Origin of the sequence: Rubritalea profundi, assembly GCF_002954445.1 — a bacterium.
In the GTDB taxonomy this organism is placed as follows: domain Bacteria; phylum Verrucomicrobiota; class Verrucomicrobiia; order Verrucomicrobiales; family Akkermansiaceae; genus Rubritalea; species Rubritalea profundi.
In genome coordinates this window covers 1,823,610-1,881,280 of record NZ_MQWA01000001.1, presented here as the reverse complement: position 1 = coordinate 1,881,280, position 57,671 = coordinate 1,823,610, and the positions used below count along the sequence as shown (strand labels likewise).

The window sequence follows — 57,671 nt, the reverse complement described above, 5'->3', positions numbered from 1 at the left end:
AAGGAGTCCGGAACGACTCCTCATACATAAATCTCTTATCAAACCAACCATGCTCTCCCATGTAAAACCCTTGATCAGAGCAATACATTACAATCGTGTTCTCGCCTAATCCTGACTCATCTAGATAGCCTAACACTTTCCCGACGCTCTCATCCACAGCCCAGATGCAACGAAGGTAATCCTTCATGTACGTTTGGTACTTCCACTTCACTAGGTCCTTGCCTTCTAACTTGGCCGCATTGAATTTCTTGGTGCGCTCGGCAAACTGTCCGTCTAGCCCAACCTTGAGGTCGTATTTCATCCGCATCGTTTTATCGATCGTCATGTCCTGATCACGAGCCGCCGAACCACGCCCCTTGTAGTCGTCAAATAAAGTCGAAGGTTCGGGAATAGTGATGCCTTCATACTTGCCCATGTGCCGCTGGGCCGGGGTCCAATTGCGATGCGGCGCCTTGTGGTGCATCATCAGCATAAATGGCTTTTCCTTATCGCGCTGCCCTTTGAGCCAGTTCAATGTCTTGTCGGTGATCACATCACTCACATAACCCGTATTTTTTTCCTTCCCCTTAGCTGATATGAAATCTGGGTTATTGTAGGCGCCTTGACCGGGAAGAACATCCCAGTAATCAAAACCCTGCATCGCGCCACTGAGATGGATTTTACCAATCATCGCTGTCTGGTAGCCATTCTTCTGGAGAACTTTAGCAAAGCTCGATTGATCATGATTGTATGGCCCTCTGTTATCGATCTTCCCATTCAGGTGGCTATGCTTGCCAGTCAACAAGACCGCACGCGATGGTGCACAGATTGAGTTAGAAACATAACAACGGTCAAATCGCATCCCCTCCTTGGCAATCCTATCAATGTTCGGAGTCATATTGAGCTTCTGCAAGCGACCACCATACGCGCCTATTGTTTGAAAGGAATGATCGTCAGAAAAAATCCAAATGATGTTAGGTTTTTTAGCGGCGTTGACTGACTGCATCATCGATGCCAATGCCAGCACACCACCGAGCAGAACTGCGGATAGAGTATTCATGTGCTACTAATACCCATACTAGATAGAATATTACACAAAGTTTCAGCTATAAGTCTACTCGAACCCGACCTGCCGCATTCCTTCGTAGAGAACGATTGCTACAGCCGTCGCTAGGTTGAGACTGCGTGTACTTCCCTCCAGCATAGGAATCTTAATGGCAGTGTCGGGATGGGCCGCTATCAGGGCTTCATCTAGGCCGCGAGTCTCTCTGCCAAATAACAAATAATCACCATCTTTAAAATCGGCATCCCAGTGATTAGTACTGGCCTTTGTCGTGAGCAAAAACATCCGCGAGGTATCCACCACAGAGGCGTAAAACGCGTCCCAGCTCTCCCAGAGGACCAGATCGACATCCTTCCAGTAGTCCAGCCCTGCACGCTTCACCGTTTTTTCATCGATATCGAACCCCAGCGGTTTCACCAAATGGAGCCGTGCCCCAGTCGCCAGAGCCAAGCGTCCAGCGGCACCCGTGTTGTGCGGAATTTCGGGATGAACCATCACTATGTTGAACATAGCCCATCGATACGCATTCACCCGCGGGAGTGCAAGCAGTGCTTTCATCAGAAAAGAGCTGTGACATCCAGCCGACTTCACGTACTATTGAGCTGTGAAGCTGTACTTTTCCATTTCCGTTCTCTGCCTGAGCCTAGTCGCTACTAGCTGCAATAAGAAACCAGCAGAAGAACCATCACCAACGGGAAGTAGAATTACACCCGCTCAGACACCAATAGAGACAAGTAGCGAGCAGATTCCATACACAGAGCCACTGCCGCCACAGACAGCTGAGGGAATAGCTAAAGACATGGGCATGACGCTCGATTTCAGTAATCCTGAGGACTACATGGCAAGGATTGTCGAGATCATGCAAAAAGCAACAAATGAAGCTGACCCCGAGGCCATTATTCGCCTCATTGGCAAGCAGTCCCTGACAAAAGAGCAAGAGGCCATGCTGCGAAAACTCGTGACCGAGCAAAGGATCAAAATCGACCCGGAAAGCCCATTTGAAAAGATTGGCGAGCTCAAAGCGAACAAGCTCGCACGCTGGGCAATCAACCTCCAAGACAGCGCGCCTATTCTTCTCGATGTCAAACGCGATGACAGAGGCAAATGGAAGGTCGATGAAGTCACCCTCAATGGGTAAAAAGCTCACTGCTGGGGACCCACCATCACTGCCTAACGTAAATAATGACGCGCTCAACTACACCTACACATTTCTTAGCCGATTGATCAAGCAGGATTTTAAAAATGCCAAAGCAATGGTTGACCACTCTAACATTAGCGACGCAAAGCTCGCTGCCATGTGTATTATTTTCGAGGAAGCAGCCTACAAAATCGACAAGGAGAAGCCGCTCCGCTCTCTCTTCATGCGCGACACTGCCGCAGGGTTTTACGCCAATGTCGTTTCTAGTGACGGAGAAAAATCCGCCCAATTCTCCATCATCACCCAACGTCAAAAAAAGAGCGATTCATGGAGAGTCTATGAAATCAACCTCGACCAACTACTAGGCGACTACGCCAAACGCGTCTCAGGTGGTGACATCTACTACAGCCCATTACTTAAGAACCCGCATGGTGGTGACACGCTTGTCATCTACTTTGAGTTCGACTCAGAGGGACTCACACCACGCACCCAAAAGCAACTCAGTATCGTCACCCGCCTTCTCAAGCTTGATCCTAACAAGGCAATTACCATCTCGGGCCACACTGACGCCAAGGGCAGCAAAGAATACAACGCGAACCTTTCAGCCCAACGCGCCCAAGCCGTCAAAGACTTCTTCGCTACTCACGGCGTGAGTCCTGAGCAGGTCATCACCGAATCCCATGGATCTCAGCACCCAAGGGTCTCTAACACTCTCACAGATGGATCCGACAACCCAGACGGCCGACGGGCCAACCGCCGCACAGAAATCTACTTAGATTTCTAAGTTGGCCCTCAAAAATAAGCATTCAGCAATTTCCCATGCCCATTGTCCTTTCCCGTCTCGTCCCAGCGCTCTTCTTCGGGCTCTTTTTCTACGTTGGTTATCTCATGATGTTTACCCACCACGTCCCTGAGGCTCCAGTCCAGAGCCTCGACACCTGGCAAAAAGCTGATGCGCCTTACGGCATTCCCCTCAATTTAAATGAACCGTCGGTCACACAAAAGTTCGACCCTAGAATGCAGCTCCATTCGCCCTTCGAAGCAGCTCTCATCCCCAGAGCTCCACGCTTCGAGGCCGCCATGGGATCTGAGCACGCAGCCCTCACCTACAACGCCCAGGGCTTTATGGAAGTCAACTCTATGCGTGGCGGCAACCACACTGGCGACGACATCAATGGCATCGGCGGCCAAGACTCCGACTTCGGCGATGCAGTCTACGCAGTCGCTAATGGCCTAGTCGTTTACGCAGGCACTCCATCAGACGGATGGGGGAAAACCATCATCCTTGCCCACCGTCTCCCCGACGGCCGCAAACTCCACAGCATGTACGCTCACCTCAACTCCATCGAAGTCGCCCTCCAGTCCCACATTGGCCGTGGTGCTCAAATCGGCAGCGTGGGCACTGCTGGCGGACGCTACCTCGCTCACCTCCACTTAGAAATGCGCGAGACCGATGGCTTCTCCCCGCAGGCTGGCTACTCCAGCCACCCATTTGACAGGCTCGACCCCGAAGCCACTATCACAGCTAACAGAAATGCAAATGACGACTCCCTCAATCCCAGCACCCTGAGCATCCTCCAACAAAGCAAGCGCAGCAAAGCCCCCCTCCCAGAAATGGATGCAAAGTCAGCCCTCAAGTTCCAAGAATTCCTCCAACGGAGTAGCAAGTGATGCACTCCCCAAAGCCAATACAATGAAGCGTCTCTAACACGAATCACACCAATCGCACGAATGGTAGCAAGCAAGTAAAAATAGGAACGATATGTAGCCCCGCACCAGATTCGGTGGCATTCCTAATTATTCAGTGGAGCGTAGCTAACCTAAGGCAGGGACCGTTTCCCCGAAACGTCCGGCTAGGTTGACAGACAATCCACAAGTACCTCCTCAAAAAATCTTCCTCAAAATAAGCCGTAAAACCCATGTCGATCATCTTGATATTACCCATAGCCCTACTCATCCTTGGCGCCCTAGTGGTCGGATGCGTCCTCGCCTTTAGAACTAAATCGGACAAGCCGAATATCGAAATCGATTCCTCAGATCCCTCTAACGACTGATGGCCGTTGGGCTAGTGAGGCACCCAATTTTTACTTGTAATCCTAAATCACCTAACAAAAAGTCTCCAGCCACAGATTTAGAGTCATCATATTTTCGGCGTTGCTGCCACTTAGAAGCGGCATTCAGCCTTGAGGACCTGCGTATTCCTCCATCAAACCATTTAGAAGCTCTCAGCCACAACCGAGCTGGCCAATATTCGATTCGGATCAACAAACAATGGCGAGTTTGTTTCAACTGGAACGAAGGAGCTCAGAACGTAGAAATCACAGACTACCACTAACCATGAAAACTATTCCAAACTCCTTTGCCAAAACCCTCCGTGATGTTCTAGAGGGCAACCCTCTCAACCAGAAAGAACTCGCTCAAGCACTCGGCATTTCCGCCCCACACCTCTCAGAAATGAAATACGGAAAGCGCTCATGCTCGGCAGAATATGACCTTCGACTCTCACGCTATTTTGGCACCAGTGAAGGGTTTTGGCTTCGTCTGCAAACGGCCTACCAACTCCGAGTTGCTAAGGCAAAAAAAGGCGCTTCTATAGAAAAGGAAGTCCGCCCACTCGCTTCAGTTTAATTCGCGAATTCGGATCAACGCAAAAAAGCCCCGGAAGCACTTAACTTTCGGAGCTCTAGAATTATTTATTAGCGCTCTTAGAAATTCAATTTCTCCAGCGATTTTGGTAGGAATATTCCGTCTTTACGGATGAGTTTCCCGTCGAGGTAGATTTCGCCGCCGCCCCATTCTTTACGCTGGATAGAGACCATGTCCCAGTGCACCTGTGAACGGTTGCCATTGTCTGCCTCTTCGTAGGCTTGACCAGGAGTGAAGTGGAATGAGCCCGCGATTTTTTCATCAAACAGGATGTCGCGCATTGGCTCTTTGATCAATGGGTTGATTCCGAGCGCGAACTCGCCCACGTAGCGCGCTCCTTCATCGGCATCGAGAATTTTATTGAGCTCCTTGGTTTTAGAGCCAGCATTGGCCTTCACAATCTTTCCGTCTTTGAATTCGAGACGGATATTATCGAACGCTATGCCCTGATAGATCGTCGGAGCATTGTGGGTGATTACACCATTCACGCTATTTTTCACAGGGGCAGTGAACACCTCGCCGTCGGGGATGTTGTAGTTACCGCAGCACTCTACTGCTGGTATATCTTTGATTGAAAATGTGAGATCCGTTCCTGGATTGACGATGTGGACCTGGTCGGTCTTCTCCATCAGGCGCTTGAGCACTCGGGCTGGCGAAAGCATCGCCTTGTAATCTAACAAACAAACATCGAAGTAGAACTGCTCAAATGCCTCAGTACTCATTCCCGCCTGCTGAGCCATTTCCGGAGTTGGCCAACGCAGAACACACCACTTGGTCTCCTTCACACGATAGTCCATCACCGGGCGCATGTGCTTCGACGAGAGCGCCATCTTCTTAGCCGGAACGTCGCTGAGTTCGGTGATGTTGTGGGAACCCCGCAGTGCGATGTAGGCATCCATGTCCTGCATCTCGTTCAACTGCTGAGCCGCGATCGCTGCATATTGCGCATCACTAGCTCCCATCAACATCTCGCGGTTCAATTTAGTATGGTTCACTCTGAGGAATGGGATGGCCCCTTTCTTACGGGCCTCACGGATGAGAGCGATTCCAATTTCATCTGGCACCTCAGCCACATCGATGAGAACTTTTTCACCTTTTTTAAGGTTGGTAGAAAATCGCACTAATTGCTGCGCCAACTGGTCAATACGTGGGTCTTGCATGCCGCCACAGTCGTCAGAGATCCCGACTTGTCAAGCGGCTCCAGAGCTAAACCCGGTGGATTTATAAAGAATTATCAGAAGTTACACGGCATGAGTACGGTTGGCTGAAGGCCATATTCATACCAGCCTAGGGTGAGTGACGTAGGAGCGTAACCCTAGGATATGGAAGAGGGATATTTTTCTGGCTGAAAGCCAGACTCATGCTGGGACAAAGCTCGTGGATACTTGAAGTTGGCCTTCAGCCAACATACGCTTCTTTACGTTTAACCTAGGGAATGCGCGGTGCTTCTTCCCTAGGCTGGTATAAAATTCGCCGATAGCGATACAAGCCATTCAGTTATCGAGCTATTCTTACCCGATCTATTTCTGTTGCACTCAGCTACTTAAAAGCCCATACAACAAGCATGATCACGGAGTTGGAAGCTGCAGCACAGGAACTTATCAGAGATCTAGCACCTCTGCGATTTTCTGACCCAGTCAGTCACACTTACAACCCGCTCGAGTACGCTTGGACTCCTCACCAACAATACCTCAGCCGCTTTGGTTCTGGTAAAAAGCGGGTGCTCTTTCTCGGCATGAACCCCGGCCCATGGGGGATGGCTCAGGTCGGCGTTCCCTTTGGAGAAATCCCCGCTGTCCGCGATTGGATGGGGATCGAGACTGCTGTGGAAAAACCCGCTAACGAACACCCGAAACGCCCAATCGAGGGGTTTTCCTGCCAACGCTCCGAAGTCAGCGGACGCCGTCTCTGGGGGCTTTTTGCCGAGCGCTACTCGCTGGCCGATGACTTTTTCGCCGACCACTTCGTCGCCAACTTTTGCCCGCTCGTCTGGATGGGAGAAACCGGTCGCAACATCACACCCGACAAGCTACCTAAGTCTGAGTCCGCTCCAGTCGATGAGGCTTGCCGCCTCCACCTCTCGAAAACAATAGCATTGTTAGAGCCCGAATTCCTTATCGCGTCGGTGCCTTCGCCGAGAAGCAACTGAAGGAAACTGTCAAAGCGTATTTTCCTAACAAGGACTTCAAGGTTGGCAAAATTCTCCATCCTTCCCCCGCCTCACCCGCTGCTAACAAAGGCTGGCCAGAGGTACCACTCCAGCAACTCATTGACCTAGGCGTCTGGAGCGAGTAACTCTTCCATCTTCCATCTTCCATCTTCCATCTTCCATCACCATGGACCTCTCAGACTACAGAAAAGACTACCTCAAAGGCGGACTCCACCGCGCTGACCTCGCAGCCACACCTGAGGAGCAATTCACACTTTGGTTCCAACAAGCCATCGACGCCGGCTACCCCGAGCCGAATGCGATGTCACTCGCCACAGTCTCCGCCACTGGAGCACCCTCATTGCGCACAGTCTTACTCAAGTATTTCAACCCAGAGGGCATGGTATTCTTCACCAACTACACCAGCCGTAAGGCAAAGGAAATCGACGCCAACCCCAACGTTTCTCTACTGTTCCCATGGGTCACCCTAGAGCGACAAGTCATCGTCATTGGTAAGGCCGAGAAAATCTCAGCAGTCGAATCGCTCAAGTACTTCACCAGCCGCCCGCACGAAAGCCAACTTGGTGCCTGGGTGTCCGCCCAAAGTGAGGTCATACCTAACCGAACTTTGTTAAAAATGAAGCTGGCTGAAATCGGCCGGAAATTCAAAGAAGGCAAAGTACCTCTCCCAGACTTCTGGGGTGGTTATCGTGTTGTTCCGCATCACATCGAGTTCTGGCAAGGTGGCTCAGCCCGCCTCCACGACCGCCTGCTCTACACCCGCGAATCATCCGACGCCGACTGGCAAGTCAATCGCCTCTCGCCCTGAATCAGCCTAGCTCAATGGCACTATAGTGAGCACTCTGCAGGCGCCCTTAGGCTATTTAGGTGAATAGCTCATGCTTCACTTCACCATGGACATCTGTTAGTCTAAATGAGCGTCCTTGGAACTTGTAGGTGAGACGCTCATGATCAATTCCTAACAGACTTAACACTGTGGCGTGGAAATCGTGCACATGCATTTTCTCTTCGGAGTCTATATTATAGGAAAACTCGTCAGTCTTACCAAAAATGGTTCCGCCTTTGACCCCTCCACCAGCCATCCACATTGGGAAGCAGCGCGGGTGATGGTCACGCCCGTAATCGGTTTTGGTGAGCTTGCCCTGAGAGTACGCGGTACGGCCAAATTCTCCTCCCCAGAGCACAAGAGTATCATCTAACAATCCTCTTTGTTGAAGATCCATAATCAGAGCTGCGGAGGCTTGATCCACCTCTTGGCACTGTTTTTTCACTCCTTTGGCACAGCCGCCATGCTGATCCCATCCTTGATGATACAATTGGATGAATTTGACTCCTCGCTCGGCTAATCGTCTAGCCATGATGCAGTTGTTAGCAAAGGTGCCTGCTGTTTTTGAGCCCTCTCCATACAGATCAAAGGTTGATTTACTTTCGATGCTAATGTCCACCGCCTCAGGAATAGCACCTTGCATGCGGTACGCCATTTCATACTGGACCAAGCGTGAAGCTATTTGCGGGTCATAGATTTTTTGCTGCCGTAGTTTCTCTAACTGGTGGATGGAGTCTTATACTCCTCGGCGTGAGAAATCAGCTATTCCTCCTAGATTATTCAAAAATAAGACTGGATCGCTCTCTGGTCGGAACATGACGCCTTGGTATTCAGACGGAAGAAATCCGTTGCCCCAAAGACCAGCAAACAATGGCTGGCCAACTTTTCCCTTGGTACGCATAACCACGAAGGGTGGGAGATTTGGATTGCCTGTGCCTAAACCATAATCTAGCCAAGCTCCAATCGAAGGACGTCCTGCAATTTGCGAGCCAGTTTGCATGAAAGTGTTAGCTGGACCATGATTGATCGCTTCACTATATATCGTTTTGATCAAGGCGATCTCGTCCACTATCTTAGCGGTGTGTGGCAGCAACTCACTCACCTCCATGCCACATTCTCCATACTGCTTAAAGTCGTAGGGACTAGCTGCGATAGGCAGTGATGACTGACTACCTGACATGCCGGTAAGCTTCTGCTCTCCTATCACTGAGTCAGGCATTTCCTCACCGTGGCGTTTACGCATTTCGGGCTTATTCTCAAAGGTTTCGAACTGTGATGGACCGCCTGCCATGTACAGGTAGATCACACGCTTTGCTCTCGGCTGGATATGTGCTCCCCCCAATATACCTTGCCCATTATTTAGGCTATTCCCAGCTGCATTCAGGTTGAGCGATTGCCCCAGGCCCAGTGCTGTAGCAGATTTTAAAAAGTGTCTTCTATCCATTGTAGTTCTCCTTATCTAAGCATGTAGAAGGAATCGAGATTCATCATGGCATTCACAACAATCGTCCAAGCCGCCAATTCCGGTTTATCTGCTATCTTTGTTACTGTTTTACCTATCTTTATCAGCTCATCCGCAATTTTTGGGGATTGTTTAAAGTAGGCTCTTTGTTCAGTCAGTAAATGGGTAAGGACTGCTACTTCCTCCTTGCTTGGCTCTCGGCCAGTCATACGCAAGAACAACGACCTCATTTTACCATCGTCTTCTAACTCTAAGGTCATGATGTTCTTGGCTATATGCCGACTGGACTCCACAAACTGCGGACTATTCATCAAAACTAGTGGCTGCAATGGTGTCGAGGTTTTCTCACGTTTCACTGAGCAAATCTAACGTCTTGGAGCACCAAAAATCAACATTTCTGGGGAAGGTGTATTACGCCTCCAGTTGGTGTATAAGCTACGCCGGTACTGGTTCTCATCTGGCTTGTTAGGATTCACACTTCTCCCCCCAAAAGCATGGTTAATCAGACCTGCCGAGTGCAGTGCGTTATCCCGTATCATTTCCGCAGTGAAGTAGTACGATGGCCCACGAGATAACCATTTATTCCCAGGATCTTTTAGATGAGAATCTGCTGTCATGTTAGAATCTTGCCTGAAGGTGTGAGACATCACCATTTTCTTGATCAACGCTCTAACATCCCAGCCAGAATTGATAAAGTAACGGGACAGGTAGTCCAACAACTGTGGGTGCGATGGAAAATCCCCTTGGGAGCCAAAATCATTGGTCGTAGAGACTATCCCGGCACCAAAGATCATTTGCCAGTAGCGGTTGACTGTTACCCTTGAGGTCAGCGGATGCTCTGGATGGGTGAGCCATTGAGCCAACCCCAATCGATCCCTTGAGTATTCTTCACCAAAAGGAAATATCTCTTTCGGCGGACTCGGTTCAATCTCTTCACTCTTGACTGGTGAGGTGTAATCACCACGGGCGAGCAAGTAGGTCTTCCTGCGTTCAGGTAATTCCTTCATGATCATCATTTGGCTCCGCGTATCCTGAAATTTATTCAAGGATTTCCGCTTGGCCTTTAACTCCGTAGAGAGCTTTTGGTATGTAGCAGACACAGTGGAGGAAAAGTAATCAAATAGCTCTTTATCATTCGGCGCACCTTTTCCTGGTTGGTAATTCTCGCGGACTTCAACGGCTGTTAGTTTACGGTCGAATACTCGGAGTTCATCCACCATCCCATCTTTAAATCCTCTATCCCTGAATCTCGCTCCGATTTGCAGATCCATTCCACGTTTATAGAATATATGCTTGGTGAGGTTATCTTTAACCACTTCAGTTTCCAGAAGCTCACCATCCAGATACAATTTGATTCCTGCTGCTTTTGATGACCCGTCATAGGTGACGGAGATCTGTTGCCATTTTTGAATGGGCAACTCGCTCACAGAACGCACACGTATTTCATTTCCTGGGGAATAGTGAACCAGCGCAAAACTTAGTTTACCATCCTCTACCAACAGTTCGTAGCCACGACTAGCGGCATCTAACCATGCTCTTGTTCTATGTAAAATGATTGCTCTATCATACTTCTTTGCAGCATGGACCCTCAGACTTAAGGAAAAATCTAAATGACGTTCGTAGGGTCCAATTTTACCGAAGTTCAAGGCACTATCACCGTCGAGCAGCATCGCTTTTCCTTTCTCACCTTCGGAAACCTTTGAGTAATTCGTATTGTAGCTTCCCCCTTGCTTGGCATTGATCGTGTTGGGAAATTTCCCTTTATCGGCGGTGTCGAAGGTGAATTCACCAATTCCCCCCATCACTTTCACTTTCCCGTCCCATGTTTTCTTCCATTGCTTCAAAGCTGCCTGTTCAGTCTTCGGCAGACGATCTCTAGCTGAAAGCGCTGTGAGATAGGCTTTCACTTTCTCCCCCAACTCTACTTTTTCAGCTGCAGTCATTATAGCCATGCTCGGACTTAGCGTGGACTTAGCGTGGACTTGGCGTGGACTTGGTGAAATACGAATACACACCCGCTTCATCGATGTTGTTGAAAAAGGCATAGGTGCTGTAGTACTCTTTCATCGAAATCGGGTCGTACTTGTGATCATGACAGCGGCAACACTCCAAAGTGAGCCCCATAAATGCTGTGGTCGCTGTTTGCGCGCGATCCGCCACGTACTCAGTCCTAAACTCATCTGGCACAGACCCACCTTCATTTTTCTGCATGTGCATTCGATTGAATGCCGTGGCCAGTTTCATTTGATCATCGCTATTAGGCATCAAATCCCCCGCTAGCTGGTGCGTCAAAAATTCGTCATAGGGCATATTAGCTTTCAGTGACCTCAGCACCCAATCGCGCCAGAGCCAAACCTCTCTCGAATTATCCCTCCGGTAACCATAGGAATCCGCATAGCGAGCCAAATCCATCCAATCTACCGCCAGACGCTCAGCAAAGGCTTGAGTTTCCAGCAACTTATCCACCCACTTTTCGTATTTATCCTCACTCTTATCCGCTTTAAATTCAGCTATTTGCTCCAAGGTCGGGGCCAACCCTGTGAGGGAGATATACAATCGACGAAGTAGTAGATCTGAGCAAGCTTCAGCAGATCGCTCTAACCCTTTATTCTGTAAGGTTTTCTGTACGAAGTGGTCGACCTCATTCCTTGTTTCACCATTGCCCGATCGAGGCACCACTATCTTTTTAGGGAGTGGTTGAACGACCAATGCTTGTCATACTCAGCCCCTTCTTCAATCCACGTCTTGAGGGTTTGCTTTTCGGTTTCAGTGAGTGGCATGTGCCGTTTCTGAGGAGGCATGATCTCCTCCATGTCCGTCCTGGAAATACGCTGCCACAATAAACTTTTCTCTACGTTCCCAGGAACGATTGCGGCACCCGCTCCAGCTCGATCAGAAGTCGCGTGCTCAAAGGTGTGCAATTGCAAATCACCTTGGATGTCTCCAGCATCAGGACCATGACAGAAATAGCACTTATCCGAAAAAATGGGTCGAACATCCTGGTTAAAGTCTACTTTCTTTTCCGCCCATGCTGGGTGTAAGAGCAGTAGCCATAGTATTGCATAAAATTTTATCTGATTCTCAACTATTGAAGATAACAAAAAATGCCAATTTCCTATATTCTGTATGCAATAGCCTGTAGTTTTCGCTTTCCGTTCTGTATTTACTTACACTAGTACTGTTATTCCCCTGCAAATCACCCATAATTTTTTATTTTTGTCCGCCGGTGACCTCCGCCCACCTAGTTCTCGGATGAATACGCTCTAATAAATATTAGTAATCTCACTTAGAGTTTTAAAGAGACTGATGCTGGTGTGGATTTCTACGTAGTGCGACCGTCTCGGTCGCTTGAGCTTCTTCCGGCGCAGCCGCTGTCTCATTGTTGAAGTTAAGCTAGACCATCCTTCTTGAGTCGCTGCGCTCTATTTGAAATTTATGATTAGAAGCGCGTAACCCACGCTTGACACTTGTTTCATCGGTCTAGCCCATTGACTAATGACTCTTGACCATTGACCGCCGCAGGCTCTCTGAACTCGGAAAACTTCTTCCGCTTCATTGTCCCGGCTCCCTCATTCGTGCGATCCGTGCGATCCGTGAGATTCGTGAGATTCGTGAGATTCGTGGTAAAAACTCACTTCATCTAGCCGGGCTTCATCATCCCAGCTTTAGAAAAAAATCTGTGTTATTCTGTGTAATCAGTGCTCAAAAATCGCTTCATCCAGCTGGCCTTTCGGACCTTTCGCCTGTTTCGCGGTTAGAAAACGACTTCGCGGGTTTCCCTTCAAAATAGAAATCCCGCTTGCATAGGCCAGCACTGGGCTTCACAACAGTCTTCGCATATGAGCAAAACTGCTACCAAAGAAGAAAACCCATTGATCAACATCATTATCAACGTCCTCTTACCAACCATTATTCTGAGTAAGCTCAGTAAAGAAGGTGAGGCGCTCTACCAGCTAGGACCAAAGTGGGCAATGATCGTGGCACTGGCTCTGCCGTTGGTCTACGGTATTTGGCACTGGATCAAGCACCGCAAGCTCAACATCTTCTCCACTGTTGGCATGGGTGCCATTTTACTCACCGGCCTCATCACCATTTACCTCTGGTCGAACGATTCAGCCAAACCACACGTCGCTTGGATCTTTGGCATCAAGGAGGCGATCCAACCGCTGATCCTCGGCTCGCTTTTCCTGATCACCCGCCGCTCCACCAGCCCACTGTTCCGCACCTTTATCTACAACGACGCGATCTTTGACATCAAACGAATCGAGAAATCAGTAGCCGAGAATAACCTCATTTCTCAATACGAAGGCCTCATCTGGAAGTGCACACTCTACTTCTTCGGCTCGTTCTGCCTCAGTGCTGTGCTCAACCTAGGACTCGCGCATTACTTCCTCAATGACCTCGCGCCCGATCTCCCTAACTGGAAAGAAGAATACAATGGAATCGTTGGCAGCATCACAATCTGGGGATTTGCCGCCATCGGTGGGCCGATGATGGTTGTCGCCGGCTACATTCTCTATATGATGATCAACGGGCTCGAAAAACTCACAGGTCTCGATAAAGAATCCCTCCTCCTCCCCCGTTAGAAAAATCCATACACAACGAACCCAATGCGCTTCTTAGGACTTCTTTGCCTATTTTTCCTGCCACTTCTGCATGCTGAGCCTGCTGCAGACAACACAGCTGAAATCCCAACTTCGGGGCTAGTCCCTCTGCGCCCACCCACCGAAGCCCAGTTTGCCTTCCTCTGCCTCAACAATGCCAAGGTCGCTGAAGTCGACGCGCTTAAAGCATCCCTAGTCAAATGGTTCAGACTCAACTCTCCCGACGAGATTCGCAAATTCACCTACAAACCCGAGTCCCAATCGTTTTCATGGGGGATCGGCCGGTCACGCTTCGTCGCCACTCTCGAAGCCCTACCAGTCCCTAACAACGACATCCGCTACGCTGCTAACAATTCACTCCATTGGCCAGATGCTGAAAAGCAAATGCTCAAGCACCAGGCGAACTACACGATGACCTGCGTCAGCATCCACCGCACACCATGGCATGCAGCGCTCGATCTCAGCCACGCCCTCGCAGCCTTCACCGAGACTCACGACACCACTGGAATCTACTGGGGAGACGCCTCCATCGTTCACAACCCAGTGAGCTTCCTCAAGCAAGCGGACTACCAACTAGGATCGGCAAAAAAGGTCCCCAGCACGCTCTGGGTCGGCATACTCTTCGAGTCCGACACCAAGGGAGGCTGGAACATTTTCACCGACGGCATGCGTCCACTAGGCCACAAAGACATCGAGATCCACAGCTCACAGCTGGTACGCACCACACTCTTCTCTACTCTCAACAAAACCAAGCACGACGTTCTCACCAAGCAGCTCACACTCAAAAATGATCTCGTCATTGACGGAGATGATGCTAGCAAATGGAAGGTCAGCACCGGAGCTTCAGTCATTGGCAAAGAAAAGCCCGTCTGGATCCTCACTCAGCAATAGTCTTGCTCGATCGAGCCCCTTAACAAAATTTAATACCACAGCCATTTCTACCCATGAACGAAGAATCCACCAACGAAGAGCCTATCAACGAAGACCCTATCATCGAAGAAGCCTTTAACGACGACCAAGCTGAAGGAAACGATGAGGAGCGGCCACTGCGCATCCGGCTGCGCTCAGATTGCCCCTGTGGATCTGGCGACACCTACAACGATTGCTGCCGCAGCTACCACCTCGGCAAAGCTCAGCCGAAGACTGCCGAGCTACTGATGCGTGCGCGCTACACGGCGTATTTCTTCCGCCTGCCTGACTACCTGTTCGGCACCACTCACCCAGACACCCGCGCTAAAGACCTACGCAAACAGCTCGATGCCTACCTCCCCACTGTGATGTGGCGCTCGCTCAACATTATCAGCTCCAGCAAAGGCACCGCTGAAGAAAAAAAGGGGAAAGTCGAGTTCACCGCCCAGTGCCACGAAGACGGCGAACTGAAAGATCTCTACGAGCACGCACGCTTCCGTAAAATCAAAGGCAACTGGAAGTACCTCGACGGACGTGGCTAGAGGACTAGCTGCTTGAGCACTCCAAAATCCTTTTATACAGAATTTTTCAGAATTGCCCCAATTGGTTTCTGGTTCAAAAGCTACCATTCTAATGATCTGGACTGCGTGTGGCTTGACACCGCTCTGCGGCGGGCGCGGCTTGACGCGTGGGGGAGCAAGCCCGCGACAACCGACCCAATCCCCCAACTCAACACCACGCTATAAACAACAGGTTTCATCAGACCAGTCTGAAAACTGAAAACTTCAAACTCCCGCCCCATCTGTCTAGCCGGATTCTCCAACGGAGAACTTTATACCAGCACCGTCAAAGGCCTAGCCGCATGGCGGGGTAAACCATAACCACAGCCTCCTTGGCTGAAGGTCAAGTTCATGTTTTTTGCCGTTCAGCAGCTCACCTTCTATAGGTCTGAGCCCATACACGCCAGAGAGATTAATGGAGGGAGTTGATTACTCATCATTGCTTCTTCGCTCCCATTTTCTGCAATTCTGCCAGGCAAGGCTGGACTTGAAGTGTCGCCTTAGAATAAGACACACTTCCCTCCTCAAAAGTGCTCAGAGCTTTTGCTTTCACAGAGCCAATTTTTTTCAATTCTAGCGACTTACCCTGCGAAATAATCACGACTGGATGAAAGCCGTGGCTGAGAAACTTCTCTATATTGAATCTTAGGTGAGCATTATCACGGCAGTGACAGTCCAAGAAAGGCTGCACATCCGAATCAATGCAATCTATCGGAGCTATAAAAGCTGCGGAATACTGAGAGCCTAGATCTCTCACCTTTTGCTTCCACTCTTTGCGAGGTGGAGTCAACAACTCAAGCAGTTCAGCCGTGCTAGGAAAACAGGGCTGGGAAAATGTTGGATCTTTTTTGTTCATCGTTCTTTTTTCTATTTTTTGGGAGTGCCACTCATGATCTATGAGACAGACTAAATGAGCCCAAAACTCCAATAATCCCTTGTTCTACAAAGGATCTTGGAAATTGGTCTGGGTCTATGGACAGCTATATCAGCCAGGGTTGTTTGGTGATGACGGGCCTGAATGGCATATTGCTCATGAGGCCAGATCTACTTTTTGTACTTTTGGGAAATGGCTCTCCGTACGTTCACAATACATCAAACCTATTGATTGACCCCCTTGTGGTTCATAAACTCCCAAATACGGTCCATCCAGGTATAGCTGCCGGTGCCCGGGGCGGCCTTCCTCTGGAAACAATGGCCGCGTTTGGCAAGCGTGTGGAGATCCGACTGAATTCCCATCCGGCGTAGTTGTTCCCAGCATTTCACAGAATTCATTGCCGCCCAACCGTCCGCATCGCCGTGAACGAACAGCATCGGACAGGTCGCAAGGTCGAAGGAAAACTCCGGAGCAAGCCGAGCGTCGTCCGCGTTACCACCGGTCGTGTTATGGGAATTCTCGCCATCGGTCAGCGCATAGGCTGGATAGATGGCGACCGCCCACTGAGCGTTGCAGGAAAGCTTGTCTAGATCATCGATCGGCCTGTAGGAACGTTGTTTCGAGCTGGTCGCACCCATGAGCGTCAGGTGTCCGCCGGCCGAGGAACCCATGATGCCGATGCGGTCCGGATCGAGCCCTTTCGCTGCGGCCTTGCTGCGGACGATTCGGATGGCGCGCTGCAGATCCTGCCACGCCGTCGTGTGTTTCGCCAGTCCCCCCTGCGGACGTGGCGTGCGGTATTTCATCGTCACGACCGTCATGCCCTTTTCGTTCAGGTAACGCCTTGCCGGTGCCACTTCGAATCCGTTCGGATTGTTGCCTTGATAGGAGCCGCCCGAGTAGATGATCTGGATCGCCTTGGTCTTGCTTTCCTTCGGCATATGCCACTCAAGGTAGGGTTGGCACTGCTTTGCCTGCACATCCGGCATCCGGCCTTCCGGCCAGACCGGCTCCTTGTGAAATTCGCCGCGCGCATCGTCGTTCGGATAGCGGGTCATTAACTCCACTTCCGGGCCGAGACGTCCGTCAAAATTCATCTGGCGGAAAAACTCGGGGATCCGGTCGAGCCAGTGGTCATAAGCGGTGCCGTCTTCCCCTTTGTTCGGGTTGCCCATGAAACCGTGGCCGCGATCCGCAAAGAGATGGAGCTCGGCCGGAATCTTCATCCGGCGAAGTTGACGGTAGATCTGGGTGGAGCCATTCGGCGAATAGACATCAGTCCCGCCATGGAAGAGTGCCATCGGACAGGTCTTGGCATCGAACTTGAACGCGTCCGAGAGTTTCACATCGATCGCATCCCCATCGCGCGTGTTGGGCCCGTGAGTCCGTCCGTGAGAGCGTAGGCCGTGTAGATGGGAACCGCCCAGTTGACATGGCAGGGAAGCTGGTCGAGTTCGTCGACCGACTCGTAGGCCGGTGTGAGCGCGCTCGTCGCAAGCAGAACCGTCAAGTGCGATCCCGCGGAGAAGCCGAACACGCCAATCTTCTCCGGATCGAAGCCGCGCTTTGCCGCGTCGTTGCGCACAAGACGAACGGCGCGCTGTCCGTCCTCCCACGCGCTCTGGTGGATCGGCAAGCCCTGCGGACGCGGCGTGCGGTAGGTCAAGTTCACGCAAACGAAACCGAGTTCGGTGAACTTTTTCGCGACCTTGTCAATCCACACCCCGTCGCAGCAGTTATTATAACCGCCACCGGAAATGAGCAGCATGCATCCACCGTTTTTCTCCGCCGGTGCATCGTACCAGTCGAGGTGCGGCATGGTATGTTCTGCGGCCTTGAATCCCGGCGCCCGCGCCTGCTGGGTGGTTGCCGCAATCTGATGGGCTTGAAAATCTGGGATCTTTCCTTCCGGCCACAGCGCGACCCGCTCGCCAGCGGATGCTAGGACAGAAACCAGCAAGTAAAAACTAAGGATTAATCTATTATTTATCATATGGAAGTGAATCTATGAGACAGGCTAAATGAGTTGCAACTCCAATAATTTCTTATTCTACAAGGGGTCTTGAAAAATGATTTGGGTCTATGGGGGGCTCTATCAGTCATGGTTGTGTTGGGATGGCGGGCCTGAATGGCGTTCGGAAGTTTGCTGGTGAGGTCTGAGCGTTGTGAGTCAGCAGCTTCGCTGGGATTATTTTGAGCGACCGAGACGGTCGCGTTACGTAGAATGACCGTCTCGGTCAAATGGTGAAAATATTGGATGTCGAATCCTGCACGACTTTCAAGCCTTCGATACCAGCCAGTGTCAAAAGTCTTAAGGTCGCAAGTCCGGTGAGATCGCGTGGGCGCGATTGCTGGGTCCACAAAGTCACCAGACTTTGCTAGCTTGACCTTAGACCTTCAGACCTTCGACTATTCCCAGTGTGTATGATCTATGGGATCAGAAAAAATGAGCTGCGCAGGGCGATCTGTAAAGCGTGTCAACCACCCAGGAAATGAGACAAGAACCGATATCCGTGACGATATGATTGGACAAATGGGGGAATAAAATCACATTTCCCTACGTCCCAATCGAAACAATCACAAATTATGATCATAAAAAATACTACTCGCCGGCCTAGCTCTGGCAATGACAGCCTCCTTTGCCAGAGCCGCTGGAGACGAATGGATGACCGACTTCGAAGCCGCTAAGAAAAAAGCTGCGGCTGAAAACAAAGAGCTGCTCGTCGATGAAGTTTTTAAACACGACTCATTCAAAAAAGGTGTCGCTGATAAGTTTGTGCTGGTTGAGCTCGATTTCCCTAAAGACAAATCCAAGCTCAGTGAAGCCGCTCAGAAACAAAATGCTGAGTTGCAGGTGAAATACGGAGTCCGTGGCTTCCCGACCATCCTGTTACTGGATGCTAAAGGTCGGCCCTTTGCACGCACCGGTTACCAAGCTGGCGGCCCTGAAAAGTACCTTAGCCATCTCGATGAGCTACGTAGCAAGCGTGTCGCCCGTGACCAAGCTCTAGCAGCAGCCGAAAAACTTGAAGGCGTTGCTAAGGCCAAGGCCCTAGTCGTGGTCCTTAAAGCCCTTCCGGAAGATCAACTCGGTCACTATAGTGACATCACCGACCAAATTGCCAAGCTCGACCCAGCCGATACATCGGGCTTCGTCGCCGAACAGAAGCGCAAAGACGCGCTGGCCAAACTTGGAGCGGATATCAACGCAGCCATGCAGGCCGGTCAGGCCGATGGAGCTATCGCATGTGTTGATAAGTTCATCACCGACTACAAAGTGGTGGGCGAAGAAAAGCAAAACATTCTAGGCATAAAAATGAACCCATTATTAAGCACCAATAACTTTGATGGTGCCGCCAAGGTGATCGATGAACTCATCGCGTCAGCCCCTGAGTCAAAAGCCGCCAAGTTTGCTGAAAGCTTCAAGCCACAACTGCAGAAAATGAAGGCAGCGGCCTCCAAGCCTAAAGCTCCTAACCCACCACACGGTCAACCCGGCCACGTCCATGGTGCTGGCGAGTAAGCCTATCCTAACAAGTAAGGATACATCCACCCGACTCAAAAAAAGTAAGATCAGACTGTCGGGCAGAATAGACAACCTGACTGAATGAGTCTGCTCGTAACTGAATATATCAGGAGGGGAGAAATCCCCTCCTGATGTTGACAGAGGGCATTATTTATTCATTGAGGCTAATGCATTGTCTAGGCCGGTTCTGAGTGTCCAAGCGCGTGTCGTATCGCAATTGATTTTTTGCGAGCGAGTCAAGACCGTATGTAGCATAGCGCGTGTGGAGCAGTCGACATTCGTTGCTTTGGTGAGGGATACCAAGCATTGCTGGTAGATGTCGGCACATTTACTGTGATTGCCGTGGTTAAAAACAGGCACACCTTTTGTGATGGCTTTTGTTATCATTTGACTTGGACTTGTGTCAGATGACGCTGAGTGACAATTGATCTTTGTTTTTGGTAGAATAACAGAATCAATGACGTGTATAACCCCGTTATCGCATTGGATATCGGTCTTCACGATAGTTGCTCCATTGACCTGGAATAGACCATTTTCGATTCCAAAATTGAGTGTGTCGCCGTTCAATGATTTGGATGATTTAGCATTCAGGGCATTGCCCGCAGAGACTCTGCCGGGCACTACGTGGAGAGTTAGAATGGCTTTGAGCTCATCGAGGTTTTCAGGCTTGAGTAGTGACTCAACGGTTCCTTTTGATAGCGCTTTGAAGGCGTCGTCGGTGGGGGCGAAGACAGTTACCGAGTTTTTTCCAGAAAGAGTTTTATCTAGGCCCGCTGCGCCAACTGCTGCGAGCAAGGTGTTGAACTGTCCAGATTTCTTAGCAACGCTGGCAATATCATTCTTTGGTGCGGGCGGAAGCATTACTGAGTCGATTGCATGAATCACGCCATTAGAAGTTTTGATATCTGCAGATATTAAGGACGCGTCATTAATTTTTACTTTTCCATTAGAGAAGCGTACATTTATAGGTTCGCCCTGGAGTGATTTGGCAGCTTTAGCGGCAAGTGCGTCTGAAAGGCCGATATTTCCTGACACCACATGGAACTTAAGGAGAGCTTGAAGCTTTGACTTATTTTCTGGCTTCAAGAGATCTTCAACAGTGGTTTTGGGTAACTTGGCGAATGCCGCGTCAGTTGGAGCGAAAACAGTGAATGAGCCCTTACCACTTAAAACATCTACCAGACCCGCAGCTTCAAGTGCGGCGGCAAGCGTCTTAAAAGAGCCTGCTGCAACCGCGGTTTCGACTATATTGTTCACTTTCTTTGTGTGGCACTCGCCAGCGGTAATGGGGGATACCATTGCAATGGCGCTAAGTATGGCTGTAGTAGCTAATATTTTCATAATCTTTGTCTCTATTTGTTTTGGATTTTGTTAAGAACTCCCTTAGTGGGTTCATTATTAGTCTTCGTCTATTCGCCTCAATTGGATTCAAGAAAGTTGTTTTTTTCAAAAATCAACTCGCTAGGGTGCAGTTTATTCAACACTACCAGCCAGACTGAATGAGTCTGACTTCAATGGCCCGAAGGAATCCCAGATCACCGCCAATGGAGGTATGATTCACTACAGCGGCAAAGATTAGATCATGATGGGCAGACGTTTTGAGAAAGCTTACCTGAAAACTCACGAGCTGTTGCAGGTGTGAGCAAAGAAACCGTTGGCTAATGGCATGTAGGCACTGGCTGCCCCTTACTATTTCCAAACAAAACAAATCTATGAACATGCATAAGAAATTTTCTATTGGCCTTTTGGTCTTATCGGCAGGGGCAAGCAATCTCCTTGCCGAGGTCAAACTGCCGGCGGTGCTGTCGGATAACATGGTTCTCCAACAGCAGAGCGATGCTAGGTTCTGGGGGTGGGCTGCTCCAGGTGAAAAGGTGGAGGTTCAAGGTTCCTGGGCAAAGGGTGCAACCAAACCTGTGACGACCGGAAATGACGGCAAGTGGAAGATGTCTCTCACGACTCCAAAAGCCGGTGGACCATACACTATCACGGTCAAAGGCAATAATACCATCGAGCTTAAAAACATCCTTATCGGTGAAGTCTGGGTGTGCTCCGGCCAGTCGAACATGGAGTTCCGCTTGCCACACGCTACCAATGGTAAACAGGAGGTCACAAAGCAAACTACCCGCAAATCAGATTTTTCAATGTGCGTGGTGCTGCCACGGCGTATCCAGCTGACGATGTGAAGGGGAGTTGGTCCGAGTGCACTCCAAAAACGGCGGGTGGAATTTTGGCTGTGCCCTATTTCTTTGGTCGAAAAATCCACACCGAACTCAATGTTCCGATCGGTATGCCCCGCCATGGGGGCAACGCCTGCCCGGGCGTGGACATCCGGTAAAATGCTCTTGGAAAAAAACATGTATGCTCACGAGGTCAAACAGATCTCGGACGCCGAGACAATTGAGAAGGCCAAGGCGAAATACGAGGCTGAGATGATGGTGTGGCAGATAGCGCGGATAAGGCGAAAGCGAAGGAGTTCCGGAGCCGAAGCGTCCGAGAGGCCTGCCTCGCATCGGATCCCGCTGGCCGTCAGCCTTGTTCAACGGCATGATCAGCCCGCTGACCTCATCAACAATCAAGGGGGTCATCTGGTACCAAGGCGAAAACGACGTCACTGGCCTAGGATGGTATAAACCGCTGTTTCCAAAGCTGATCAAGAGCTGGCGCGATGCGTAGGGCCTCGGCGATTTCCCGTTCTACCATGTGCAGCTTCCACCGTATGACTACCGCCACAGTAACAGCGCGCTCTTCAGAGAAGTTCAGATGCAATCGCTTTCTATCAAAAATGTCGGCATCGCGGTGACTTTGGATGTCGGTGACTTCAAGAACATTCACCCGCCACACAAAAAGAAAGTCGGTAAGCGACTTGCTCTTTGGGCATTGGCCAAAGACTACGGCAAAAAGGATGTCGTCTTTTCTGGTCCGATTTATAAGGATATGATGATCGAAGGTGAAAAAAAACGCCTGTCGTTTGACCATACAGATTCCCCGATGGTCGCCAAAGACGGCACCCTTACCAACTTCGTGATCGCAGGTGCCGATAAGAAATTTGTCCCAGCAAAGGCGAAGATAGAAAATAACACCATCGTCGTTTCAAGCGACACCGTGGCAAAACCCGTCGCTGTGAGATACGCGTTTGATAACGCTGGAGTGCCTAGCCTGTTTAACAAGGAAGGCCTGCCAGCATCGTCCTTTAGAACGGATGAGTGGTAAGGTCTGAGCTCACGGACTCAAATCTCTACCTCGTGACCTCACGCCGTTTAGGCTCCACCTCTATTTGCCCAGAATTATTAGACAGATTGAGCTGAAATCTGCGAGTGAAAAGTCGAGTTCACTGCTAGTTCATTCTCCAGCATTGCCAGAGGGTTGCTGGCTGGGAGAAACTGGGAACGGTGGGGACCGGTCGCCGATGAGTTTCATCCATTGGGCCAGCTCGGATTCTAGGCGTTTTCTGACTTTGGCGTACTCGGGATTATTTATCACATTGGTGAGTTCTGCTGGGTCCTTGCTGTGGTCAAAGAGATAGAGTTCATCGGTCCCGGTGAGGATCAGCTTGTAGCGGCCGTCGCTGGCCATGCGGTGACCCTGACCGGGTTTGCCACCGACGCCGACACACTCGCTGAAAACGGTCTGGCGGACGGTGGTGTTAGGGTCTTTGAAAGTGGGAATTAGAGAACGTCCCATCGCCCAGTCAGGAATCTACGTTCCAGCCAATGTGAGAAGAGTCGGATAGAGGTCGAGCGAGGACACCAGCGATTTTGAGCGCTTGCCGCCTTTGATACCGGGGCCGGTGCCAAACATGGGAACGTGTACGCTTTCCTCGTGCATGGTGATCTTGTTACCCAGTCCGTGGCTGCCGAGGTGGTAGCCGTGTTATTGCCAAAAAGTGAAGCCAGCCCCAAGCCGCCGAGGGTGGAGCTACTGAGATTAAGAAAGTGGCGTCTAGTGATGCCATTTTTCCACTGCTCTTTAAGTTCTTGAGGTATAGGTAAGTCCCAAAGCGTAGGGCCTTGACCGTTGTGGTCGGAACATGATTGTGTGTTTTCTATCTCTCTTATTTGTTTAAGAATTCGTCACTGTTGAGTAAAATGCTCGCGAGGCTCATCCAAGCGGCGCTCTCTACGGGGTCTAGGTCACCGGGTTGCTTGAATTCCCCAAGCAATAATAGTTTACTGGCGTCATCAGCTCCTATTTTTGTTTTTATTTCTTTGAGTCGCTCGGTGAACGATTCCAACTCCGGAGCTTCCATATTCCTGCCCCAAACCCGTTGAGCCATGAAATCCAAGCGTTGATTCACGTCTGCACCTTGCTGGATAGCGGTAGCGCCTAACACCCGAGCGGCTTCAAGAAATGTGACGTCATTGAGTAAAGCCAGAGCAGCTAAGGGAGTGTTTGTCCGATCACGGCGAACACATGCCATCAGACGGTCTGTGGCATCAAAGATACTCAGCTCAGGGTGAACAGCTGTGCGCTTCACAAACTGATACATACTGCGACGGTATATGATGGGTGCCTTGTGCTGGTTGTAGATTTTGGTATTCGAAGGGTAAGCGTTACTCCAAATCCCCACTGGTTGGTAACCATAGAATGGTGGTCCTCCGAGCTTGTCTCTGTTCAGAAGCCCAGCCGACTGGAGGGCTGCATCACGCAGCATCTCAGCATCCATCCGGTATCTAGGAGCATGCGAGTAATAGATATTTAGCCTGTCCTCATTTTGCGCTTTCTCAGAAACTCTGGCACTTTGGCGGTAGGTCATGGACATCACTAATTTACGATAGAGGCGCTTCCATTGCCATTCCTCACCGGCTTTGTCCCCATCACGGAAATCGATCGCTAGATAATCTAGTAATTTAGGATGACTCGGGCGACTCCCTACGATGCCAAAATCACCAGGAGTTTCCACCAGCCCAACACCGAATAATTCTTGCCAGACGCGGTTCACTGTCACCCTAGCGGTGAGAGGATTCTCTTTCATGACTAGCCATTGAGCCAATCCTAGTCGGTTAGCCGGCGCACCTGCTGGTGGCTCTGGCAGGAAGGAAGGAGTGGACGCGTAGACCCTTTCCTTCCGAGCTCCGTAGTCACCTCGGTCTAGTACATGGGCAAATGCAGGAGTGGATTTTTCCTTACAGACCATGGTTCCTGAACCTAGTGTGCCTTGGTACATTTTCACCAAATCCTCACTCAGCTTCTTACTTTCTGGTTCTGACTTATTCGCACCTCTGTAATGTGACACCTCGACTTTATCAGTCAGAACTAGCAGTTTCTCATCGAGTTGGTCAATCGATTGGCGCAATGCGAGGGCCTTGGCATTTTTCTCTAAGTAAATATTCCTCGCCGCTGAAACCTCAAATGGACTCCACGCCAATTTTCCTGAGCCTGGATACGTTTTCTTCTTCGCCAGCACTCTGGAAAGTGGGTCAAACCATGGCAGTTTTGCAATCTCATCGGCAGCCAATGAGCGATTGAAAATTCTAATATCTTGCAGGCCAGTAGCGCGCAATGGAAAGGCATTGGCGTCTTCCCCTGCTCTCCTACCCAGGTTAAATGGCATTGCTGTCTTGATCGTGCCTGTGAGCTTATCCAGCTTTGTCTCCAGTGGCGCGTGCTCGCCATTGATATAAAGACGCACACCTGCCGCTTTGGCTGAGCCATCGTAACTAACAGCGAGGTGCACCCACTTGATGCGTTGGATTTTCTGCGTGCTCGTCACTTGGAGGGCGTTGGTCTCCGCAGTGTCGCTCAGCAGTACCGACACGTTGCCCTTCAATAGTTGAATTTCCCATCCACGGATTGCTTTGCCATCCATGCGGGAAAGAATCGATCCTTTCTCAGAACCTTGGCCGAGCAGTTCTTCATTCCAGCGCATCCAGGTAGAAACCGTGAATGGCTGATCTTTCTCAAAATCACCAACTTCTTTCAGCTGGAAGCGTGTGTTGTTATCCATTCTAAACGATCCCTCAAGAAGTGGGTATTCATCAATCAAGGCCGGAGCTCCTTCAAACTTGTAGCTCTTTGCTGTGATCACATCCTCGATCTCGTGGCCGTTAGAATCAACCATCGGTAAATGGGTGATCAATGACTTCTGAGCCACTGGCTTAGGTCCGTCAGCACTCGTCAGCCACTTCGCCACCTCGGCATCGACTCCCAACGTCAGCTTGCTTAGCTCAGCCTGAGCCGCCGATTTTTTAGCAAGCAGGGCATTGTAAGCCGGAAGATCCGCGTCATGTGGGATCACCTGTATCGGTGCCCAGTTATCCTTGTCGTTGTGATGAGGCTTTTCATCGACATTTCCAAAATAAGCACTGAGCGCGTACAAATCCCGCGCGCTAAGTGGGTCGTACTTGTGATCGTGGCAAACTGCACAACCAGTCGTCATCCCCATAAATACCGCGCCAAATGCTTCGGTCCGCTTGCGTTTATTATTCACCCAGAGTTCTTGAGGGATCGTCCCACCTTCGCCCGACACTAAGCCAGCGCGGATAAAACCAGTAGCTACCTGGGCATCTAGATCACCATCTGGCAGTAAATCTCCCGCAATGAGTTCTTTAGTAAACCGATCAAACCGCTTGTCGTCATTGAAGCTCCTGATCAAATAATCTCTAAACGGCCAAATCTGCCTGTAGGCGTCTACGTGAATCCGGTGCGTGTCACGTAGCGGGAATAATCTAACCAGTAGCGTGCTCTTTGCTCACCGTAGGCCGTTGATGCCAGTAGCCGGTCCACGACCTTGGCGTAGGCTGTGTCAGTCTCATCTTCGACAAATGCTTTCACCTCCTCTGGAGTCGGCAGCAGCCCAGTTAAATCTAGCGTCACACGCCGAATCAACCTAGGACGAGTGGCTTCCTCATTTGGCTCCAAGCCTTTCTTAGCCAACTTCGCTAGCACAAAAGAATCCACCGCATTTTTCGCCCAATTCTTATCAGCGTTCTCTGGCACCGGACTCTTCACCGGAGCCTCAAATGCCCAATGATCACGGAACTCTGCTCCTTCTTCAATCCACCTTCTCAGTAAAGCGATTTGATCTTTATTCAGCAGCTTGGCCTTATCCTGGGGCATCATAAGCTCTGGATCATGAGATTCGATCCGCCTTATCAGCTCACTTTCGTCAGGCTTTCCGGGAACGATGGCCTTCACCTCTTTGCCATTTGTATACGCCAATGCCTGATCACGTAAATCAAGTCTCAGAGGATCAGACTTTGGCTGACGGCTCGCAGTGTCCGGACCATGGCAATGGTAGCAATAGTTCGACAGGATTGGCTAGACGTCCCGATTGTAATCGAGCTTGTTATGCTCCACTACGACGATCGCTTCAGCTCCGCTTTGGCCATTGGTGTCCTGTTTCTCACTGCAAGATGCCAGTAAGAAAGTGAGAAAGACTCCGATAATAGAGTAATGATTTGGTGGATTAGTGAACATCAGTAATGGTCTGCTTAGTGAATTTTAAAAGATGTGATTGTCGACTTCAACACAATCTAATTTCATTTTTAACTCTTTATCCACTCTACCCGCCTTGCTTTGTTCTTCTTTCATCGTCTTGCTGAGTTTTCGCCTAGAAAAGCTCACTGAATCGCTATGGATCCAGTGAGCTTTTTTCACACTACACGACAAAAATTTAAGCACTGGATTCTACAATCAATGTGATCGCTCAGTGTGACGAAACCTTGGAGTGGTTATTGACTCTGGTATGATGAGCTTTGATCCATCAGATACCCATTTTGATAATTTTGAGGAATTCTGGTAATTTTGTATGAAAAAATTGTCGTGTACTGTGGGCTTTTTTAAAGAATTCCTTATCTGGTGAAGAGCTAATAATTACTCGCGACGGCGCAAGATCAAAGCGACCCTACCAAGTCCGAGAAGGGATTTTGTGCTATTTCCCGTCGGCAACGGCAAGGCATTATGTTGAGAGTTTTGCTCGGGGGAGCGAGTACGGTCTTGGTCTCGCCTCATATGTACGGGTCATGAAATTTGACGATCAATAAAAGAAACCAATATGAATAAACTATTAATTGCGCTTGTAGCCATGGTCGCTACCGTCCACGCCGACTCGATCGACGTCAATGCAGATGGCAGCGTGCTGATTTCATCGACGCGAAACCGTGTCATTTACCAACACGATCCGAAAACTCTCGAGGTCTCCAAGCGCACGCGGGTCGATCAGGACATCAAGGATCTGGCAGTGAACGCCGATGGTACGTTGATATTCTGCGCTGACGGTAATTTTGGCTAAAAGATATCGGTACGTGACCGCAAAACTGGCAAGATTGTAAGCGAAAAAAACGACATCGAACAAGTCGGCGGGTTCGACTCCGGTGGCGACAAAGTGTTTCTCGTATCGAAGAAGGCCAATCTGCTGGCTTATCGGACAAAGGATGGCGTTTTTTCAATCGTCAACATGGCCGACGGCAAGACGACTGCCACAATCAAGCACGATGAGAAAGCGGCGCCGACACATGTGGGATGCATCAGCCCCGATGGCCAGACCCTGACGCTGATCTCACGTGGCCAGGATACGACGTCCGAAAAGAAGTTGGGCGGACGCGTCAAATTCAATGCTGATTTGGAAGCTGTGTTGACCCATGAGAAGGCCGACGGCAAGGCATCGGCAGTGACCACCTACTCCATCGCGAGCGGCAAAATCGTTTCAACAAGAGAGGTATTCTATAATGCGTCCGCACATCAGACGGCGTACGCCTTTCACCATAAGAGTGACGTACATGTTGTGACTTATGGGGACGTCAACATGCGCCTTCCCACCACGGGAGATCCCGAACTATATCGAACAACCGTTATGGCCTACGGCTTCGGTGTGACACATGACGGCAGCCGCTTCGCAGTGGGATCGATGATTAACAACGGCGCACTCTTCGACACTGGAAAACCCAAGAAACAGAAGATTGAAGGTGCGACACCCAACCCCGGTTTCCCTGAGTACTACAAGACGATGGTCTTCGATGCCGACAACAACATGTACGGCCTGACTGGCGACCTGCGGCTATTCCGGGTAGACGACAAAAACAAGATGTACGTTATTAAACCGGTGATGTAGGACGGTTTATCTCTGTAAGATAGACAATTATTGTATGAGCCTCTCAAAAACAGGCTCAACAACGACGGGTATCTTTATCACCAGGCAATCTCAAAATCACCCCCTCTCAACAGCAAGCTCAAACGCTCCCTCAAAAAATCTAACTATCTCTAATTGGCAGGCGGAATTGCGTAGAATTTTTCCGCATTGCGGTGGAATAATTTTTCGCAAGCCTCGGTTCCTTTAGGCTCGAAGTAGCTGCGGGTCAGCTTCAGAACTGCGGCGTATTCTGCCGTGGTCTTGGTGACTGGCCAGTCGCTGCCATAAACCAGCCGATCCTCACCGTAGCAGTCGAAAGCGAGATCCAGAACCGGTTGGTAGAACGCGAGGTTTTTCGGAGCAGGCTGTTTTGCAACTCTGCCGAAGAGTGCCGAGACCTTGCAATAGACATTCTTATGTTTCGCCACAGCGCGGAAATCCTTCACCCATTGCAGGTCCAGTGGTTTGCCTTCGAGCCTAACACTTCCGAAATGATCGATGATGACACGAAGTTTTGGAACGCGTTTGGCAATAGCCGCGACATCCTTGAAAGAATATTTTCCAACAAGAAAATCGACGCTTTTACCCGCATTCGCGGTGGCTTCAAGGTCACGGAAGAACGCCTCACTCAAATCATCCGCGTAGCGACCTGATAGCCGGTAGCCTAGATAGCGCGGATCTTTGCAGAGGGTGTTGAAGAAGGGAGCGAATTTGTCGGTTCCAATGACTTTGGAAAGGTTTCCGACGACACCTCGGTAGAGCGTTTTGTCACTGGCGGAAACATCCAGGTTCCACTGGTTGTCAGGGATGCTCTGACCAGCCTGGACAATTACCACACCGTTTACGTCGTTAGACTTGGCCACTTTTGCAAAATCTTCTGGCCGATGATCGCGGTAGAGGTGCTTGTTGTCCTTCTTGATCCAGCTGATTCCCTCTGGCCTAGAAAGGAGATAGAGGTGGACATGACAGTCGATCACAGATGCGCCTCCGGGCTGTGCAGGCAATGCTTTGAAAATGACAGCCACCACCTGAGCGGCAAGTTTCGCGGAACCTGCGGGTTTATAATGAACATCACCAGCTTTGGTAAACATGTCCGGCGTGAACGCAGCGGAGGTCACGTGAAGATCGTTGATCGCCACGCCATGTTTTTTCATCACACGTGCCGCGGCAGCATTGTACTTGATATCGTCACCGACGATTCGTCCAGCCTCGCCTTCAGGCACCACCGTTGTGCTCGCCCATATCAGGGTTGCTCCGGTTTTCTTCAGTCGGACTACCAGTTTCTGCAGATTTTTTTCATACTCGGGAAGTGGTGTCGAGACGGTGCCTTTGACTTTGTCGCCACTACCTTGTGTCTTTGATTCAGGGTGACGGTAGCATAAATCCCACAAACCCCAGTTGAAATGGATGACATCCCATTTCTTGTCACCGAGCCAGCCATCGATCTTGGCAAGACCTCTCGGGGTGTCACCGCAATTCGCTTTCGGGCGGATCACATTGGCCTTACCTTCAAGCCCCTTGCGAACCTGTCTGGTGTAACCGATAGAAATGGAATCACCCAGAATCAGCACGTTAGGGAGCTTTGCTTCTACCTTAGCATTCTCGGTCAGCCCGCCTTTGTCTTTCTCAGGCGTATGGAACTCACCAGCCTGTGCTAGCGACACAGAGATGAGAGCGCATAATCCAATGACGGTAGCCAACTTGGTGAATACACCACCCATAGATATTGAGAACCGCCGTGATATTGCCATGATTTCCATGCTTACCGAAATACACTGAGGAGAAAAAAACGCTGTAATTTTTTCTACTTTTTTCTGGGAACTAGGTTTTGTGGAGAAACCTCTGATAGCATTTTAGCAGTTAGATTGTCAGAAGGACTCGGAGAATTTTGAAAGGATCAGAGTCGATTCCTTAGTTAACATAAAGCACACCCATCTCGGATCCTCAGTGTACTTCAAGTTTTGGGTTATGGTGGCAATTGTCATATTAATAGGGCTCTCGTAGCTGATCCGCGATTGGGCGCCGCGTCTTCCATGAGAAGGTTATGCAAGTTATTTATGTAGAATGTTGTTTTTGGCATTTACTGTGATGGAAGTGGTGAGGGCTCTTGGGGCGCATTAAGAAAGGCTTCATCTGACAGGCCTGGGAGAAAGAGGCTGGAAGCGCTCTTCTACGTGACTGATGCTGACCTATGAGACAGACTAAATGAGACTATAAGCACTGTGATTCAGCAGCTTCGCTGGATTATTTTGAGCGACCGAGACGGTCGCGCTACGTGCAGAGACCGTCACACTTCAGCTTTATCATTCGTGCGATTAGTGTGATTGGTGGTAGAAGTCGCTGCGCTCCAATTAGGAATTAGGAATTACGAGTTAGAAATTTTTGCTTTCGGGTACGGTCAGAACATAGGTAACACTTTTACTTGCCTGCTACCATTCGTGGGATTGGTGAGATTCGTGGTAGAGATCGCTTTGTTCCAATTAAGAATCAATAATTCCAGCACGATGGGTACGGGCAGAACATTGGATGAGCAGTAATCGTACTCACGATGGTATTACTCCACGACTCCTTCAGAGTTGGCTAGGGTTTTGATTGAACCCCAGTGTAGCGACTGCGTCACAACACTGGGCTAAGCTCCGCAAGCCCGTTGGGCTACCAGTGCTGAAGTTTTCGTTAGCCTGAAGCCATGTGAGGCACGACTGTGGTCGTTAGCTGACGAGCTGGGGCTCAGCGCTCCCAAGGGGGCGACTCGCCGCTTCATCATGCTAGCGAACATTCGTGCGATTAGTGAAATCCGTGGTAGAGCTGTTTCATTATGTTGGCCTCTTAGCGTCTTTCGTCTGTTTCGCGGTAGAACCCGCTTTACCTAGCTGAAAGAATCTGTGAAAATCAGCGTAATCTGTGGTTAAAGCTCGCTTCATCATGCTGGTTAGATGCTCAAAATTTGGCGTATCCTGTGATGGATCGAAGGACTTCTTGAGCAAGATTGACAGAATCTACTGACCCGTTAGACTCCCCAGTTGATGGATGAATCACCAATCATTGAAGTAGTTAAAGTCATTTGGCCATTCGTAGCTACAGCTCTGCACATTCTTGGTGCCTGCGCTGTCACTCTACATGCAATCCTGCGGAAGAAGGATGTGAAGTCAGCGGTTGCTTGGATCGGCCTTGCTTGGCTTTCGCCGATCATAGGCTCCATTGCCTACCTGATACTTGGCATCAACCGCATCCAACGCACTGGTGTCTCGCTCGGGCTCACCAAAGTCTGGGACCACGATCCAGATCAAGATCTAACGGAAGATGAAAAAATTGCCATTCACCATGCCCGGTTAGATCACCCGAGCTTGATTGGACTAGTGAAGCTCGGCACCCGCTTGATTGGTAAACCGCTTTTGATGGGAAATACGATCGAGCCCCTCATCAATGGTGATGCGGCCTACCCTGAGATGCTCAAAGCCATCGACAACGCTGAGGTCTCAGTCGCACTCAACAGCTACATCTTTGACAGCGACAGAGTGGGTGAACAATTCCTCACAGCTCTCATCAATGCCCAACAACGGGGCTTAGAAGTCCGTGTGATGATCGATGGCGTCGGCTCGCGTTACTCCAAACCTAGCATGGTGGGACGACTCAATGAAGCTGGAATCAACGTGGCAGCCTTCCTCCCATCACGCGCCCCCTTAAGCATGGTCTTTGCAAACCTGCGCAACCACCGCAAAATCCTAGTGATCGATGGCAAGGTCGGCTTCACCGGCGGCACTAACATCCGCGAAGGTCACAGTCTCAATCTGAAACCCGTCTTCCCCGTCGCCTGCCTCCACTTCCGCATCGACGGCCCCGCGGTCTCCGAGCTCCAGGAAGCCTTTGCTATCGATTGGGCCTTCACCACTAAAGAAGAACTCAACGGCCCCACATGGTTTCCCACTCTTGAACGCAGTGGTCCAGTCATTGCTCGCGGCGTTCCGGATGGCCCAGATGAAGACCTCGATAAGATCAATGAAATGATCCTAGGGGCCCTCTCAGTCGCCCGTCATCGCGTGCGCATCATCACCCCTTACTTTCTCCCCTCCGACTCCATCCTCGATGCTCTAGCAGTCACAGCCATGCGCGGAGTCCAGGTCGACATCCTGCTTCCCTCTAAGAACAACATAGCCATCATGAACTGGGCTGTCATCCCCCAACTCCCACGCCTGATAGAAAAAGGCTGCAATATCCACACCTCACCCGCCCCCTTCGATCACACCAAGCTCCTCGTCGTCGATCACCTCTGGTCACTCATCGGCTCCACCAACTGGGACGCCCGCAGCATGCGCCTCAATTTCGAGTACAACCTAGAGTGCTACGATGCAGAACTGGCAGAAAAACTCGACACCATCATCGACGAGAAGCTAGCAAGAGCGACCCTAATCACCCTAGATGAAATCAATGCCCGCACCCTCCCAGCCCGCCTCCGCGACGGAGCTGCTAGGCTGTTTTCGCCTTATTTATAGGAAAACTTGTGCTCCATGAACTCCACGTTCCAACAACTCGCTGGCGTCCGCACCAAAATGAATCAACACGTCAATGGACGAGACCTCTAACCAACAGCATTCAGACCATTTTCGCGATGCCACGGAAATGGTCAAAACTCTCGCAACAAGCCCCTTCTTATGAACAAAAAACAGATAGAACTCCTTCAACCGAAATTTGACGAACTCGTCAACCACTCAGCTCAGGGCGAGATCGAGTTCTGGTATGCTCGGGAACTACAGGTACTCCTCGACTACACAGAGTGGCGCAACTTCCTGCGCGTCATCAACGACGCCAAAGAAGCCTGCAAAGCCTCTGGCGGGAAGGTGGAAAACCATTTTGTGACGTCAACAAAATGGTGCAGCTCGGCTCAGGCGCAGAACGCGCTATCGAGGACATCATCCTCACCCGCTATGCCTGCTACCTCATCGCCCAGAATGGTGATCCCCGAAAGGAACCTGTTGCCTTTGCTCAAACCTACTTCGCCCTCCAAACACGCAAGCTGGAGCTCATAGAGGAACGCATCCGCCTCAACGAACGCCTTCAGGCCCACGAAAAACTCAAGAACTCCGAGACCGCGCTCTCAAAAAATATCTTTGAGCGTGGTGTCGACGGCCAAGGCTTTGGCCGCATCCGCTCAAAAGGCGATGCAGCTCTCTTCGGTGGGCACTCCACTCAGAGCATGAAAAACCAGCTAGCAGTCCCAGGCAAGCGTCCACTCGACGACTTCCTACCCACCATCACCATTGCCGCTAAAAACCTCGCAACCGAGATCACCAACCACAACGTCAGCGAAAACGACCTACAAGGCGAAAACAACATCACCAAGGAGCACGTCCAGAACAACCAAAGTGTCCGCAATATGCTCGGTGAACGCGGCATCCAGCCCGAAAAACTCGCCCCTGCCGAAGATCTCAACTATGAAGTCATCAGGATCCAGGCTCACATAACCAACAGTCACCGGTAAGAGTAGTTTTATTCCATCTTGCTCAGCATTGAGCTCCCTCAAAGTTTTGGAAAAGGGAATACGCACTGTGGTCAGTGTTGCGTCTTCTACTCGGTAAAAACCCGATCCAAGCACAACCGAAAACATGTAATTCGGAACCGCATCAACAAGCCCCTCATCCTCAGCCTGGACGTCCACCAGCAATGTGCTCATGAAGATTAGAACTATAGTTATGGAACGTCCGTTGATCATGTCTTATTTACTAACAAGCTGATGAATTATTGAACAGAGGATATCCAGAAATTTGGAGAGCTCGGGCGTGACTCACGCTCTGCGGTGACCGCGGCTTGACGCGCGTGGTCGGAGAACTAACCATTACGCCGTAAATCACCTTTAGAGCTATACTCACCTAGACAAATAAAACCCAGCCTTCTGAAACTCCGTACCGCATGCGTCGAGCCAACCGCACCCCGGAACACCTAACCATTCAGCTCAGGTAGTAGTCCCTCGTGCTTGGCTTTTATTTTCTGATCCTTGCGCCAGTTTTTACGTGCTTTAGCCATCATCTTAGTTAGCTCACAGGGATCTTCTAACAAAGATTTTATTGCGTATTTCTCATTTGAGTACCGTTGTAGAAATAGCTCTAACTGGGCAGGATTATTGCTAGTGTTGACCTTATCTAGCCACTGCATGAGAGCCGCTTGAGTCTTCAACGCGTCACCCGTTTCTGCGATCTTTCTGAATCGTTCGAAATAAACTTTTTCGTGCTCAGCTCTAGCCCGTTTTCGTTCTCTAAAATTATCAGAAATCTGCTCGCGTTTCCAGAACACGCCGGCAGCTAACACTATGGCTCCGAGTACTATATTCCACCAGACTGTATTACTTTCCTCAGTGATTGCCTCATCTGCATAGGTGGATTTTGTCGATCCAGTCACCTTGATCGAGCGGCCTTCTAGTACCACTTTCTGCAGCTGTTGGTTCTTTAAATCCCACCAAACCAACTCGATCGCCGGGATCTCTGCGGTTCCAGTTCCTTCAAAAATATACGTCACCTCCTCATTGCGGAGGCCACTGAGGCTGCCACGGTCACGTTTGTCTTCCACCGTTGGCTCTGCTGGATAAATGCCTAGGCCTTCCGTCTGTGGATAGTTCAGCGGCTTGAATGCCATGCCGGCGACGTTGTTTGCGGTGAGCGTGACCTTGCGCTTCAGGGCATTTCCCACCTTCATATCTGAGGAGCTGCTAGACCATGTCTGAGTCGCACTAAAGCTCTCCGTACTGACCAACCAATCTAGCCCCTTAGCCCCTGGTGGCACCTTGCTGGTGAACTCTACAGCGGGAACAATTTGCTTAATAAGACCCGTTGATTCCGTCGTCCCCCAGACCTTACTTTTCACCTCCACAGAGAAAGCTGGGATGGTTATCGTTCCCCCTTGCTGCGGGTAGAGAGAAAGTTGGTACTGCTGGCCCGTGTACTGAGCACCATCGATTTGCTCCTGCAGCCGCACCCCTTGGCTATCAGCTGGCAAGACATAGGCTCCAGACACCTGCAGAGTGGGCATGTTAGGGATTTGCGCCCAGGCATCCTTACCCAGCACCTCAATGGTCAATAGGACACGTTGCCCCTGCCATGCTTGTTGTGGTTCCACGCTAGAACGCACCACCACAGGCTCCGCGGCCTGCAGGCTCAGCGGTAGCACCCATGTGAGTAGCCACTTATTCACCCTCACCTCCTGGCTGAGATTTTACCGCATCTTGGTACATGAACTTTGATTTCAAAAAGTCGGCGGGCTTGGTCTGCACTTTGCGTAGCCAGACTTCTCGCATTTGCGCGTCATCTAGCTTACCACCCTCGACTACTTCCTCGCCCGCGTCTTCTGAGGATGTCCCTTTTTCAAAGGTAATGCCATCTGAGCCAATTTTCCCATCTGTCATATTTCCGCCCTCAAAATCGAGAGCATCCATCCGAGCCTTGGCTATCGTTCTATTGAGCTCAGCATCGGCGTGGGGACCCAATGCTAATGCCCTATCATAGCTCGATATGGCGTCGGCATACTTACCTAACATCACAAGGGAATTGCCATGGTTATAGAATCCGTCAGCCGACTGGATGCCGGAGAACACAGCCGCAGCCTTTTTAAAGTCGCCTTGTTTAAAATAGGAAACACCTCGCCACATCGGATCAGAAAATTGCTCGGCAGCGGATTCGTAGTCACCCTTCTTATAACTCGCGGAAGCCCTCTGATCCGCAGTCTGCAGCGCAAATCCACCACCCCAAATGCTGTACGCTATTATCGAAATAAGCGCACCTGCCAAAGCATATTGATAGAGACTTTTTCCTTTTTCCTTTTTCCTTTTTCCTTCTAACACCTCCACCCCTTTCTACTCCAACATCCAGCACCGAGAACGATAAATGGCAGCAAGAAATAACCCGCATCTTGCCAGCGCTCGCTGCCGTCTTCGTTGGTTGCCGCTAACATTTTACTCTGTGCTAGGTCATTGGCACGGATCACATCCTCAGCGATCTCGCTCATCACTATCAACTCGGTTCCACGAGCCTTGGCCGCACTCATTAGCCCTGCGTCGCTCGGTGATTGTGGCGACTGGATAGCGAGGAAATGCACGGGAAGATCCGCTGCCACGGTGGCCAATTCGGTCGCCTGAGTCGGATCCACGCTGTCAGCCAGCACCAATGCTGAGCCTGAGACTCCAGCCTCTTTGAGCAGCTTCTCAGCCGCCAGTATTGCCTCACTGAGGGCATCACCTTCAGACGGCATTACAGCAGGAGTCAGGCCTTCTGCCATGGTAGAAATGATTGCATCATCCTTAGTCAGAGGCATCACTAAATGCGCACTCCCGCTGTACACGATCAAGGCACTGGCAGCGCCTTCGCGCATTTTTAGCAAGTCTCTAATCTTGAACTTGGCTCGTTCTAGCCGCGATGGCTGAACGTCGGTAGCCTCCATCGAGCCGCTCAGCTTGAGAATCAAAACTAGCCCAGTTTGGTCGTCAGAAAAGGGGGACGCTTGTTTGCGCCAACTCGGCCCGGCGAGAGCAAAAACACTCACCAACCATAGGACACAGAGAACGTGAGCGGGCTTGATGCGCGAAGACTTCCCATCACCCACTAATAAGTGCTTGAGCAAGTGCGCATCAATCATCCCGAGCCAAGCAGAACCAGCCTTTTCTCGGCGCAAAAGGCTCAGCACTGCCAGCAGCACTGGCAACAGGGCCAAAAGAAACCATGGTCGGATAAAGTGAAAATCAGCCATGTGAAACCTCCTCCGTAGAAGAGGCGTCTCGCCTCTTTAAATGATCAACCAACAAGCTTAGGCATTGCCCCCCAACACTCAGCAACAAGAAAGCAGCCAGTGGCCAATGGAAAAGATCACGGCGCGGGCGATACGATTCAGACTCCACATCTCGAGTTCCCATTTTATCAATTTCTTGGTAAATAGTATCTAACTCCTTGCGATCGCTTGCATGAAAGTACTGACCATTGGTATTTTCAGACACGGCCTTGAGAGCCTCCTCGTCGAGCTTCTCTTCGCCAGCAGATTCGGGGTCTCCAACACCCACAACATGGATGACAATCCCCTTATCATTGGCGATTGAAGCAGCTTCTGCTGGTGGAATCTGACTCCCTGTGTCATTGCCGTCGGTCAGCGCGATCATTAGTTTGTCCTCGTTCTCGCTGCGCTCAAAAAGCGTGATACCCAGCCCGATAGCATCACCAAAGGCTGTACGCGGTCCCGCCATACGCACAGCCGTCTCATCAAGCAACTGGCGGCACACTTTAAGATCCTGGGTGAAAGGCACCTGCACGAATGCGGCATTACCAAACACGATCAAACCCACTCGATCACCTTCGCGACGGGTAAGGAAATCGTCTAGCACTTCCTTCACAGCAGTCAATCGATCGACCTTTTTCCCCTCGGTATTGGTGAAATCCTCAGCCTCCATCGAACCTGATAGATCAACTAACAAGAGCAGGTCTCGAGTCGGAGTAATGCGGCTGATTGCTGGTTCAACCAATTGAGGGCGCGCCAGAGCAGCGACCAACAAAATCCATAAAAAATAATGAAACACGCGCTGGCTGAAACGCGTTTCAGCAATCACCGCACCATCAGAGGGCGTTGCGCCGATCATCTCAACCATGCGTTGAAACCACGGCACTCGTACTGCCTGCTTCGCTTCCCGGTGCGCAGGAAGTACTACCCGAAGAAGCAAGGGCAATAAAACTAGAGCAAAAAGCCAGGGATGTAAAAATGTGATCATACTTTATGTTGTTTGATCCACCTACCAGCCTGTCTTCGCAGATTCGGGCTCACTTCACCGGAGTTCTGCAACTCCTTCATCTCTAATCCAGCACATGATTGCTGGAGAAATTCTGCCCATTCTTTACCGTAGAGTGAAGCCACAGTCTCACGCTCGAAGCCCACCAATGCCACACGCTTCAATAGCTCCGACAACTCCCTCACAGTAAAAACATCTGCCAACAAAGCGAGGCCCGCACGTCGGTACGCACGCGCTTGGTACTTTCTATAACTAACAACTGCACAGCAGGGTGCTAGCCACAGCAGGAGCACTAGAAGAAAGCTCAAACCTGGCGCCAATGGCCACCAATTCGGCTCAGTTGGTAGAGCTAAATTCCGTAAATCATTGAGGCTAGGCGTTGCTCCTTCCATCACTTTTTCAGCCTTGAAGGCACTCCTAACAATTCACGTATTTGGTCCACTACGTCACCTTGGTTACTCAAGGTAAGCAAAGGCGCTGAAAGCTTACGCATGAAATGGGCTATCCCATCGCGTTCCTCGCGGTAGGACCCTACTACTTTGTCACGCACGGATTTCCGATCAAATGGGATCTCCATCTGCAATCGACCATCACTCGCTGTAACCTTCTGCGCTTGGGGGGACTCGCGCACAGGGTCGGTCACTAAAATACCCAACACATCATTGTGTTGAGATAGCTTAGCTGTGAGCTTCTCGGTGGTTTTATCTACTCCGAAAAAGTCGCTCACAATAATGACTAACATGTCATGAGTCGCCAAGGTCAGTGCTTTTTTCAGCGCCTCATTGAGCATCGAAGGGTTTGGCTCGACCTTAGAATCGACCTTCAATTTCTGGTTCATCCTGACGACAGAATTCAGAACGTTCATCACACTCTTCTGGCTTCGTTGAGGCCGATGTTCGATCACTTCTTCGTCATTGAAGATAACTGCTCCGATGCGGTCGCCCACTGCCGTAGCGCGCCAAGCCGCGAGAGCTGCGGCCTGTGCCGCAGTGACTGATTTCAACCGTTCACGGGTGCCCCAAAACATATTGAGTCGTTGGTCACAGACCACTAACACAGCTCGGTCTTTTTCCTCCGTATAGACCCGTACATACGGGCTACGAGTACGCGCTGTGACCTTCCAATCGATCGTGCGGACATCATCACCGGACTGGTACTTGCGCAATTCTTCAAAGTTGAGTCCACGCCCGCGCAAGCGTGATGCATAGCGCCCAGCAAGAATCGAGCTCACTGGCTGGGACGGCAAAAAAGAAAAATCACGCGACTGAAACTGCAGCCTAATCAACTCTTCGAGAGACGCGTAAACCCCCTGCGTCTCCGCTGGGCATTCGCCTCTCACTCGTTTTATTTTGCTCCAGTCCACAGCCATCTTAAATTTCTAAGCTATTGCCACCAATTTGACGATTTTGTTGATCACATCGTTACTCGTCAGTCCATCTGCCTGGGCTTCGTAGCTGAGGCCAATACGGTGGCGCAGACAATCACTGACGACTGCTCGGATATCGTCAGGTGTGACACTTGTGCGTTCTTCTAACCATGCGTGAGCTCGGGATGCTTTATCGAGCGCGATAGATCCACGTGGGCTCACTCCCACTTGAATATAGCGCGCTAGATCAGCGTCGAAGTCGGCTGGCCTGCGCGTGGCAGCAACCAAAGAAACGATGTATTCTTCCATCGCATCGCTGATTTCTATTTGATCAATTTCTGCGCGAGCCGAGAAGACTTCCTCTTGCGCTATTGAAATTTTTTCTTTGTTGTTAAATGAGCTGGATGTCTCACCACGCACCAAGCGCATCACCGCCTTCTCGTCGGTGTCGCTCGGGTAATCGATGGAGATATGCATGAGAAACCGATCCATCTGCGCTTCTGGCAGCGGGTAGGTTCCTTCTTGCTCGATAGGGTTCTGGGTCGCCATCACCATGAATAGCGGCGGCATTTTGTGGGTCTGGCCAGCGACGGTGACTTGGCGTTCTTCCATTGCTTCTAGCAATGCGGCCTGGACTTTGGCAGGCGCGCGGTTGACTTCGTCGGCGAGCACAATATTTGCAAAAATGGGGCCGGGTTCGAACTCGAAGCGCTGGGCTGAGTCTTCACCTAAATACATTTCCGACCCTGTGATGTCAGATGGTAAAAGGTCGGGAGTGAACTGGATACGGCTGAAATCGGCCACTAGGTGCTCGGCCAGACTTTTCACTGCGCGAGTTTTAGCCAGTCCAGGAAGTCCTTCTAGCAGGACATTTCCATTGCAGAGGAGGCTCAGAAGAATGCTTTTCACCACCGTTTCTTGACCGATGATTGACTGCTCCATGCATTGTTGGAGTTGTTTTATAGATTGGTGGGCGAGCATGATGAAGAGTGATAAGGGTGGAGTTGGGAGTGTGAAGTCTTAGCTAACAGGACTCTCGACGTTCGAGCTCCTCGGAGGAGTGTCAAAGGTCTGAGGTTCGAAGGTCGTGTTAGCAAAGTCTGGTGACTTTGTAGTAATGAAAAATCGGGATGCCCCTACGCAGAAGCATCCCGATGATCTATATGAAATAACTGTTACTTGTCGCCAGCTCCCTTGCTGATGCTGTCCATCACGTGATCGAGACTGAAAGTACCAGGCTTTTGACGTGGTGGGAACTCCTTGAAGCTCTGCAACCATTCACCTACATAACTAGCAGCTGGAGCGATCATGTACATGTGATCAATCCACCACTGAGGGTAACCGATGGCTTCGTGTTGAGCGCGCTCAAACGGATCCATGCGCAAGTTCACTAACATCGGAGCTCTGAGCACCGTGAAAGGCTTGATCCACACATCCATGCCATGGGCGTCTTGCTGGAGAAATGTTGCCTTCCAGTTGTTGTAACGAATTGCCGCTACATTTCCATCATCAGTCCAGTAGATGAACTCCTTACGTGGCCATTCCTTTGTGTCTCCTTTGAAAGAAGGCAGAAGATTGTAGCCATCGAGATGAACTTTGTAGTCCCTGTTGATCGCTTTTTTACCTTTGAGGAGATCCGCTTTTACTGTGGTATCACCAGCAGCTGCAAGCAAAGTTGGGAGCATGTCTTCGTGAGCACAAAGCTCATTGATCACTGTTCCAGGCTTGATGACTTTAGGCCAACGAATCGCTGTCGGAACACGGAAGCCGCCTTCCCACTGTGTGGCTTTTTCACCGCGGAACATGGTGCTACCACCATCGGGCCAAGTGAAAACCTCGGCTCCATTATCGGTGGAATACATGACAATCGTGTTCTCATCGAGACCGAGCTCCGTGAGCTTGTCGAGCAGCTGGCCAACCATGAAGTCATGCTCGACCATGCCGTCAGCATAGACGCCGAGACCAGTCTTGCCGCGTGACTCTGGCTTGAGGTGGGTGTTGACGTGCATCCGCGTGCTGTTCCACCAGAGGAAGAACGGCTTGTCTGCTTTCTTAGCACGATCCATGAAATCGAGAGCCTTGGCTGTTACTTCACCATCGACAGTTTCCATGCGCTTTTTAGTCAACGGCCCAGTGTCCTCGATTTTTCCATCAGCAGTGCTACTGATCACTCCGCGTGGCCCAAATTTTTTCTTAAATGCAGGATCCTTCGGGTAATCAACATTCTCTGGCTCTTCCTCGGCATTGAGGTGGTAGAGGTTGCCGTAAAACTCATCAAATCCGTGGTTAGTCGGGAGCATCTCGTCGCGGTCACCAAGGTGATTTTTTCCGTACTGAGCAGTCATGTAGCCGTGAGATTTGAGAAGACCCGCAATCGTAGGGTCTTCTATCTTCAATCCTTCAGGAGAACCTGGTAGGCCCACTTTAGTGAGACCAGTACGCATTGGCGACTGTCCTGTGATGAAGGCGGCGCGACCAGCGGTACAGCTCTGCTGACCATACCAATCGGTAAAGAAAGCACCTTCGCTTGCAATGCGGTCAATGTTCGGAGTTTTATAGCCCATCATTCCTCGGTTGTTGTAACTGAGGTTGAATTGACCGATGTCGTCACCCCAGATAATCAGGATGTTAGGTTTGTCAGCCGCTTGGACTGAGGAGCCAATTGCTAGAGAGCATGTGGCTGCTAGTATTATGTTTTTTATGTTCATTGTATCTAGGGTTTGAATTGAGAGAGAAAAAAGCGCGCTCTGAATGAGCACGCTTTGTGGAAATGTGGCTTTACTTGTTGGTCGGCTCTGTGAGCTTATCCATCACTTTATCGAGTGAGAACGTGGCTGCCTTCTGGCGCGGTGGGTATTCCTTGAAAGTTCCGAGGAATTTACCGACGTATGCCTGAGCTGGTACCAGAAGGTACGCGCGATCGAGTAACCAATCGTAGTAGGTATTAGATGTGATTGGAGCACGCTCGTATGGGTCGCGGCGAAGATTCAAAATAAGTGGCACACGAAGTGGCACGAACGGATCCATCCAAACGCGAAAACCTCCAACGGTCTTCTGCTCCATGAAAACAAGCTTCCATGGCCCATAACGAAGAGCTGTGAGATCACCATCATCTGAGAAGTAGAAGATTTCTTTACGTGGGCTCTCGACTTTTTGCGGGTCAGCAAGGTGCGCTGAGAGGTCGTAGCCATCGAGGTGGTTTTTGTAAGAACGTCCAAGCGCCTTGTTGTTGTAGCCCTTGAGGAGGTCTTGCTTGATTGTCTTATTTCCAGCCGCCGCAGCATAAGTTGGAAGCCAATCCATGTGGTGAACTATTCCGTTAGAAATAGAACCCGGCTTCACAACGCCAGGCCAACGCACAGCACTAGGGACTCTCCAGCCACCTTCCCAGTTGGTGTTCTTCTCACCACGGAAGGGTGTGGCAGCAGCATCCGGCCAAGTGTTGTAGTGTGGGCCGTTGTCTGTGGAATAATGAACGATGGTGTTATCTGCGATTCCGAGTTCGTCGAGAACTTTGAGGAAATCACCGATGTGCATGTCGTGCTCAACCATTCCGCACGAGTATTCGTCAGCATTAGGGTACATTTTTTTGATCTCCTTCGTCTTCTCATCATTCATGTGAGTACGAAAGTGCATGCGAGTACCGCTCCACCAAACAAACCATGGCTTGTCAGCTTTGTGCGCACGACGAATGAAATCGATCGCTCTAGCAGAAGTGTCGTCGTCGACAGTTTCCATACGCTTTTTCGTCAAAGGACCAGTGTCTTCGATCTTACCGTCAGCGGAAGATTTGATCACCCCGCGCGGACCGTAAGTCTCGAGGAATGTTCGGCCGTCTGGCATCTTCATGTCGCGTGGATAATCCACATTTTCAGGCTCTTCCTCAGCATTGAGATGGTAAAGGTTGCCATAAAATTCGTCGAATCCGTGGTTCGTCGGCAGCATCTCGTCTCGATCGCCAAGGTGATTTTTACCAAACTGTCCCGTAGCATAGCCTTGGTCTTTCAACACACCAGCGATGGTGATATCCTTTTCGTTCATGCCTTCTGCTGCACCCGGAAGACCAACCTTGGAAAGGCCTGTACGAAACACGCTCTGCCCCATGATGAAGGAAGAACGGCCTGCAGTACACGACTGCTCACCATAGTAATCAGTAAAGATCAGACCTTCGTTAGCGATACGGTCGATGTTGGGAGTGGTGTAGCCCATCATGCCCTTGGTGTAGGCGGAGATGTTAGACTGGCCGACGTCGTCGCCCCAAATGACGAGAATGTTAGGTTTTTTCTTATCTGCGGCAGACGCGGAGTCTGCACCGCCAATGATCACAGCGGTAACTGCGACAAGGGCTCCGACTAGGGATTTGGCAGCTGATTTTCTCAGGAATCCAAATGTAGGTAGTGTTGATTTCATTGTATTTTATTGTTAGTAAATGTTTTTATGCCGTTAGATTACGTGGCTAGCGGGAATTTTCGATATTCGGCCCTATAACACGAATCAATACTTTTCTAGAAATAAAGAGTGGCTGAATCAAAATAAATGCATCTCAGCCCTATTCATCCTAGCTTTTGACAGTTCATCAATTTTCACTTTTCAGGGAAAATGGTTTTCCACTCAGCCTTCATGTCTATAACAGTCCAGCCTTTAGCTTTGGCTTCATCTAGCCCTTTGTCGAGCTTGCCTATGTGCGAGTCACGGTCGTAGGCCCATTCGCGCTCGGCATCGGTGTGGTGCACATAGACGCAAAGGCTTGGCCCCTTCCCTGCCGCGGTCCATTGGAGCATCTGTAGGTCTCCATCAGAGTTCCCGAAGGCGGCGATCGGGCGCTTGCCAATGTGCGTGTGGATGCCAATTGGCTTTCCTTCCTTGTCATCAATAAATCCGATCTTTGGCTCCCGTACAATCACTGGCACGCCGGCACGCATTTCAAATTTCACTTCGATTGAACTGCCAATCACCTGCTCAGGAGGAATACCATAGACTTCCTCAGTAAAAACCCGCATGAAATCAATCCCTCCACCAGAAACAATATAGGTTTTAAAATCATTATTTCGCAGAACTTCGAGAACTTCTAACATTGGCTGATAGACCATCTGTTTAAGAAGTTTTCCTGATGTTGGATGCTTGGCTGTATGAATCCACTGGCGCACTGATGCAGAAAACTCCTCAGTTGTCATACCGCTATGGGTTGCTTTGACCATCTCTATCAATGCTGGCTCACCTTGAGCCAACGCCTTATTGTCATCTCCTGCAAGGACTGATTTGAACGGCTCTTTATCTTTCCAGTCAGGATGCTGTGGCGCCATTTTCCTCACTCTATCTAGAGTGTACATTGCTTGAAAGTACACGGGCTGCTCCGCCCATAATGTCCCATCGTTATCGAACACGGCAATTCGATCTCCTGGTTTCACATAATGCTCCCCACCTTCTTCGCTAACATTCTCTATAAATTTGAGAATCTCAGCCTTACTCTTTGCCGCATTCCAAGAGGGCATTACTTGGGTGACTGGTGTGGTTTTAGGAGCTGATTCTTTCGCCGATATTGTTGACGTACTCACTCCCGACACTAGGCCCAATATTATATAAAGTCTGTTAAATTTCATGACACTAAATACCTCACTACAAAAATGTTAGGTTGTTTATTTAATAAGTTAGACATCGTTACTAACCTATTTCCACTCTACATGCTAGGTGAAAATACGATCCTCACAGCCGACCTCTTGATGATTTGACAAAATCAACAGCATAGCTCAAACCATAGAAGACATTTTATGAGAAGCATTCTCCATCCTCTCTATATAATCTTGATTTTTGCGTGCTGCCACACTGCGATGAGCGAGACACAGGCCACTGCCCCCACCGGGGTGGAGGGGGAGAGTTTGTCGATCGCGGGCCTAGAGGATAATGAACTCCCGCTCAAATACATATTTTCAACCGATCGGCTCAATGTCGCACTGAGCTACAGTGCATTATTCCAAGGAGCTATTGGCGATAGTGAGTCTGGCGGATCTGGAGAACTTTCGCTCGCGGGCCGCTGGACATTTGTGGGTGAAGAATACCCAAGCCGACTACTTGAGCGCATCGGAGGTGAGCGCGACGGGCTATTGGCTCTCAAGTTTCGACTGCGCCACCGGCATGCGCTGCTAGAGAACTCCGCTGCGGAGTTAGCAAACAACATTGGAGCTATATTAGGAACCACTGATGGATTCAGTGACAGTGGTTTTGAAATTCCAGACTTATACATCCAACACATCCTCCACGATGGAAGAATCGAACTCCGTTATGGCCAGCTGAGTGTAGAAAGTCGGCTTGACTCACACGCCCTTAGAGGAGCAAAGAAGGCATTTCTCAACCGTGTATTCTCAACCAACCCGACTGTCGCGTTTCCTCGATTTGGCGCTGGAGCCACAGCACGCTGGCAGATTAACGACAATTTCGACCTCACCTACGCTCTGACCCAAGTCCAAGCGAGCAAAACAGGAGCACAGGTCGACTTTGATCTTAATTCTGGCAACATTTTTACTGCTATTCAACCGGGCTTCACCTGGCTCGGAGACGGGACTGAAAACCATATACAAGCGATGTTCTGGGGCTCCGACTCTACAGAGGAACGCGAAGAGGACTACGGATTTAGTTGTGGCTTTGAGCACCACTTTGATGACAACGAAAAATCCTTATTCGCTCGGTTTTCTAACAGCAACGGCAGTCAGACTGATCTCAATAAGATGGCAGTTGTTGGCTTCGGTTCTAATATGCGAGAAAATGACTTTCTCGGCTTCGGTGTTGGAGCTGGTCAGTCCTCTGACACCGCTGATATTCAAGGCGTATTTGAGACACTCTATAGGTACCAAGGCCCTTTCAACATTCAAATAACTCCTAACGCCCAGCTTCTGGTTGGCGATGGATTGCGTAAAAACTTCGCTATGGTTGTAGGGTTGCGCGGGCATATCGAATTCTAAAAAATCAGCATCATACTTGCGATTCCATTTCATCAGCATAGTACTCGCCTAAGTTCTAGCACACAATGTCACCACTTCAGCATAAACAGACCCAATGATTCGCCTCATTCTATCTCTCTTCCTATGCTACGCATTGAGCTCATGTGTCTCCACTGTGATTGAGCTCTCGCAGAATGAGCAAACCGAATTGCTCAGGAAAATCCCTAGAGCTGAGAAAAGCTATGCTAAACCTGCATTCAGTAAAATCCGCAAAGCGAATGGGATGTACAAACATCAACCTGAGAAGGCAGTTGCGCTCTATTTGTCTGCAGCAAAGGAGCTAGAGCCCTACCATATGCAAGCCTATTGGGCTTACAAAGCATACCAGCAATCCCTAGGTAAAGGGCTAGAACTGATTCAAACTCACCAGCTCTGGGGTAGTTCTGTAAGCTCAGGTGAGCACAGCTTCCAGATAGCTTCCCACTGTCACACAAAAGCTTCACAGCTGACCGACATCGACACTCTTCATTATGCTAATCAATACGCCAGTTCAGCTCTCAGTCCTGCGATAGAGACTCACGGTAGAGGTGTGCCTATGACCGCACGTTCAGCCTGGTCGGTTGAACGCAGCAAGAAATTCCCGTTCATGTCTAAAATTGGCTACATATACTCTGTGACAGCTCTTGCTCACTGGAGTGACGGAAACTCAGTTAGCTTTCAACTGATAGACTCACGTGAGAGTCCGCAGCTCTCAGCGAACTACACCACTCCCCATGCATTTTCCCAAGCTGCTACTAAATCTCTCATCTACCAAGGCTTGATCAACGTCTTACGTCCTGAGTATGGGATAGAGTCAATGAGCCTTATCTCTTTCGAGCCTATTGATCCGAAACTAATTCCTGTGATTTTCGTCCATGGTCTCGCGGCCACCCCTAACCTTTGGATCAAGCCTACATACGAACTACTGGAAGATCCCGTGATTCGTGAAAACTATCAATTCTATGCATACTTCTATCCTACAGGACTACCTCTCTCTCACAGCGCTGCAGGTTTAAAAAATGAAATCAAAGAGCTACACGTGCATCTTAAGGAGCATGGTGCAGGCTTCAACGCCAATGAGATGGTCATGATAGGTCATAGCATGGGTGGCATCCTAACAAGTGCAATCACCAGGGATTATCGAGGAGCCATTTCAGAAATATACAACAAAAATATCGACACTCTAACCGTCGAAACAATGGGGAAAAAATCGATTGTTGAGCTCTTAGAGACACCACCACTCGACTGTGTTTCCCGCGCAGTATTCATCGCAACTCCTCACCGAGGCTCATCCTACGCTGACAACTGGATTGGCCAACTCACTTCACATCTCATTGAAATTCCAAAAGACATCGTAGGTCTTGATCCAGCACACTACCGTCAAGATCTAACCAGTTTGGGAAAAAGCATCTTTGATATCCAAGAAGGAATGGATGGCGTCCAACGGCTCAAGTACAACAACCCAACATTGAAGTATAACCTCACCAGGCCAAAGCTGGAGAAAGTTACCTACCACTCGATCATCGGCGATCGAGGCTGGGGCGGAAAGTTAGAAAACAGTTCGGATGGGGTCGTTAAGTACACCAGCTCCCACCTAACAGAAGTAGACTCTGAGCTCGTAGTCCCGGCCTGGCACAATGCTCAGGACAGCAGCAAGGCTCAGGACGAAATGATCCGCATCCTCAAGCTGCACCTCGAGTCGCAATAAAAAAGCTCACAGACTGCTCTTTTGATTTTTCCGCACGTTTAGGGCCCTGCAACTACTCAGTGAGCAGCTGTGCGGAACTCATTTCCAATGAGGGGTTTACACTAAAGTGTTGACTTTAAATATTCTAGCAATCTATTGTGCTAATCATAAATTGCTTTTTTAATTTTCGAGGAAAGAAAACTCATATTTTTTACTTAGAAAAATGTCTAACTCCTCCTCTATCAACTCTCCCCTATCAACAAAACGGAAGGTGGGGTGAGCTCTATGGTAATCCAAATAAACTAAAAAATATGACCCCTAAAGAAGAAATGAAATCAAAGATGGGCCGGCGCTCTTTCGCCAAGACCCTTTCGCTGTCAGTACTAACACCCGGCGCGCTAGCCGGAGTCACAGCTTCGCAAGTCCAGGCTAAAGCAGCGGCGGTCCCGGCCGCAAAGGCTGCCGCGGCAGGAACCGGCAAGGTTCCCGCCTTCGCTGGAAGCCTACTCGACTCCGACATGCAGGGTCTCGGACCCGACGGCAAGCCAACAGGCCAGAAAGCCACCTTCACCGGTGCGTCCAAGGCCAATGCCACGGCTGAAGAGGCCGCCAAGCACAAAATGAAACTAACCAAGGATGAGCAGGCGATCTTGGGCGGCTCGAAGGGCCCGGAGATGGCCAAGCTCATGAAGATCCAGGTGGTCTTCGGCAACACATTCGGTGCCGAGAAGCTCGTCGACCTCGGCGGTGCACCCCACAGCAACCTCTACCCCGGCGCCCCCTACCTCAGCTCGATGATCAAGATGCTCGATGAATGCGCCACGGCCGGACTCAAATCCTATGCCCCCTATACGGTGAACCCGCGCCCCTACGATTGCTTCAACGTCCAGAACAACGAGAAGGAAATGCAGATCGTTTACGAGGGCTATCCGCTGCAGAAGGAACTCGACTGGGTTCATGCCCGCCTCGGCGCACCGGATCTCAACAAACGCTCGTGTGCCTGCTATGTGAAAGAAGTGGGCAACGCACCCAAGCCCGGAACCATGGTGGCCTGGGCGGAGTCTTCCGCGGTGAACTATGGCAACTCTGTACTCGGTATCCGGACCAACAGGAACGGCGCCGGCATTGACCTGATCAGCGCCATTACGGCCAAGGCTCCTTACTTCGGTCTCATGACCGACGAGGGTCGCCAGGCGAAATGGCTGGTGGAAGTCAAGACCTCTAAGGCTCCGGATTGGGGGGTGCTCGGCACCGCCATCGGACGCAAAGTAGTAGAAGATGTTCCCCTCGTCGCCGGCATCGATAAGTACTTTGAAGGCAGCGAAGTCACCGAGGACAACATGCACCTGCTGAAAGCCATGGGCAGTGCCACTGCAGCTTCTGGCGCGGTGGGCCTCTACCATGTCGAGAACTTGACCCCGGACGCCAAGGAGAAGGGCCGCAAGCTGCTAGAAGAGGGCTACCAGACCTACGTCTATGACGACGCCGAGGAGCAGAAAACAATCAAGACCTTTGACAACTTGTGGCCGAGGAAAGACGGAGATCCCACCGCCGCCTTCATCGGATGCCCGCACAACACTCTCTACGAAATGAAAAAGTGGGGGAAACTGGTCACAGAGGGGCTCGAAAAGGATGGCAAGGAAAAGACCGCGATTCCTGTCTACATGTTCTGCGCCAACGTCGTGAAGCTCCAACTTATCGCAGACGACGGCGAACTCGCCGGCAAGATGCTAAAAGCGGGCATGATTGCTACCCCGATGTGCGGCGTCACTTGGGCTGGCACCAAGGGTTTCTCGGACCGTGTCCAGGGCATCACCAACTCCGCCAAGACGCGGAACTACTCGTCGATCCGCTACTTCCCGGATCAGACCCTGGTCGACATCATCGTCAGCGGCAAGGTCCCATCATAAGCACGAAAACCAAAATTGAGAAAAATTCGAACAAAACATTCAACTAGATAAAACTATGGCTAAAAAAATATTTAAAGGACGTCCCGTTCTTTCCGGAAAACTCGAGGGCAAGGCACTGGTCTCGAAGATGCCCTTCAACCTCACAGGGTCTTACTTCGAAAACATGTTCGCAGGGAATACCGAGTCTGCGCCCTGCACAGACGCCAACAACCCGGACCTGTTCAAAAAGGACATGAAGGATGCGATTCTGTGCACCTCACAGTGCGTCGGTTCCACCATGGGCGCGGGAGCACTCATGGGTGTGAGCGAAATGGGTGTGGGCCTCAAGGCCTTCCTCTTCTCCTCGCACATCGACAGCATCGCGGCCGGCGGACTGATAATCGATGACGTCTGGTACGATCGTCGCGTCATCACCATCGATCTGCTCGGCGACGAGTTCCTTGAGGCAGTGAAGACCGGTGACCCTATATCTATCGCTGAAGACGGCACCGTCACGGTCGGCTAAACAACCAACCTCGCGCTCGGCGGTTTCCTTGATGCCACCGAGCGTTCACATTTCGAACTCACACCAAAAATCGAGATCACTGGTGATCACCAGTGGTGAAACTTTCGTGTTTCTCCCCCCCTTTTGAAGGTGATTCTCACTTACTAACACACTTACCTCGTTTAACTGAAACATCATGAAATCTTTAATTGTCACCATCGCGTCTATTAGTCTGTTGGGTAGTTTCACCATGCTGAACGCGGATGAGGAAAAAGGGGCGGGATCTGGCTCTCCGTTTAGTAGCGCTCCTGAGGATCCGTCGAACCTCTTGCTGGAAGTTGATCAGAGAAGAGCCCAACGGGAATCCCTGCTGCCGGTTTCTCCTCTGAAGCCGCTTCACGACGCCTCGGGTGAGATGAAGGATTCCATTTACGAAGCATCCGGGATCAAGCTGGGATTGACGATCAACCATCTCTTCCAAGGTTTGTCAGAAGCCAAACCGGGTATGAACACTTGGGGAACGACGACGGATGCAGATCTAGTGGCGTCTTGGGAACTGATCAACCGGGGTAAACCAAGCGCTGGAAAATTGTTCGCACACCTCGAGGGACGGTGGGATTATGGGACCACGGGACCACAGGATCTCGGCTTCGTGAATCTGGGAAGCCAGATTGGCACCGGCAATGCCTTCTCGAAGTATCAACCAACCGTTCTGATTCGAAACCTTTACTGGGAGCAGGGCAGTCAGGAAGCGGGCTGGGCTTTCCGAGCCGGCAAGATCACCACGGATGCCATCCTAGGCACCTCCAAACACATCACCCCAGTCACTACGTTTCTTCCGAATGCCGGTACCGGTTTCTTCGTGGACGCATTCCCGGACTCGGGCCTAGGAGCGGTCGGAGCGTGGCACCCCAGCGACAGCTTCAAGGTCATAGGACTGGTTGCGGATGCGAATGGTAATCGCTATGACTGGGGAGACATTGGAGCTGGCGACTTCTACACCGCTCTCGAAGTTGCTGCCAAAATCGTGCCGGGAACTGGAAGAGCGGACTATTCGAAGCTCACAATCTGGCACACCGACGGCACCGAGGACGGAGCTCCAATTAATGCCAATACCGGTAAAGACGGCTGGGGCTACTCGCTCAAGTACGAGCAAGAATTGTCAAAAGATGGCAGACTCATCGGGATTACCCGCTGGGGGCAGAGCTTTAATGAAGCAGCCCTCTACAAGTATCAGGCGGGGGCGAATGTGCTCCTCTACGAACCGCTCGGTTCGAAGGCGGGGATGAAAAATGACCTCCTCGGTCTCGGGCTCAACTGGGTGGAGCCGACCGCCGCAGGATCACGCGACGAATACAACGCTGAGATCTTTTACCGCTTCCCATTGTTCCCCGGGGTTGACACGACATTGAGTTACCAATCAGTGATTAATCCCGCTTTAAATCCCAGCACCGATCACGCCTCAGTATTCAGCCTCCGGTTCAGGACGGTGTTTTAGCCGATCACACAAATTTGCCATAAAATAGTTTGAACAGACAACCAAAAACCAGACAAACCAGACAAACCAGACTAAATCACATGAATCAATCGACCTTTATCCCAATTATTACTGGACTCGCCCTCATCGCTGTGGCACCGGTTCAAGCCCAAGACTCGGGAGCACCATCGGATGAGGAGCTCGCAAAAAAGCTCGCCAACCCGATCTCGTCCATGATTAGTGTGCCGTTTGACTTCGGCTTCAACACTGGCCTTGGTCCCGATGACGGCGACAATATAACTCTCGCTATACAACCGGTAATCCCCTTCTCACTTAGCGACGATTTCTCCCTCGTTGTCAGGACAATCGTTCCCGTCGTCTGGCAGAACGATGTCGCTGGTCCTTCGGGAAGTCAGTTCGGATTGAGTGACACACTGCAGAGTTTCTTCCTTGTACCAGAGTCAGATGAAACAGCGCTGGGGACACTTACCTATGGTGTTGGCCCCGCGGTCCTCTGGCCAACAAGCACGGATAGCCTTCTCGGGGCGGGCACCTTGGGTGCGGGCCTAACAGCTGTAGCCCTCATCCAAAAAGGCGGATGGACTTATGGCGCGCTAACCAATCACATCACGGGGATTCATGATACCCGCAGTAGCGCGGGCGACCTCGACAGCACGTTTCTGCAGCCGTTCCTTGTCTATACAACAGCAAATGCATGGAGTTATGTGCTACAATCGGAGACGAGCTACGACTGGGATTCAAATGAATGGTCCGTTCCGATCAATGTGTTCGTAAACAAGCTGACGACGTTTGGCGGCCAGAAAATACAGCTCCAAGCAGGCATACGCTACTGGTCGGAAAGCCCGGAGAACGGCCCTGAAGATTTCGGCACTAGCTTCAAAATCACGTTTCTCTTTTAGCGATGGAAAAGAAGAATGAATCGCTCCGGCTTTGCTCTTTGCGGGTCTGTGCAACTGAGGGCAGCGAAGCCGCCATGATTCAGGCAAAGAACACGCGGCATGAAATCACTCTATGAGACTCAACATAAAACGTTTTAAATGGTTAGGCACTAGTAGCGGGGCCATTGCAGCGGTATTACTTTTCTCAGCGTGCGCTACGAAGCCTGGGATCGAGGTGCTGAGCAAGCCGGTGACTCGATCCGCTGGGGCGGACCTGGTGATTGATGGGAAGACGTATTCGCCAGTCACCCGCGCTGTTCTAAAACAGGAAGGATTATACCAGCTAGCACGTAAAGATCCAGCCGGGACGGTTCAGAATCTGGCACAACGGCTCAAAGCGGATGATCGGCCAGAATTTCGGCTCGCCGCAGCCGAAGTGTCGATCCATCAGGCTTTTCGGAACTATCGTGCGAAGACCGGTGGTGTGTTTGGATATCTTCTAACGGCCATTGAGCTGAGCGAAAAAGGACTACCGTTGGAGAACTCCACCGTGCATGCGAATCTGGTTGAGATCTACAACGAAGCCAATGCAGAACTGGCATGGTTGCTTCACCAGCATGTTGCCGGGAATCAGAAAATCAAAGCCCGAGGGCCACTGGGAGATTATGTGCTTGCTTGGGCAAAGGGCCAGCGCGACGGCAATCAACCGGGATTCTATGACACCTTGACTCCAGCGAGCCGGATCAAAGTGAAGGGCTTTGAGCGTGTCAATGTGAGACCCGGAGTCGGTGGCAGCTTGGTGGGTTACCGCGGCCCAACGCCCGAGCGCCGCGCCAAGGATCCCTTCATGCCGCCCCACTCTGGATATGCGCTTGCTCTTACGGCCGTGGTGGAGTGGGGAAAGGAAAGGGCTGCGAAAGTAGTGCTTCACGATCTGGTGGAAGACGAATCAGTCACGGTTGGAGGGAAGAGTTATATCCTTGCCGGCGACTTCACCGCGGCTTTGGCCACTGCGACAAATGTCGCCCCCCCTGCCTCCGCCGGATGGGTCGGAATGATGAAGCCTACGAAAAATACAAGCTTTGATGGGCTCTACACACTCGAACCGTATCGAGATGATCGGATTCCGTTGATCCTTGTGCACGGTTTGTTGTCGAGTCCGATGACCTGGCGAGAGGTCATTAATCAGGTATATGCGGATCCTGTGATTCGAAAAAACTATCAGCCTCTGGTGTTTTTCTATCCGACCGGATTTCCGATCTCAGTGAATGCCGCGAAATTGAGGGATGAATTGAAGGCGTTTCAGAAACGTTATGACCCTCAACGGAGTAACCCGAAGATGCGTGACATGGTGATGGTCGGACACAGCATGGGTTGCAATTTAACCAACTTCCAGATTCACGACGGAGGGGATGAGTTTTGGGCCAAGTTTTTCAGCGAGTCGATCACTGAACTGGATGTCACCGCCGATGAACGGGAACGATTGCGCCGCAGCGCCTATTTCAAAGCGAATCCGGACATCTCACGGGTGGTTTTCATTTGTGGCCCGCACCGGGGCAGTCCCGTATCAAATACGTGGTTGGGCCGATTCGGGGCCAATCTGATCCGGCTGCCACTTCATACCGTCAACGAATTAAGTGGGAGTATGCTTTCGTCGACCACAGCATTGGGCCAGTCGGTGTTTGATGAGCCCAGCTCCAGCATCAACAACTTGAAAGAGAACTCGCCGATTCTGCTGGCTCTACTGGAACAGCCCATGCCATACAAACCGAAAATGCACTCGATCATCGGTGACCGGGGCAAAGGGAGCGGCAAGGGAAGTTCCGACGGAGTGGTGCCATACTGGAGCTCTCATTTGGATGGTGTCCACTCGGAGTATTTCATTCCAGCATCCCATACGAGCGCGACCAATGACCCTAGCAATGTGGAGCATATCCGCGCCGTACTCTATGAACATGTTGGAGAAAGGGTGCCCGCGAGCTGCCGGAAGATCCGCCCTTGATGGATATGCCTGCCAGGGGGAGTTTTATCCGTATTGAATTTGGCTCATCCTTAACAGAAACCTTAACAGAAACCTCACTAGGAAGGTCTTGTTGGAAATCTTGGGTAAAGATGAGACACTGCCGCTATGGACGCTACTGTAAAAAGGCTAAGTGGCAGTGTGTGTTTCATTCTATTTGTGATTACTCGGCTGAAACTTTTACTTTACCAGCTTCGTAGTCTTCGAGCCACTTCTTGCGAGCTGCTAAATTGACCTCAAGTTTCTGAATACGACGGCGCTCGTCGACGATCTCAGAATACTTTTGCTTGATCAGACGGATATCAGACTGGAAGTCATCAGCCGCATCATCAAGAGCTCTCTCAATGTCGATAGCCTGGCTCTGGCTGATCGCTTTGGTGTTTGGAGTATCTACAAGAACAAAGTCAGTGAGCTGGCTCTTACGGTTTTCTAATACTTGCATGTAATGCGATTGCTCTGACTCGAGCAGCGATCGGTATTCTGCTGAAATCTCAGTACTTTTGAGCTTTTGCGTCACTCCATTGGCAAGAGACTCGTAGCGGGTGACAGACTTTTTGAGCGCAGCCTTGACCGCATCACGCTGCTTTTTGTTCATGCTCTTGTCCCTGTTATTTTGGCGATATTCATCACTGATGCGCTCGTAACTATAACCATCATTGTTTCTTCCGTAATGACGTCGACTTCCGCCGCCCGTGTACTTCTGTACGTCTTTTTCCTGCGAAAAGGATTTTGAAAGCAGTAACACCTGAGCGACACGCTTCTCAACACGATCATCAGTACGCTTCAGGTCACCTTCAACGTAGTCTTTCGGCTGTGACGGCTTATGCTTTCCTAGTTCACGAATAAGCTCAGCACGCCTTGACTGATATTTCTTAGCATTATCTACAAGGTTCTCCATAGCAGCCATCTTTATTTGACTCACACGGCGGCGGGATCCATCTGAGTCCTTCAGTGAGGCTAGCTTGTTGACGATCTTATCGACCTTAGTCTCGAGACGATCGTCGAGACGAAGCACATCTCCGCCAATTTCATCAAGTCGGTCGCGACGCTCTTGGATGTGCGCTTCGATGCTAGGGATAGAAGCCTTACGCTCCTCTAAAGTCATGGGAGCTTTCGCTGGCTCTTTGTTAGGAGTCGCATCTTGAGCGAACAAAGCTCCCATCGAGAGAGTTAGTGAGGTGATTGTGATCGAGAGTGTTTTCATCTAATAAACATTGAACACACTTATTAGATGAGATCAAACATAAACCTAGCAGAGTCTCTTAGCAGCTAGGTTGAACCGTATAGCAGGGAAGCTCGCCGAACAATTTTCGGCAATCTGTAGCAAACTGTCCCATAGCATATGCCAATAGCCAGCCACTGTAGCTATCTCAGCTACAGCACTTCGAATTTGCTTCAAGAAGCAACGCCCTCGTGCGTTGCTTCTTTTATTTCTACTTGATTTGTTTATTGTTCAGTAAGCCAACGCTTTCCCATTCTAACCAGCGCTTCACATGAACCTCGTTTTCTCCATCAGCCTACTTAGCACGAGCCTTCTCGTTGCCCAAGATTTCACCAAGGACATCGCGCTAGAAAAAGAGGAGACGTCTGGAAGCCGTTTTTTTGATGACAAGGACGGCTACTTTGATATCGGTTCGTTTCTCGACAAACCTTACGGGTTTTACCCGATGGTCATGCCTATCACCGAGCCAGCAGTTGGCTATGGAGCGGCAATCGTACCAGTGTTCATCAAGCGTCCCGAAGGTCAGAAACGTCCTAACTTCTATGCTGCTGGGGCTATGAAAACGGAGAACGGCACCGAGGGCATCTTTGGTGGCTACGCTGGCTACCATTTCGATGAAAAACTCCACATTCAGTCCTTTATCACAACAACCTCAGTCAATCTAGACTTCCACGGCTTAGGTTCCTCTTTGATTCCTGGAGGTCGGTCTCTGCAGTACAACCTCGACCTCACGGGCGCGCAACTCGGTGGAAATTGGCAGATCGCTGACTCGCCTTGGAAAGTAGGCATGCATTATTTCTATGGCACTGTAGATACCTCTTTAAATCGCTCCTCTGACGCCACGCTGCTCCCTCCACAACTCGATCTCCCGACTCTCGGCATAGAAACCACCTTTAGCTCGATCAAGACCAACGTTCTGTATGACACACGGGACAATATATTCACCCCCACAAAAGGGCAATTCAGTGAGCTTTCAATCACGTGGAACGACGCCTTGTTAGGTGCTAGCGATAACTTCCAGATCCTTAATCTCCAGACCCTACAGTACAAACCT

At 50.5% G+C, this 57,671-nt stretch carries 47 protein-coding genes and 6 pseudogenes (2 of these 53 cut by a window edge); 26 read left to right on the top strand and 27 right to left on the bottom strand.

Annotated features, from left to right (window positions below; genetic code table 11):
* Both BSZ32_RS08340 and BSZ32_RS08335 read right to left on the bottom strand, forming a co-directional pair.
* A protein-coding gene (locus BSZ32_RS08340; RefSeq protein ID WP_165788738.1) for a sulfatase family protein crosses the window boundary here: on the bottom strand, window positions 1-1,039 show its 5' portion. The gene continues 440 nt to the left of window position 1, outside the view; the window shows 1,039 of its 1,479 coding nt (coding positions 1-1,039); its start codon is at window positions 1,037-1,039; its stop codon lies beyond the left edge, outside the window.
* 54 nt (window positions 1,040-1,093) lie between these two features.
* On the bottom strand, window positions 1,094-1,600 hold the full coding sequence (locus BSZ32_RS08335) for a tRNA (cytidine(34)-2'-O)-methyltransferase (protein ID WP_240610590.1): 507 nt from the start codon (window positions 1,598-1,600) through the stop codon (window positions 1,094-1,096).
* A gap of 46 nt (window positions 1,601-1,646) precedes the next feature.
* Between BSZ32_RS08335 and BSZ32_RS08330 the strand changes: the two genes are divergently transcribed.
* The 6 genes from BSZ32_RS08330 (at window position 1,647) to BSZ32_RS08310 (ending at window position 4,808) form a co-directional block, all read left to right on the top strand.
* Window positions 1,647-2,180: a hypothetical protein gene (locus tag BSZ32_RS08330; protein WP_105043016.1), complete on the top strand. Its 534-nt coding sequence runs from the start codon at window positions 1,647-1,649 to the stop codon at window positions 2,178-2,180.
* Window positions 2,158-2,964, top strand: coding sequence for an OmpA family protein (locus tag BSZ32_RS08325; protein WP_165788737.1), 807 nt, complete (start codon window positions 2,158-2,160; stop codon window positions 2,962-2,964). The genes BSZ32_RS08330 and BSZ32_RS08325 overlap by 23 nt, the downstream gene beginning before the upstream one ends.
* A gap of 35 nt (window positions 2,965-2,999) precedes the next feature.
* Window positions 3,000-3,851 carry a M23 family metallopeptidase gene (locus BSZ32_RS08320; RefSeq protein ID WP_105043014.1) on the top strand — a complete coding sequence of 284 codons (852 nt, stop codon included), beginning with the start codon at window positions 3,000-3,002 and terminating at the stop codon, window positions 3,849-3,851.
* Window positions 3,852-4,099: 248 nt separating this feature from the next.
* Complete coding sequence (locus BSZ32_RS20075) at window positions 4,100-4,234, top strand: hypothetical protein (protein WP_276308422.1); 135 nt, start codon at window positions 4,100-4,102, stop codon at window positions 4,232-4,234.
* Window positions 4,234-4,515 carry a type II toxin-antitoxin system RelE/ParE family toxin gene (locus tag BSZ32_RS08315; RefSeq protein ID WP_105043013.1) on the top strand — a complete coding sequence of 94 codons (282 nt, stop codon included), beginning with the start codon at window positions 4,234-4,236 and terminating at the stop codon, window positions 4,513-4,515. The genes BSZ32_RS20075 and BSZ32_RS08315 overlap by 1 nt, the downstream gene beginning before the upstream one ends.
* Before the next feature lie 2 nt (window positions 4,516-4,517).
* Entirely contained in the window at window positions 4,518-4,808 is a 291-nt protein-coding gene (locus BSZ32_RS08310; RefSeq protein ID WP_105043012.1) for a HigA family addiction module antitoxin, read from the top strand.
* A gap of 77 nt (window positions 4,809-4,885) precedes the next feature.
* On the opposite strand, the gene BSZ32_RS08305 is transcribed toward BSZ32_RS08310, so the two are convergent.
* Complete coding sequence (locus tag BSZ32_RS08305) at window positions 4,886-5,986, bottom strand: aminopeptidase (RefSeq protein WP_105043011.1); 1,101 nt, start codon at window positions 5,984-5,986, stop codon at window positions 4,886-4,888.
* Between the two features lie 404 nt (window positions 5,987-6,390).
* Between BSZ32_RS08305 and BSZ32_RS08300 the strand changes: the two are divergent.
* Window positions 6,391-7,121 (top strand): annotated as a pseudogene (locus BSZ32_RS08300) (uracil-DNA glycosylase family protein).
* A gap of 41 nt (window positions 7,122-7,162) precedes the next feature.
* Entirely contained in the window at window positions 7,163-7,804 is a 642-nt protein-coding gene (gene pdxH / locus BSZ32_RS08295; RefSeq protein WP_105043010.1) for a pyridoxamine 5'-phosphate oxidase, read from the top strand.
* Window positions 7,805-7,859: 55 nt separating this feature from the next.
* On the opposite strand, the pseudogene BSZ32_RS08290 reads toward pdxH, so the two are convergent.
* The 4 genes and pseudogenes from BSZ32_RS08290 to BSZ32_RS20070 form a co-directional block, all read right to left on the bottom strand.
* Window positions 7,860-9,266, bottom strand: a pseudogene (locus BSZ32_RS08290) (DUF1501 domain-containing protein).
* An 11-nt stretch (window positions 9,267-9,277) separates the two neighbouring features.
* A pseudogene (locus BSZ32_RS08280) lies at window positions 9,278-10,954 on the bottom strand (DUF1553 domain-containing protein).
* Window positions 10,955-11,255: 301 nt separating this feature from the next.
* On the bottom strand, window positions 11,256-11,963 hold the full coding sequence (locus BSZ32_RS08275) for a DUF1549 domain-containing protein (RefSeq protein ID WP_165788735.1): 708 nt from the start codon (window positions 11,961-11,963) through the stop codon (window positions 11,256-11,258).
* Window positions 11,963-12,385 carry a c-type cytochrome domain-containing protein gene (locus BSZ32_RS20070; protein WP_165788734.1) on the bottom strand — a complete coding sequence of 141 codons (423 nt, stop codon included), beginning with the start codon at window positions 12,383-12,385 and terminating at the stop codon, window positions 11,963-11,965. The genes BSZ32_RS08275 and BSZ32_RS20070 overlap by 1 nt, the downstream gene beginning before the upstream one ends.
* 738 nt (window positions 12,386-13,123) lie before the next feature.
* Between BSZ32_RS20070 and BSZ32_RS08260 the strand changes: the two genes are divergently transcribed.
* The 3 genes from BSZ32_RS08260 to BSZ32_RS08250 are packed head-to-tail and all read left to right on the top strand — an operon-like array spanning window position 13,124 to window position 15,339.
* Complete coding sequence (locus BSZ32_RS08260) at window positions 13,124-13,870, top strand: VC0807 family protein (protein WP_105043004.1); 747 nt, start codon at window positions 13,124-13,126, stop codon at window positions 13,868-13,870.
* A gap of 24 nt (window positions 13,871-13,894) precedes the next feature.
* Window positions 13,895-14,779, top strand: a complete 885-nt coding sequence (locus tag BSZ32_RS08255; RefSeq protein ID WP_105043003.1) for a hypothetical protein — start codon at window positions 13,895-13,897, stop codon at window positions 14,777-14,779.
* 53 nt (window positions 14,780-14,832) lie between these two features.
* Complete coding sequence (locus BSZ32_RS08250; RefSeq protein ID WP_165788733.1) at window positions 14,833-15,339, top strand: YchJ family protein; 507 nt, start codon at window positions 14,833-14,835, stop codon at window positions 15,337-15,339.
* Between the two features lie 1,116 nt (window positions 15,340-16,455).
* Here BSZ32_RS08250 and BSZ32_RS19230 read toward each other — a convergent pair.
* On the bottom strand, window positions 16,456-17,577 hold the full coding sequence (locus BSZ32_RS19230; protein WP_206018769.1) for a prolyl oligopeptidase family serine peptidase: 1,122 nt from the start codon (window positions 17,575-17,577) through the stop codon (window positions 16,456-16,458).
* Window positions 17,574-18,224, bottom strand: a complete 651-nt coding sequence (locus BSZ32_RS19225; protein WP_206018768.1) for an alpha/beta hydrolase — start codon at window positions 18,222-18,224, stop codon at window positions 17,574-17,576. Before BSZ32_RS19225 ends, BSZ32_RS19230 begins: the two co-directional genes overlap by 4 nt.
* Window positions 18,225-18,857: 633 nt before the next feature.
* Here BSZ32_RS19225 and BSZ32_RS08235 point away from each other — a divergent pair.
* On the top strand, window positions 18,858-19,754 hold the full coding sequence (locus tag BSZ32_RS08235; RefSeq protein ID WP_105043001.1) for a thioredoxin family protein: 897 nt from the start codon (window positions 18,858-18,860) through the stop codon (window positions 19,752-19,754).
* 150 nt (window positions 19,755-19,904) lie between these two features.
* On the opposite strand, the gene BSZ32_RS18785 is transcribed toward BSZ32_RS08235, so the two are convergent.
* Window positions 19,905-21,098 carry a fasciclin domain-containing protein gene (locus tag BSZ32_RS18785; RefSeq protein WP_165788732.1) on the bottom strand — a complete coding sequence of 398 codons (1,194 nt, stop codon included), beginning with the start codon at window positions 21,096-21,098 and terminating at the stop codon, window positions 19,905-19,907.
* Window positions 21,099-21,475: 377 nt separating this feature from the next.
* On the opposite strand from BSZ32_RS18785, the gene BSZ32_RS08220 reads away from it, so the two are divergent.
* Window positions 21,476-21,943, top strand: coding sequence for an Ig-like domain-containing protein (locus BSZ32_RS08220; RefSeq protein WP_129589662.1), 468 nt, complete (start codon window positions 21,476-21,478; stop codon window positions 21,941-21,943).
* A 517-nt stretch (window positions 21,944-22,460) separates the two neighbouring features.
* Window positions 22,461-22,970 carry a hypothetical protein gene (locus tag BSZ32_RS08210; RefSeq protein WP_129589661.1) on the top strand — a complete coding sequence of 170 codons (510 nt, stop codon included), beginning with the start codon at window positions 22,461-22,463 and terminating at the stop codon, window positions 22,968-22,970.
* Window positions 22,971-23,099: 129 nt separating this feature from the next.
* On the opposite strand, the gene BSZ32_RS08205 is transcribed toward BSZ32_RS08210, so the two are convergent.
* The 5 genes and pseudogenes from BSZ32_RS08205 to BSZ32_RS18780 form a co-directional block, all read right to left on the bottom strand.
* A complete protein-coding gene (locus tag BSZ32_RS08205) occupies window positions 23,100-23,456 on the bottom strand; it encodes a sulfatase/phosphatase domain-containing protein (RefSeq protein ID WP_338066255.1) in 357 nt (118 codons plus the stop codon).
* Window positions 23,457-23,618 (bottom strand): annotated as a pseudogene (locus BSZ32_RS08200) (sulfatase-like hydrolase/transferase); the annotation flags it as partial.
* 193 nt (window positions 23,619-23,811) lie between these two features.
* Window positions 23,812-25,995, bottom strand: coding sequence for a DUF1553 domain-containing protein (locus BSZ32_RS20215; protein ID WP_338066254.1), 2,184 nt, complete (start codon window positions 25,993-25,995; stop codon window positions 23,812-23,814).
* Window positions 25,996-26,100: 105 nt separating this feature from the next.
* Window positions 26,101-27,011: pseudogene (locus BSZ32_RS20210) on the bottom strand (DUF1549 domain-containing protein); the annotation flags it as partial.
* Between the two features lie 6 nt (window positions 27,012-27,017).
* Window positions 27,018-27,176: a hypothetical protein gene (locus BSZ32_RS18780; protein WP_165788731.1), complete on the bottom strand. Its 159-nt coding sequence runs from the start codon at window positions 27,174-27,176 to the stop codon at window positions 27,018-27,020.
* 577 nt (window positions 27,177-27,753) lie between these two features.
* On the opposite strand from BSZ32_RS18780, the gene BSZ32_RS08185 reads away from it, so the two are divergent.
* Together BSZ32_RS08185 and BSZ32_RS08180 are read left to right on the top strand one after the other, a co-directional pair.
* Window positions 27,754-27,990: an NHL repeat-containing protein gene (locus BSZ32_RS08185; RefSeq protein WP_105042992.1), complete on the top strand. Its 237-nt coding sequence runs from the start codon at window positions 27,754-27,756 to the stop codon at window positions 27,988-27,990.
* A 93-nt stretch (window positions 27,991-28,083) separates the two neighbouring features.
* Window positions 28,084-28,809, top strand: coding sequence for a hypothetical protein (locus BSZ32_RS08180; RefSeq protein ID WP_105042991.1), 726 nt, complete (start codon window positions 28,084-28,086; stop codon window positions 28,807-28,809).
* Window positions 28,810-28,958: 149 nt separating this feature from the next.
* On the opposite strand, the gene BSZ32_RS08175 is transcribed toward BSZ32_RS08180, so the two are convergent.
* On the bottom strand, window positions 28,959-30,578 hold the full coding sequence (locus tag BSZ32_RS08175; RefSeq protein WP_129589660.1) for an amidohydrolase family protein: 1,620 nt from the start codon (window positions 30,576-30,578) through the stop codon (window positions 28,959-28,961).
* Between the two features lie 1,272 nt (window positions 30,579-31,850).
* Here BSZ32_RS08175 and cls point away from each other — a divergent pair.
* Window positions 31,851-33,317, top strand: a complete 1,467-nt coding sequence (cls, locus tag BSZ32_RS08165; RefSeq protein ID WP_105042988.1) for a cardiolipin synthase — start codon at window positions 31,851-31,853, stop codon at window positions 33,315-33,317.
* A 159-nt stretch (window positions 33,318-33,476) separates the two neighbouring features.
* Window positions 33,477-34,303, top strand: a pseudogene (gene dinD / locus BSZ32_RS08160) (DNA damage-inducible protein D).
* A 458-nt stretch (window positions 34,304-34,761) separates the two neighbouring features.
* On the opposite strand, the gene BSZ32_RS08155 reads toward dinD, so the two are convergent.
* The 10 genes from BSZ32_RS08155 to BSZ32_RS08110 all read right to left on the bottom strand — a co-directional run bounded on the left by BSZ32_RS08155 (window position 34,762) and on the right by BSZ32_RS08110 (window position 45,544).
* A complete protein-coding gene (locus tag BSZ32_RS08155; protein WP_165788730.1) occupies window positions 34,762-36,006 on the bottom strand; it encodes a BatD family protein in 1,245 nt (414 codons plus the stop codon).
* Window positions 35,999-36,652 (bottom strand): tetratricopeptide repeat protein, encoded by a 654-nt coding sequence (locus BSZ32_RS08150; protein ID WP_129589659.1) that lies wholly within the window; start codon window positions 36,650-36,652, stop codon window positions 35,999-36,001. Before BSZ32_RS08150 ends, BSZ32_RS08155 begins: the two co-directional genes overlap by 8 nt.
* Window positions 36,646-37,554, bottom strand: a complete 909-nt coding sequence (locus BSZ32_RS08145; protein ID WP_105042985.1) for a VWA domain-containing protein — start codon at window positions 37,552-37,554, stop codon at window positions 36,646-36,648. The genes BSZ32_RS08150 and BSZ32_RS08145 overlap by 7 nt, the downstream gene beginning before the upstream one ends.
* Window positions 37,547-38,560 (bottom strand): VWA domain-containing protein, encoded by a 1,014-nt coding sequence (locus BSZ32_RS08140; protein WP_105042984.1) that lies wholly within the window; start codon window positions 38,558-38,560, stop codon window positions 37,547-37,549. The genes BSZ32_RS08145 and BSZ32_RS08140 overlap by 8 nt, the downstream gene beginning before the upstream one ends.
* A complete protein-coding gene (locus BSZ32_RS08135; protein ID WP_105042983.1) occupies window positions 38,557-38,970 on the bottom strand; it encodes a DUF4381 domain-containing protein in 414 nt (137 codons plus the stop codon). Before BSZ32_RS08135 ends, BSZ32_RS08140 begins: the two co-directional genes overlap by 4 nt.
* Window positions 38,970-39,947, bottom strand: a complete 978-nt coding sequence (locus BSZ32_RS08130; protein WP_105042982.1) for a DUF58 domain-containing protein — start codon at window positions 39,945-39,947, stop codon at window positions 38,970-38,972. The genes BSZ32_RS08135 and BSZ32_RS08130 overlap by 1 nt, the downstream gene beginning before the upstream one ends.
* Window positions 39,948-39,956: 9 nt before the next feature.
* Complete coding sequence (locus tag BSZ32_RS08125) at window positions 39,957-40,925, bottom strand: AAA family ATPase (RefSeq protein WP_105042981.1); 969 nt, start codon at window positions 40,923-40,925, stop codon at window positions 39,957-39,959.
* Between the two features lie 194 nt (window positions 40,926-41,119).
* The gene (locus tag BSZ32_RS08120) at window positions 41,120-42,652 is read right to left on the bottom strand and encodes an arylsulfatase (protein ID WP_105044795.1); all 1,533 of its coding nucleotides are present in this window, start codon (window positions 42,650-42,652) and stop codon (window positions 41,120-41,122) included.
* 70 nt (window positions 42,653-42,722) lie between these two features.
* Complete coding sequence (locus tag BSZ32_RS08115; protein ID WP_105042980.1) at window positions 42,723-44,354, bottom strand: arylsulfatase; 1,632 nt, start codon at window positions 44,352-44,354, stop codon at window positions 42,723-42,725.
* 173 nt (window positions 44,355-44,527) lie between these two features.
* Window positions 44,528-45,544 (bottom strand): HAD family hydrolase, encoded by a 1,017-nt coding sequence (locus BSZ32_RS08110; protein WP_105042979.1) that lies wholly within the window; start codon window positions 45,542-45,544, stop codon window positions 44,528-44,530.
* A 228-nt stretch (window positions 45,545-45,772) separates the two neighbouring features.
* Between BSZ32_RS08110 and BSZ32_RS08105 the strand changes: the two genes are divergently transcribed.
* The 7 genes from BSZ32_RS08105 (at window position 45,773) to BSZ32_RS08070 (ending at window position 55,377) form a co-directional block, all read left to right on the top strand.
* A complete protein-coding gene (locus BSZ32_RS08105; RefSeq protein WP_165788729.1) occupies window positions 45,773-46,900 on the top strand; it encodes a carbohydrate porin in 1,128 nt (375 codons plus the stop codon).
* Window positions 46,901-46,994: 94 nt separating this feature from the next.
* Window positions 46,995-48,626 carry an esterase/lipase family protein gene (locus BSZ32_RS08100; protein ID WP_105042977.1) on the top strand — a complete coding sequence of 544 codons (1,632 nt, stop codon included), beginning with the start codon at window positions 46,995-46,997 and terminating at the stop codon, window positions 48,624-48,626.
* A 290-nt stretch (window positions 48,627-48,916) separates the two neighbouring features.
* On the top strand, window positions 48,917-50,515 hold the full coding sequence (locus BSZ32_RS08095; RefSeq protein ID WP_105042976.1) for an aconitase X: 1,599 nt from the start codon (window positions 48,917-48,919) through the stop codon (window positions 50,513-50,515).
* Window positions 50,516-50,570: 55 nt separating this feature from the next.
* On the top strand, window positions 50,571-51,020 hold the full coding sequence (locus BSZ32_RS08090) for an aconitase X swivel domain-containing protein (RefSeq protein ID WP_105042975.1): 450 nt from the start codon (window positions 50,571-50,573) through the stop codon (window positions 51,018-51,020).
* Window positions 51,021-51,195: 175 nt separating this feature from the next.
* Window positions 51,196-52,497 (top strand): carbohydrate porin, encoded by a 1,302-nt coding sequence (locus BSZ32_RS08080; protein WP_129589658.1) that lies wholly within the window; start codon window positions 51,196-51,198, stop codon window positions 52,495-52,497.
* An 80-nt stretch (window positions 52,498-52,577) separates the two neighbouring features.
* Window positions 52,578-53,396, top strand: a complete 819-nt coding sequence (locus BSZ32_RS08075; RefSeq protein WP_105042972.1) for a hypothetical protein — start codon at window positions 52,578-52,580, stop codon at window positions 53,394-53,396.
* A 112-nt stretch (window positions 53,397-53,508) separates the two neighbouring features.
* Window positions 53,509-55,377 carry an esterase/lipase family protein gene (locus BSZ32_RS08070; protein WP_105042971.1) on the top strand — a complete coding sequence of 623 codons (1,869 nt, stop codon included), beginning with the start codon at window positions 53,509-53,511 and terminating at the stop codon, window positions 55,375-55,377.
* 181 nt (window positions 55,378-55,558) lie between these two features.
* Here the strand turns inward: BSZ32_RS08070 and BSZ32_RS08065 are convergent, their stop codons facing one another.
* On the bottom strand, window positions 55,559-56,599 hold the full coding sequence (locus BSZ32_RS08065) for a hypothetical protein (RefSeq protein WP_105042970.1): 1,041 nt from the start codon (window positions 56,597-56,599) through the stop codon (window positions 55,559-55,561).
* Window positions 56,600-56,888: 289 nt separating this feature from the next.
* Here BSZ32_RS08065 and BSZ32_RS08060 point away from each other — a divergent pair, with 289 nt between their 5' ends.
* Window positions 56,889-57,671: the 5' portion of a BamA/TamA family outer membrane protein gene (locus BSZ32_RS08060; protein WP_105042969.1), read on the top strand. Its footprint extends 120 nt past the window's final position; only the first 783 of its 903 coding nucleotides appear in the window; its start codon is at window positions 56,889-56,891; the stop codon falls past the right edge of the window.

What these genes read in the sequence shown, in the direction of transcription:
- cls (WP_105042988.1), top strand. Translation starts at nt 31,851, where the DNA reads ATGGATGAATCACCAATCATTGAAGTAGTTAAAGTCATTTGGCCATTC.
- BSZ32_RS08130 (WP_105042982.1), bottom strand. Translation starts at nt 39,947, where the DNA reads ATGGCTGTGGACTGGAGCAAAATAAAACGAGTGAGAGGCGAATGCCCA.
- BSZ32_RS08320 (WP_105043014.1), top strand. Translation starts at nt 3,000, where the DNA reads ATGCCCATTGTCCTTTCCCGTCTCGTCCCAGCGCTCTTCTTCGGGCTC.
- BSZ32_RS18785 (WP_165788732.1), bottom strand. Translation starts at nt 21,098, where the DNA reads ATGAAAATATTAGCTACTACAGCCATACTTAGCGCCATTGCAATGGTA.
- BSZ32_RS08335 (WP_240610590.1), bottom strand. Translation starts at nt 1,600, where the DNA reads ATGAAAGCACTGCTTGCACTCCCGCGGGTGAATGCGTATCGATGGGCT.
- BSZ32_RS08310 (WP_105043012.1), top strand. Translation starts at nt 4,518, where the DNA reads ATGAAAACTATTCCAAACTCCTTTGCCAAAACCCTCCGTGATGTTCTA.
- BSZ32_RS08075 (WP_105042972.1), top strand. Translation starts at nt 52,578, where the DNA reads ATGAATCAATCGACCTTTATCCCAATTATTACTGGACTCGCCCTCATC.
- BSZ32_RS19225 (WP_206018768.1), bottom strand. Translation starts at nt 18,224, where the DNA reads ATGATAAATAATAGATTAATCCTTAGTTTTTACTTGCTGGTTTCTGTC.
- BSZ32_RS08145 (WP_105042985.1), bottom strand. Translation starts at nt 37,554, where the DNA reads ATGGCTGATTTTCACTTTATCCGACCATGGTTTCTTTTGGCCCTGTTG.
- BSZ32_RS08175 (WP_129589660.1), bottom strand. Translation starts at nt 30,578, where the DNA reads ATGGCAATATCACGGCGGTTCTCAATATCTATGGGTGGTGTATTCACC.
- BSZ32_RS18780 (WP_165788731.1), bottom strand. Translation starts at nt 27,176, where the DNA reads ATGTTCACTAATCCACCAAATCATTACTCTATTATCGGAGTCTTTCTC.
- BSZ32_RS08315 (WP_105043013.1), top strand. Translation starts at nt 4,234, where the DNA reads ATGGCCGTTGGGCTAGTGAGGCACCCAATTTTTACTTGTAATCCTAAA.
- BSZ32_RS08115 (WP_105042980.1), bottom strand. Translation starts at nt 44,354, where the DNA reads ATGAAATCAACACTACCTACATTTGGATTCCTGAGAAAATCAGCTGCC.
- BSZ32_RS08065 (WP_105042970.1), bottom strand. Translation starts at nt 56,599, where the DNA reads ATGAAAACACTCTCGATCACAATCACCTCACTAACTCTCTCGATGGGA.
- BSZ32_RS08250 (WP_165788733.1), top strand. Translation starts at nt 14,833, where the DNA reads ATGAACGAAGAATCCACCAACGAAGAGCCTATCAACGAAGACCCTATC.
- BSZ32_RS08125 (WP_105042981.1), bottom strand. Translation starts at nt 40,925, where the DNA reads ATGCTCGCCCACCAATCTATAAAACAACTCCAACAATGCATGGAGCAG.
- BSZ32_RS08255 (WP_105043003.1), top strand. Translation starts at nt 13,895, where the DNA reads ATGCGCTTCTTAGGACTTCTTTGCCTATTTTTCCTGCCACTTCTGCAT.
- BSZ32_RS08135 (WP_105042983.1), bottom strand. Translation starts at nt 38,970, where the DNA reads ATGGAAGGAGCAACGCCTAGCCTCAATGATTTACGGAATTTAGCTCTA.
- BSZ32_RS08185 (WP_105042992.1), top strand. Translation starts at nt 27,754, where the DNA reads ATGAATAAACTATTAATTGCGCTTGTAGCCATGGTCGCTACCGTCCAC.
- BSZ32_RS08070 (WP_105042971.1), top strand. Translation starts at nt 53,509, where the DNA reads ATGAGACTCAACATAAAACGTTTTAAATGGTTAGGCACTAGTAGCGGG.
- BSZ32_RS08305 (WP_105043011.1), bottom strand. Translation starts at nt 5,986, where the DNA reads ATGCAAGACCCACGTATTGACCAGTTGGCGCAGCAATTAGTGCGATTT.
- BSZ32_RS08095 (WP_105042976.1), top strand. Translation starts at nt 48,917, where the DNA reads ATGACCCCTAAAGAAGAAATGAAATCAAAGATGGGCCGGCGCTCTTTC.
- BSZ32_RS08220 (WP_129589662.1), top strand. Translation starts at nt 21,476, where the DNA reads ATGCATAAGAAATTTTCTATTGGCCTTTTGGTCTTATCGGCAGGGGCA.
- BSZ32_RS08100 (WP_105042977.1), top strand. Translation starts at nt 46,995, where the DNA reads ATGATTCGCCTCATTCTATCTCTCTTCCTATGCTACGCATTGAGCTCA.
- BSZ32_RS08110 (WP_105042979.1), bottom strand. Translation starts at nt 45,544, where the DNA reads ATGAAATTTAACAGACTTTATATAATATTGGGCCTAGTGTCGGGAGTG.
- BSZ32_RS20075 (WP_276308422.1), top strand. Translation starts at nt 4,100, where the DNA reads ATGTCGATCATCTTGATATTACCCATAGCCCTACTCATCCTTGGCGCC.
- BSZ32_RS08235 (WP_105043001.1), top strand. Translation starts at nt 18,858, where the DNA reads ATGACAGCCTCCTTTGCCAGAGCCGCTGGAGACGAATGGATGACCGAC.
- BSZ32_RS08140 (WP_105042984.1), bottom strand. Translation starts at nt 38,560, where the DNA reads ATGATCACATTTTTACATCCCTGGCTTTTTGCTCTAGTTTTATTGCCC.
- pdxH (WP_105043010.1), top strand. Translation starts at nt 7,163, where the DNA reads ATGGACCTCTCAGACTACAGAAAAGACTACCTCAAAGGCGGACTCCAC.
- BSZ32_RS08105 (WP_165788729.1), top strand. Translation starts at nt 45,773, where the DNA reads ATGAGCGAGACACAGGCCACTGCCCCCACCGGGGTGGAGGGGGAGAGT.
- BSZ32_RS08325 (WP_165788737.1), top strand. Translation starts at nt 2,158, where the DNA reads ATGAAGTCACCCTCAATGGGTAAAAAGCTCACTGCTGGGGACCCACCA.
- BSZ32_RS08120 (WP_105044795.1), bottom strand. Translation starts at nt 42,652, where the DNA reads ATGAACATAAAAAACATAATACTAGCAGCCACATGCTCTCTAGCAATT.
- BSZ32_RS08260 (WP_105043004.1), top strand. Translation starts at nt 13,124, where the DNA reads ATGAGCAAAACTGCTACCAAAGAAGAAAACCCATTGATCAACATCATT.
- BSZ32_RS08080 (WP_129589658.1), top strand. Translation starts at nt 51,196, where the DNA reads ATGAAATCTTTAATTGTCACCATCGCGTCTATTAGTCTGTTGGGTAGT.
- BSZ32_RS08090 (WP_105042975.1), top strand. Translation starts at nt 50,571, where the DNA reads ATGGCTAAAAAAATATTTAAAGGACGTCCCGTTCTTTCCGGAAAACTC.